The sequence below is a fragment of the Streptomyces sp. NPDC085931 genome (assembly GCF_044540565.1).
Classification (GTDB): Bacteria; Actinomycetota; Actinomycetes; order Streptomycetales; family Streptomycetaceae; genus Streptomyces.
The window spans coordinates 57,672-113,019 of record NZ_JBITSK010000020.1; the positions used below are offsets into that span (position 1 = coordinate 57,672).

Below are 55,348 nucleotides of genomic sequence, written 5' to 3' on the forward strand. Positions count from 1 at the left end.
AGGAAGAGCAGCTGGAGAACGCGGAAGGTGATCATCCCGAGCTTGCGTACGGACATCCCGTTTCCCCCTGTCTGTGCGTCTACGGGCGGGCCGTCGCCAGTGCCACCAGCAGCGGGACGACCCGGGCCGGCGGGATCTCGTAGCGGCCGCGGCCGGTCGTGTGCAGCCAGCCCGTGCCGGTGAGCCGGCTCAGGTGGTGGTAGATCTGGCCGGTCGTGCCGACCTCGTCCAGCTCGGCGAGTTCGGCGGCGGTGCGGCGGCCGCCGATGATCTCGCGCAGCAGCCGGAGCCGGACGGGGTGGCCGAGGGCCGCGAAGGACTCGGCGGCCACGGTCCCGTCGGCGTCCAGGAGGTCCTCGGTGAGGGCCGTGAGCTGCCAGGCGTACTCCTCGCCGGTCGGCAGCCGTACCGAGCCGGTGTAGAGGACGCCTCCGTCGGCGACCCCCGCGCCGGAGAGCTGCTCCTTGAGCCCGTTCAGGGCCCAGAAGTCGCCGCCTTCGGCACGGGGGCCGGTGCGCCGCTCGCCCTCCAGTGCCGCCAGACGGCGTTCGAGGTCGGCGACGCGCTGTTCCAGATCCACGTCTTCGAGATTACGGAAGTACGTAATTCCGTGCAAGGGTGTGCTGGCGGAAAAGCCGTCCGCACAGGGCGAAGCCCCCGCCCGGAGGGACCGGACGGGGGCTTCGGAGCCGTCGCCTACGCCAGCAGCGCCGGGATCGTGCTCTCGTGCGCCTCGCGCAGCTCGTCCAGGGTGAGCGCGAACTCGCCCTGCACCTCGACCGTGTCGCCGTCGACGACACCGATGCGGGTGGCCGGGAGGCCCCGGGCGCCGCACATGTCGGTGAAGCGGAGCTCCTCGGAACGCGGCACGGCCACGATCGCGCGGCCCGCCGACTCGGAGAACAGGAAGGTGAAGGCGTCCAGACCGTCCGGGACGATCAGCCGGGCGCCCTTGCCGCCCAGCAGGGCCGACTCGACGACCGCCTGGATCAGACCGCCGTCGGACAGGTCGTGCGCGGAGTCGATCATGCCGTCGCGGGAGGCGGAGATCAGGATCTCGGCCAGCAGCCGCTCGCGCTCCAGGTCGACCGTGGGCGGCAGGCCGCCGAGGTGGTCGTGGATCACCTGGGACCAGGCCGAGCCGCCGAACTCCTCGCGCGTGTCGCCGAGGAGGTAGAGCAGCTGGCCCTCCTCCTGGAAGGCGACCGGGGTGCGGCGGGCCACGTCGTCGATGACGCCGAGCACCGCGACCACCGGGGTCGGGTGGATGGCGGCCTCGCCCGTCTGGTTGTAGAGCGAGACGTTGCCGCCGGTCACCGGGGTGCCGAGCTGCTGGCAGGCGTCGGCGAGACCGCGCACGGCCTCGGCGAACTGCCACATCACCGCCGGGTCCTCGGGCGAGCCGAAGTTCAGGCAGTCGGAGACGGCCAGCGGCTTGGCGCCGGTGGTGGCGACGTTGCGGTACGCCTCCGCCAGGGCCAGCTGCGCGCCGTGGTACGGGTCGAGCTTGGCGTACCGGCCGTTGCCGTCGGTGGCGATGGCCACGCCGAGGCCGGTCTCCTCGTCGATCCGGATCATGCCGGAGTCCTCGGGCTGGGCGAGGACGGTGTTGCCCTGCACGAAGTGGTCGTACTGGCTGGTGATCCAGGACTTGGAGGCCTGGTTCGGCGAGGAGACCAGCTTCAGGACCTGGTCCTTCAGCTCCTCGGACGTCTCCGGCCGGGGCAGCTTGTTCGCGTCGTCGGCCTGCAGCTCGTCCTGCCAGGACGGGCGGGCGTAGGGGCGCTCGTAGACCGGGCCCTCGTGGGCGACCGTGCGCGGGTCGACGTCGACGATCTTGCCGCCGTGCCAGTAGATCTCCAGGCGGTCGCCGTCGGTCACCTCACCGATGACGGTGGCGATGACGTCCCACTTCGCGCAGATCTCCAGGAAGCGGTCGACCTTCTCCGGCTCGACGACCGCGCACATGCGCTCCTGCGACTCGCTCATGAGGATCTCCTCGGGCGAGAGCGTGGAGTCGCGCAGCGGGACGTCGTCCAGGGTGACGCGCATGCCGCCGGAGCCGTTGGACGCCAACTCGCTGGTGGCACAGGACAGTCCGGCCGCGCCGAGGTCCTGGATGCCGACGACCAGCTTCTCCCGGAACGCCTCCAGGGTGCACTCGATGAGGAGCTTCTCCTGGAAGGGGTCGCCGACCTGGACGGCCGGGCGCTTGGAGGGCTTGGCGTCGTCGAAGGTCTCCGAGGCCAGGATCGAGGCGCCGCCGATGCCGTCGCCGCCGGTCCGGGCCCCGTAGAGGATGACCTTGTTGCCGGCGCCGGAGGCCTTGGCGAGGTGGATGTCCTCGTGCCGCATGACGCCGATGGCACCGGCGTTGACCAGCGGGTTGCCCTGGTAGCAGGCGTCGAAGACGACCTCGCCGCCGATGTTGGGCAGGCCCAGGCAGTTGCCGTAGCCGCCGATGCCCGCGACGACGCCCGGCAGGACGCGCTTGGTGTCGGGGTGGTCGGCGGCGCCGAAGCGCAGCGGGTCGACGACCGCGACCGGGCGGGCGCCCATGGCGATGATGTCGCGGACGATGCCGCCGACACCGGTGGCCGCGCCCTGGTAGGGCTCGACGTACGACGGGTGGTTGTGCGACTCGACCTTGAAGGTGACCGCGTAGCCCTGGCCGACGTCGACCACACCGGCGTTCTCGCCGATGCCGACGAGCAGGGCGTCGGAGTCGGGCGCCTTCTCGCCGAACTGGCGCAGGTGCACCTTGCTGCTCTTGTAGGAGCAGTGCTCCGACCACATCACCGAGTACATGGCGAGTTCGGCCCCGGTGGGCCGGCGGCCGAGGATCTCGACCACGCGCTCGTACTCGTCCTTCTTCAGGCCCAGTTCGGCCCAGGGCAGCTCGACGTCGGGGGTCGCGGCCGCGTGCTCGACCGTGTCCAGAGGCGTCCGGCTCATGCGTTGACCAGCTTCTTGAGGATCGAGGTGAAGAACGGGAGGCCGTCGGTGCGGCCGGTGCCGATCAGCGGCTCGACGGCGTGCTCGGGGTGCGGCATGAGGCCGACCACGTTGCCGGCCTCGTTGGTGACGCCGGCGATGTCCCGCTGCGAGCCGTTGGGGTTGAAGTCCAGGTAGCGGAAGGCGACGCGGCCCTCGGCCTCCAGCTGGTCGAGCGTGTACGCGTCGGCGACGTACTGCCCGTCGTTGTTCTTCAGCGGGATGTGGATCTCCTGGCCGGCCGTGTAGTCGGTGGTCCAGGCGGTCTCGGCGTTCTCCACGCGCAGCTTCTGGTCGCGGCAGATGAAGTGCAGGTGGTCGTTGCGCAGCATCGTGCCGGGCAGCAGGTGCGCCTCGGTGAGGATCTGGAAGCCGTTGCAGATGCCGAGCACCGGAAGGCCGGCCTTCGCCTGCTCCAGCAGGGGCTCCATCACCGGCGAGAAACGGGCGATGGCCCCGGCGCGCAGATAGTCGCCGTAGGAGAATCCACCGCACAGCACCACGGCGTCGACCTGCTTGAGGTCCTTGTCCTTGTGCCAGAGCGCGACGGGCTCGGCGCCCGCGAGCCGGATCGCACGCTGCGTGTCCCGGTCGTCGAGCGAACCCGGGAAAGTGACCACGCCGATACGAGCGGTCACTTCACGGCCTCCGCGACTTCCTCGACCCGGACCGTGAAGTCCTCGATCACGGTGTTCGCGAGGAAGGACTCCGCAAGATCGTGAATGCGGGCGAGGGCGGCCTCGTCGACCGGCCCGTCAACTTCCAGTTCGAAACGCTTTCCCTGGCGGACGTCCGAGATCCCTTCGAAACCCAGCCGCGGCAGTGCGCGCTGCACCGCCTGGCCCTGGGGGTCGAGGATCTCCGGCTTGAGCATGACGTCGACTACGACGCGTGCCACTGGCACTCCCGGTGTGTGGTGCTGAGCAGGTTCCTTCAGACTACCCGCACAAAATTTCTACGCGCGTCGACTTGGAGGAAGCTACGTGACCGTCATCACGATCCGGCATCGACGAGCGCGCACGTGAAAATTTCCGGGAAAGATTCCCGATCGACACCCGAAACCTATTGCGCCCGCCCGTCTCCCGCCCCCACCCTTCCATCGAAGTCGCTCCGCTCCCCCTTGATTTTTGAGACGCAAAAGGATTTAGTCAGCTCCACTACGCATTGCCGGGCACTGTGAAAATGAATTGGCAAGTGCCGCAAGAAGGGACCGATATTCGTGGCGCAGAAGGTCGTGGTCACTCTCTTTGACGACATCGACGGCTCGGAAGCGACGGAAACGATCGCCTTCGGACTGGACGGCAGGTCGTACGAGATCGACCTGAGCGAGGTCAATGCCGGCGAACTGCGGAAGGCGCTCGCGCCCTACGTGGAGGCCGGCCGCAAGCGGTCCCGCTCGGGCAAGGCGTACCGGCAGACGGAGGTCGCGCCCGACCCCTCGGCGGTGCGCGCCTGGGCCCAGGCCAACCGGATGGAGGTTCCCGCGCGCGGGCGCATCCCCAAGCGGGTCTACGAGGCGTTCAGCGCCGCGCAGTGACGGGCCTGCCGGGCCCGCGCCGACGACCGGTCACCGGCCCCTCGCGGCAACCGACTTGCGCAGCACCCCCGCTGATCAGCTAGAGTCTGGAGCACGCCGAGGGGCACGGCCGAAAGGCCCAGCTCACGGAACGTGCGGGTGTAGTTCAGTAGTAGAACATCCCCCTTCCAGGGGGAAGGCGCAGTGTGCGATTCCTGTCACCCGCTCTGCACCGCCGTACCGACCACCGATGTGGATCAGGTAGGCTGGTGCCCGCACCGGTCAGTGAGAGCTGGTCGGGAGCAATGCGGACGTAGCTCAGTTGGTAGAGCGCAACCTTGCCAAGGTTGAGGTCGCGAGTTCGAGCCTCGTCGTCCGCTCGGGAATGAGACCCCGGTCCTGATGGACCGGGGTCTTTTCGTTTCCCCGGCACCTCCGCGGATCCGCTGACATTTGTCATGCCGAGTGATGACAGCGCGCACTGCTCCGGGCCCGGTGCGGACGGAACCCTGGAAGCATGGAAACCAACGGACACGAACACGTGATTGAGGTCACTGACCTGCGGCGTGTGTACGGGGGCGGGTTCGAGGCAGTACGCGGAATCAGCTTTTCCGTCCGGCGCGGGGAGATCTTCGCGCTGCTCGGCACCAACGGCGCCGGCAAGACGTCGACCGTCGAACTGCTGGAAGGGCTCGCCCCGCCCGCGGACGGCCGGGTGCGGGTCCTCGGACACGACCCGTACACCGAGCGGGCCGCCGTACGCCCCCGCACCGGTGTGATGCTCCAGGAGGGCGGCTTCCCGTCCGAGCTGACCGTCGCGGAGACCGCGCGGATGTGGGCGGGGTGCGTGAGCGGGGCCCGGCCGCCGGCGGAGGTGCTGGCCCTGGTCGGACTGGAGTCGAAGGCCGGCACCCGGGTCAAGCAGCTCTCGGGCGGGCAGCGGCGCCGGCTGGACCTGGCGCTCGCCCTGCTCGGCGATCCCGAGGTGCTGTTCCTGGACGAGCCGAGCACCGGCCTGGACGCCGAAGGCCGCCACGACACCTGGGAGTTGGTGAGCGCGCTGCGCGACGGCGGTACGACCGTGCTGCTGACCACGCACTACCTGGAGGAGGCCGAGCAGCTCGCCGACCGGCTGGCGATCATGCACGAGGGGCGCATCGCCGCCACCGGCACCCCCGCCGAGGTCACCGCGGCGGAGCCCTCGCGGATCTCCTTCGAGCTGCCCGACGGCTACTTCGTCGGCGACCTTCCGCCGCTCGGCGAACTGGGCGTGGCCGGGCACGAGACCGACGGCCGGACGGTCCGGCTGCGCACCCACGAACTGCAGCGGACCGCCACCGGCCTGCTGCTGTGGGCCGACCGGGCCCGCGTCGAGCTGCGCCGCCTGGACGTGCGGTCGGCGTCCCTGGAGGAGGCCTTCCTCGGGATCGCCAGGGAGGCCTCCGCCGAGCGGGCCACCACCACGAAGGAGTACGCGGCATGAGCACCGTCCCCACCACGCCCCGCCCCGCGGCGACCACCGCCATGAGCCGGATGACGGCCCTGGCCCGCGCCGAACTGACCCTTCTGGGACGGACCCGGGGCGCCCTGGTCGCCGCGCTGTTCGTGCCGCTGGTGCTGCCGGTCAGCGCCTCGCAGGCGGCCCGGGAGATGGACCTCGCCGAGGCCGGGCTGGACACCGGCACCTTCGTGCTGCCCGCCGCGATCGGCTTCTCCCTGCTCTTCGCCGTCTACTCGGTGCTCGTCGGCACCTTCGTCGTCCGGCGGGAGGAACTCGTCCTCAAGCGGCTGCGCACCGGTGAGCTGCGCGACGGCGAGATCCTGGCCGGAGCGGCCCTGCCGGCCGTCCTCACCGGACTCGCGCAGAGTCTGCTGCTGGCCGCGGGCTGCACCGTGCTGCTGGACGTGGCCGCGCCGTCCGCGCCCCACTTCGCCGTCCTGGGACTGCTCTTGGGACTGGTGCTGTGCGCCGCCCTCGCCGCGGCCACCGCGAGCTTCACCCGGACGGGCGAGAGCGCGCAGGTCACGCCGATGCCGCTGATGATGGTCTCGATGGTCGGCTCCGGGATGTTCGTCCCGCTGGAGCTGCTGCCGGACCGGGTGGCCTCCGTGTGCGAGCTGCTGCCGCTGACGCCCGTGGTCACCCTGGTGCGCGGCGGCTGGACCGGCGACCTGTCCGCCTACGACGCGCTCGGCGCCGTCGCGGTGGCGGTGGCCTGGACCGCCATCGCCGTGTTTGCTGTACGGCGGAGGTTCTCCTGGGAACCGCGGCGCTGAACGAACGGGGAGTGACGGGCTGATGCGCGGGCCGGGCAGGTGGTGGCGGGGGAAGACGACCCCGGCCAAGGTCGAGACCTACACGCGGGCGTCGTTCCACCTCTTCGCCGTCATGGAGTTCTGCTCCGTCGGGATCACCTCGGCCGTCCCGCTGGGGCCCCGGCTGGGCGGCGCGGTGCTGCTCATGGTCGGCGTGCACGCCGCGGTGTGCTTCGCCACCGTGTCCCGGGCGGTGGACTGGACCCGGGGCCGCAGGCCCCAGCCGGTGGGGCTGCTGTGGACGCTGGCCGCCGTCACCGCCGTGCTCTCCGTCGCCGCCCTGGGCATCGCCGAGCACGGGCCGGGCGGTGACTCCGCCGACACCGCGGCGGGCGGCGTCTTCGGCGTGGTGCTGATCTTCGGTCCCGGCATCATCGCGCTCGGCGTCCGCGACCGGCGGCGCGCCTTCGGCATCGCCGGCGGCTTCGCGCTGGGTGCCGGGATCGTGGCCCTGGCCTTCGGGGCTCCCGCACAGGCCGCACTGGTCACGGCGGTGATCGTGCTGGCCGGCGGCGGGTTCATCGCCTTCACGGCCGTCTTCTCGGTGTGGCTGCTGAACGCCGTCTACGAGCTCGACGAGGCCCGTGAGACCCGGACCCGGCTGGCCGTCGCCGAGGAGCGGCTGCGCTTCGGGCGGGATCTGCACGACGTCATGGGACGCAATCTGGCCGTGATCGCGCTCAAGAGCGAGCTGGCCGCACAGCTGGCCCAGCGGGGGCGGCCGGAGGCGGTGGCGCAGATGGTCGAGGTGCAGCGGCTCGCCCAGGAGTCGCAGCGGGAGGTGCGCGAGGTCGTGCGCGGCTACCGCGAGGCCGACCTCGCGGCGGAACTGGCCGGCGCGCAAGGGGTGCTGGCCGCCGCCGGGATCGACTGCACGGTGAGCGGACGGACCCCGGCGGGGCTGCCGGCCGGGGTGCAGTCGGCCCTGGGGTGGGTGGTGCGGGAGGCCGCGACGAACGTGCTGCGGCACGGGGACGCGCGGCGGTGTGTGGTGCAACTGCAGGTACGGGAGGGGCGGGTGGTGTTGTCCGTGGAGAACGACGGGGTCACCGGGACGGAGAGCGGCGCACCGGGTGCGTCCGGCCCGCCCGGTACGGGGCTGGCCGGGCTGCGGGAGCGGCTGGCGAAGCTCGACGGGACGCTGGAGGCCGGACCGGTCGGCAAGGGCCTGTTCCGGCTGCAGGCGCAGATCGCCCTGCCGTCGGCGGCCGCCCCCGCCGGGTCCGCCGCGCGTGCGGTCGACGAGGTCGGCGGATGACCGCCGTGCGGCCCGTGCGGCTGCTGCTCGCCGACGACGAGCACCTGATCCGGGGGGCGCTCGCCGCGCTGCTGGCGCTGGAGGAGGACCTCATGGTCGTCGCCGAGGCGGCCACCGGGCCGGAGGCGCTGGCGATGGCCCGGGCGCACCGGCCCGACGTCGCCGTGCTCGATCTGCAGATGCCCGGCGCCGATGGTGTGAAGGTCGCCACATCCCTGCGGTCCGAACTGCCCGGCTGCAAGGTGCTCATCGTCACCAGCCACGGGCGGCCCGGGCATCTGAAGCGGGCGCTGGAGGCCGGGGTGCGGGGGTTCGTGCCCAAGACGGTGAGCGCGCAGCGGCTCGCCGAGCTGATCCGCACCGTGCACGCCGGGAACCGTTATGTCGACCCGGAGTTGGCGGCCGACGCCATCGCCGCCGGGGACTCGCCGCTGACCGCCCGGGAGGCCGAGGTGCTGGAACTCGCCGCGGACGGGGCGCCCGTCGCGGAGATCGCCGAGCGGGCCGCGCTGTCGCAGGGGACCGTGCGGAACTACCTGTCGTCGGCCGTGTCGAAGCTCGGGGCGGAAAACCGGCATGCCGCGGTGCGGCTCGCGCGGGAGCGAGGTTGGGTATAGTGGTTCCCGCGCCACGGCGCAGGCGAACGTAGCTCAGTTGGTAGAGCGCAACCTTGCCAAGGTTGAGGTCGCGAGTTCGAACCTCGTCGTTCGCTCCAGCGAGAAGCCCCCCGGTTCCGGCCGGGGGGCTTTGCTGTGTCCGCTTCCGGTTACGACCAGCTGGTGCCGGTCAGGCGCTCGTACGCCTCGACGTACTTGGCGCGGGTGGCCTCGACGACCTGCTCGGGCAGGGCCGGCGGCGGCTGCTCGCTCGCGCGGTCCCAGCCGGACTCCGCCGAGGTCAGCCAGTCGCGCACGAACTGCTTGTCGTACGACGGCTGCGCCCGGCCCGGCTGCCACCGGTCGGCCGGCCAGAAGCGGGAGGAGTCGGCGGTGAGGACCTCGTCGGCCAGGACCAGGGTGTCGCCGTCGAAGCCGAACTCGAACTTGGTGTCGGCGAGGATGATGCCGCGCTCCCGGGCGATGTCCCGGCCCCGCGAGTAGACGGCGAGGGTCGCCTGGCGCAGCTGCGCCGCGGTCTCCGCGCCGACCTGGCGGGCGACCTCCTCGTAGGAGACGTTCTCGTCGTGCTCGCCGACCTCGGCCTTGGTGGCCGGGGTGAAGATGGGGGCGGGCAGCTCGCTGCCGTCGACCAGGCCCTCGGGCAGGGCGAGGCCGCAGACCGTGCGGGTCTCGTTGTACTCGGCCAGGCCCGAGCCGGTGAGGTAGCCGCGGGCCACGCACTCCACCGGGACCATCTTCAGGGACTTGCAGACCAGGGTGCGGCCCTGCCAGTCGGCCGGGGCGCCCGCGGGCGGTTCCGTGCTCAGGACGTGGTTCGGGACCAGGTCGGCGAGCCGGTCGAACCACCACAGGGACAGCTGCGTGAGGATCCGGCCCTTGTCCGGGATCTCGGTCGGCAGCACCCAGTCGTACGCGGAGATGCGGTCGCTGGCGACCATCACGAGGTCGCCCGCCTCGTTGCGGTAGAGCTCGCGCACCTTGCCGGTGTGCAGATGCACCAGGCCCGGAATCTGGAGCGGCTCGGGCTTTTCGACGAATCCGGACACGGTTCCTCCCCGTGGTTCTGTACGAGTGGCTCGATTCTCCCGTACGCGAGCCCGCTCGCCGACAGCGGGTCAGTCGCGTTTGCAGATGCGGTCGAGGAGGTTGGCGGTGGCGCGCTGGACGCGCGCGTCGACGTGGCCGGGGCGGTCCAGGGCCGGGGACCAGGCGAACGTTCCTGCTGCGAAGACCCAGGCGCCGGAGGGGGCGCGGTACAGCGACGTCTCCTGGTGGCGCGGGACGCCCTCCTTGTCGGTGTACGGGGAGTGGGCGAGCAGGACGCGCTCCTCGTGGTCGGGCAGCGGGGTGCGCGGGAAGTAGCGGTCGGCCTCGCCGGCCACCAGGTTCTCGATCTCGTCCCCCTCGTGCGCCCCGGTCGCCTCCCACAGCCAGTGCCCGGCGTTGCGCACGACCAGCGGGTGCGGCTCGGGCACGTGCCCCGCGTACTGGATGCCGAGGAGCTGCTGCTCCGCCCGGTCGATCTCCCGCCACAGCACCGGCTTGCCGGGGCCCTTGCGCTTGCGGCAGGTCAGCAGCCGGTGCGGCACGCCGGACGGGGACGGGCTCAGCTCCACCTGCCAGTACAGGGAGTTGGCGGAGAGGAAGACCAGCGAGGTGCCGGCGTCCCGGGCGGCCTCCACGGTCCGGCGCATCTCGGCCGACCAGTACTCGTCGTGGCCCGGGAAGACCAGGCCCCGGTAGCGGGTGGGGTCGACCCGGCCCGCGTGCAGGTCGCTGGCGTCGGCGTAGGCGATGTCGTAGCCGTAGCGCTCGGCCCAGCGGATGAAGTCGTAGGCGTGCCCCACGTGCAGCGGGAGGCCGGCGCCCGCGTAGGGGCGGTCGAAGGAGACCGTCGTGGCGGCGTCCGCCTCGCCGAGCAGCCGGCCCTGCTCGTCCCAGGCGTGGTAGAGGCTCGCGCCCGTGCGCCCGTCCTCGGGGTAGAGGTTGTAGGCCTGCCAGGTGATGTCGGGCAGGACGAGGAGCAGGTCGGCGGGCTGGTCGTGGCGGACGGTGAACGGCACGTGCGAGCGGTAGCCGTCGGCCGTGGTGAGGACGGCCACGTAGGCGCCGATGTTCCAGTACGACGGGATCTGAAGGCGCCAGGACAGCCACCAGTGGTGGCAGGAGACCGTGCGGTCGGCCGTCAGGGGCGGGGGCTGGACGATGCCGGACAGGCGGGGACTGGTGGTGATCTTGGCGGCGCCGTCTCCGCCGTAGTGGCCGATGCGGTAGATGTCGACGGCGAACTGCTGGGGCGGGTCGACGGTGATGTGGAAGTCGACCGCCTCGCCCGGGGCGACCGCGCCGGTGGAGGTGAAGCCCTTGATCTGGCGGTGGACGTCGTCGGCGGCGCGGGGGCCGCCGGAGCGGGCGCCCTTGCGCGGGCCGTGGGGGCCGTCCTGGTCCACGTACCAGGGGACGATCTGGCCGGTGTCGTCGAAGTACGTCACATTGCCGCGCAGCCACGGGACGGGGCCCTGCCCGAAGGGATCCGTCACGGCGTGCGCCAGTGCTCCGGACTCCCAGCGGCGGATCGGCTCCGAACGCATAGTCGCTTCCCCTCCCCTTCGCCCCCGTGGTGGTCCTGCCGATGTGGTGTGTGGTGTCGTGTGTGGTCCTGTGGGTTTGTCGTATGTCGCACGCTCTTGCCATGCGCGCGAACGGTCCAAGCACATCACATAACGCGCGCACTTCGTCACTGTTCGTTTTGAATTGGCCAGAAGCGGAGGGCAGGGCTCCGGGGGGCGGGAGCCGGGGGCGCGACGGGGTCAGGCGAGGCGGACCGGCTTCTCCGGCCGTATCCCCAGGTCGGCCAGCCAGGCCCGGAGCGGGGTGGCGTCGCCGTCCTCGATCAGGGCGAGGACCTTCGGTGCCAGATCCGGCGTGCGGGTGCCGTCGAGGAGCAGCGTCGGACCGTCCAGCCAGTCCAGGCCGGGTGTCGCGCCGGCGGTGTCCATCGCGGCGCAGCAGACCATGGCCGTGAGGTGGTCGGCGAGCAGGTCGCGGGCCGTGCGCGGGGGCTGGAGGGGGAAGAGGGGGAGCGTGCGGTCGTCCCAGAGGGCGGTGGCGGGGTCGGCGGCCGCGGCGTCGGGGGCCGTGGGGGACGGGCGGGGTGCCGCGGTCTCCTCGCGGGACAGCTCGGCGCTGAGGCGGGCGGCGAGGGCGGCGCTGCGGGGGGTGGTGCCGGAGAGGTCTTCCTCGTCGTCGGTGTCCGTCGTGGGCAGGGCCGGTCCGGCTCCGGTCGCGGGGGCGCCGCCGGCTCCCGCGGCGGGGTCCCCGCCCGGTACCGCGGAGGCGGCGGTGAGGTCCGTCAGGTGGTCCAGGACGCGGGCGAGGGTCGGGGCGCCGGTGCCGGAGGCGGCGGGGCCGGGGGCGGGACGCACGCCCAGCGCGTCCAGGACGCGGTGGAGGCGGGCCGCGTCGATGCGCCACTTGCGGTCCACGACCTCCTCGGGATACTCGCTCCAGTCCACCGGCGACCAGTCGGGTCCCGCCCCCGCCGGTCCGCCGTGGAAGAGGCGGGCGGCGAGCAGGGAGGCGGCCTCGTCGACCGCGCCCGGCTCCTCCAGCAGGTCGCAGGCGGGCCGCTCACCGAGCCGGGACGCGAAACCCTCGGCCAGGCGGTCCCGCCGGGACAGCTCCGTGAGCGCCGCCACGACGCCCGCGTCCAGCCGGGACGGCCAGCGGCCCATCCGCCAGGCGGGCAGGGCCACCCGGGTCAGCAGCCGGTCCCAGCCGGCGTACGCCAGGCCCACCTGCTCCTGGGCGACGATCCGCAGGCCGTAGTCCACCGCCTGGGCGCGCTCGGCGGCCGCGGCCGCCACGCCCCGCTCCATCTCGGCCGCGTGCACCCGGCAGCCGCGCAGCAGCAGCCGGGCCACCCAGCCGACGCCGGCGAGCACCAGCCGCGACACCGGGTCACGGCGGGGCGCCGAGGTCACCGCGACCGCGGCGTCCAGGCCGCGGACGAAGCGCCGGGCGGCGGCTATGTCCGGGTGGGCCGAGGGCCCCGTGCCGGCCACCACCGGGGCGAGGACGGCGCGCAGCTCGCCGACCCGCATCCACCACAGGAACGGGGAGCCGATGACCAGGACCGGGGCGACCGGATGGCGGCGGTGGGCGTGCCGGCCGGCGCCCGCTATGTCCTCGTGCTCCTCCACCGGGGGCGGGCCGTGGGCGCGGTGCGTGCGGTCCTCCAGCCAGCTGTCGCAGTCGGGGGTGAGCGCTATGGCCGAGGGCGCGGGGACGTCGAGGCGGTCGGCGAGGTCGCGCACCATCCGGTACAGATCCGGGGCCGCCTCCTCCGCGATGGCGACCGTCGGGCTCATGGCCGGGCGGGCCCGGGCCACGACCAGGGCGATGCCGGCGGCGGCGAGCAGCACCAGGAGCGCGAGCGGCGTCAGGATCCAGCGGGCGGCGTCCCAGCCGGGACCGGCGAGACGGCCGGTGGGGACGCCCGCGAGCAGGATCACGGCGGCCGCCGCCGGCAGCAGGGCGACGGCCAGCGCCCGGCTGCGGATGCGCAGCACGACGAGCGCCCGGGACCGCGCGGCCTGCGCGCCTGCCTCCACACCCATTCCGGTCACGACCGACCTCACCCCCTCCCCGTTGACCTGACGCTTTCCTTGCTCACTCCCCCACTGTGGCACCCGCCACCGACATCGCAATGCCGGTGGGCCAAGTGCCGGAACGCTTGCGCCGCACCCTAGTTGGGGCCCCGCCCCCCGTCAGCCGGATACGGCATCGGTCACTCGATGGAATGGCTTTGGGGAAAGGTGGCTGACGGACGGCGGGGATCAGGCCTCCGCACACCGCACAGGTCAGGCCCCGGATCCTGAGACGGATCCGGGGCCTGGAAGGTTCATCGGCGCGGAGGGCGTTCCTCCCGCCTCCGACGGCGGTCGCCTACGCGCGCGCCGCCTCGGCGGCGATGTCCGTGCGGTGCTGGGAGCCGTCGAGGCGGATGCGGCCGACGGCGGTGTACGCGCGGTCGCGGGCCTCGGCGAGGTCCTTGCCGGTGGCCGTGACGGACAGGACGCGGCCGCCCGCGCTGACGATCGCGTCCCCGTCGCGCCGGGTTCCGGCGTGCAGCACGTAGGCGTGCGGGGCGTCCTGGGCGGCGACCTCGTCGAGCCCGGTGATGGGGTCGCCGGTGCGCGGGGTGCCGGGGTAGTTGTGCGAGGCGACGACCACGGTCACGGCCGCGTCGTCGCTCCAGCGCAGCGGCTCCAGGTGGGCGAGGTTGCCGGTGGCCGCGGCCATCAGGAGCCCCGCCAGCGGGGTCTTCAGGCGGGCCAGCACGACCTGGGTCTCGGGGTCGCCGAAGCGGGCGTTGAACTCGATCACGCGGACGCCCCGGGAGGTGATCGCGAGACCGGCGTACAGCAGCCCGGTGAACGGCGTGCCGCGGCGGTTCATCTCGTCCACGGTCGGCTGCAGCACGGTCTGCAGCACCTCGTCGACCAGCTTGGGGTCGGCCCACGGCAGCGGGGAGTACGCGCCCATGCCGCCGGTGTTGGGGCCCCGGTCGCCGTCCAGGGCGCGCTTGAAGTCCTGGGCGGGCTGCAGCGGCACGACCGTCTCGCCGTCGGTGACGGCGAACAGGGAGACCTCGGGGCCGTCCAGGTACTCCTCGATGACCACGCGCTCGCACGCGGCCGCGTGCGCCCGGGCCGTCTCCAGGTCGTCCGTGACGACGACGCCCTTGCCGGCCGCGAGCCCGTCGTCCTTCACGACGTACGGAGCGCCGAAGGCGTCGAGGGCCGCGTCGACCTCTTGCTCGGTCGTGCAGACGTACGAGCGGGCCGTGGGCACCTCGGCCGCCGCCATGACCTCCTTGGCGAAGGCCTTGGAGCCCTCCAGCTGCGCCGCCCGGCCGGACGGGCCGAAGACCGGGATGCCGGCCTCGCGCACGGCGTCGGCGACACCGGCGACCAGCGGGGCCTCCGGGCCGACGACCACGAGGTCGGCGCCGAGGCGCTGGGCCAGCTCGGTGACGGCGGCGCCGTCCAGGGCGTCGACCTGGTGCAGCTCGGCGACCTCGGCGATGCCGGCGTTGCCGGGGGCGCAGTGCAGCGCCGTGACGTCGGGGTCGTGGGACAGGGCGTGGCACAGGGCGTGTTCGCGGGCGCCGGTACCGATGACGAGGACCTTCACGGGGGTCAGCCTAACGGGAGGCGCCGGGTTTCCCTTGTGCGGGCTTCCGAAGCAGGCGGGGCGGCCGTGTTGGAGGATCCTCCGAACCGGCGGAGCGCGACTCCGCCGGCCTGCCGCGCTCCCTCCGCGGCTCGTCCTTACGGCTCGCCCCTACGGCTCCTCCCTACGGCTCGTTCGAGAACTCCTCCACGACCGTGGCGCCCAGCTCCCGGACGATCAGCTCCTGTCCGGACAGGGCCGACTCGTCGAGGTCGGGGTCGTCGTCCTCGGGGATGTCCTCCTCGACGGACACATGGCGCGGCTGCGGGGCCGACGGCTGGGGGACGGGGGCGCTCGGGGCGGCCGCCGGGACCGCCGCGACGCCGGAGGGGGAGCCGCCCGGCTGCGCGGTGGGTGCCGCCGCGGCCATCGACGGGGCCGGGGCGGAGCGCTGGGCGGTCGCCGTACCGCCGCCGAAGCCGCCGCCGGAGGTGTGGCCACCGCCCCCGCCGGAGCCGTAACCGCCGGGCTGGCCTCCGCCGTAGCCGGACGGGCCGCCCGGGGCCGGGGGTGCGGAGCCGCCGGAGGGGTCGACGATCGCCTCGATCTTCCACTGGACGTTGAACTGCTCGCCCAGCGCCTGCCGCAGCACGTCCTCGCTGCCGCTGCTCAGGAAGTTGTCCCGGGCGCCCGCGTTGACGAACCCGAGTTGGAGGGTCGTGCCGTCGAAGCCCGTGACCTGGGCGTTCTGGCTGAGCAGGATCCAGGTGAAGCGGCGGCGGTTCTTGACCGCTTCCAGGATGTTCGGCCAGAGCATGCGCGGGTCGAGACCGCCGGGTGCGGCTGCGGGTGCCGGGGCTGCGGGCGTGGGGGCGGCCTGGGCGGGAGGTGCCGCCGGAGCCGACGGGGCCGCCGGTGCCGACGGTGCCGTCCGGGGGGTGCTGGGCGCCGGAGCAGCCGGGGCGGGCGCGCCCGGGGTGGCGGTGGGCCAGCCGCCCGGGCGGCGGCCGCTGCCCGCGGACGCGGCGGTGGGCCAGGCGCCGGGCGCCGGGGCGGATGCGGCCGGTGCCTGGGGGGCCGTGGGGGCGTGCGGAGGCTGGGCGGGGGTGTCGGCGGGAGGCGTGGGCGCACCGGGCCCCTGGGGCGGCGCGCCCGGGCCCGCCGGGGCGTGCTCCGCGGCGGGAGCCGTACCTCCGCCGCTGCCACCGGTGCCGCCGCTGCCGGGGCCACCGGGTCCGCCGGGAACCGCGGCGCTCGGGGGTCCGCCGGGCGCTCCGGCACCACCGCGTACCGCCGCCCGGGCCGCGGCCGGGCCCCCGCCCGGCGGGACCGGCGACACCGGCGCTTGCGCGGTGGGCGCGCCGCCGGGCATCTCCTGGTGGCCCTCCGGCGGCGGTCCGGGCACGTACCCCAGGGCGGGCACGCCGGCCGGGCCCGCGGCGGAGAAGTTCACCCCGCGCTCGATCCGGTCCAGGCGGGCCATGAGGGAACGCTCGTCGCCGTAGGCGGCGGGGAGCAGAACGCGGGCGCAGATCAGTTCCAGCTGGAGGCGGGGCGAGTGGGCGCCGCGCATCTCGGTCAGGCCCTCGTTGACCAGATCGGCGGCCCGGCTCAGCTCGGCCGGGCCGAACGTGCCGGCCTGGGCCTGCATGCGCTCCAGGACGTCGGCGGGGGCGTCGATGAGCCCCTTCTCCACGGCGTCCGGGACGGCGGCGAGGATCACCAGGTCGCGCAGCCGCTCCAGCAGGTCGGCGACGAAACGGCGGGGGTCGTTCCCGCCCTCGATGACACGGTCGACGACCTCGAAGGCCGCGGCCCCGTCACCGGTGGCGAAGGCCTCGACGACGGAGTCGAGGAGAGAGCCGTCGGTGTAGCCGAGCAGGGAGGTGGCCATGGCGTACGTCACACCGTCGGCGGCGGCGCCGGCCAGCAGCTGGTCCATGACGGACATCGAGTCACGCACGGAACCGCCGCCCGCGCGCACGACGAGCGGCAGCACCCCGTCCTCGACCGGGATGTCCTCCTTCCGGCACACCTCGGCCAGGTACTCCCGCAGGGTGCCGGGCGGGACCAGCCGGAAGGGGTAGTGGTGGGTGCGCGAGCGGATCGTGCCGATGACCTTCTCGGGCTCGGTCGTCGCGAAGATGAACTTGAGGTGCTCGGGGGGCTCCTCGACGACCTTCAGCAGCGCGTTGAAGCCGGCCGACGTGACCATGTGGGCCTCGTCGATGATGTAGATCTTGTACCGGCTGCGGGCGGGCCCGAAGAAGGCCTTCTCCCGCAGGTCACGGGCGTCGTCCACGCCACCGTGGGAAGCGGCGTCGATCTCGATGACGTCGATGGAACCGGGGCCGTTGCGCGCGAGGTCCTGGCAGGAGTGGCACGTACCGCACGGGGTGGGCGTGGGGCCCTGCTCGCAGTTCAGGCAGCGGGCCAGGATGCGCGCGCTGGTCGTCTTGCCACAGCCGCGCGGCCCGCTGAACAGGTACGCGTGGTTGACCCGGTTGTTGCGCAGCGCCTGCTGCAACGGGTCGGTGACATGCTCCTGCCCGATGACCTCGGCGAAGGTCTCCGGGCGGTAGCGGCGGTACAGAGCGAGAGACGACACGCATACGAGGTTATAGGCGCCCACTGACATCGGGCCCCTGCCGTCGCGGGCGCCGGCCCGGCTCGTCGGCCCGGCTCATCGGCCCCGGGAACGCAGACGCCCCCCACGCACCCGCCAGAGCCGACCTACCCTTGCTGCCTTCCGGCCCTGGGGGAGTTCAGTCAGATAGCGCCGCGTGAGGGGCTGCGCCAAGGCTACCTGATGTCGGGGCCGGGGAACGAGTTCGCGAGCACTCCTCTCGGTCATGTAATGTTTCCGGCGGAGGATTCGCCTAGAGGCCTAGGGCGCACGCTTGGAAAGCGTGTTGGGGGCAACCCCTCACGAGTTCGAATCTCGTATCCTCCGCCAGTGCCTCACCGGGCACGATGTCGAAGGGCCCCACCGTTCGCGGTGGGGCCCTTCGGCGTTTCCCGTGCCGGTTCGTGACCTCATCGTCGCTCGCCCGTCCCCACAGACACCCTTCACAGCGCATACTGGGGCGTGATGACAAAGCGTGCTGCACAGAAGCGTCATTTGCCTACCAGCCCCTTCGCGGCCCCCGTCGCACCGGCTCCGAAGCACTTCGAGGTCGGTGACCAGGTCACCCACGACATGTACGGCCTCGGCCGGGTGATCGGTGTCGAGGACGGGATCGCGGCGCTCGTGGACTTCGGCTCCGCACAGATGCGGATCCTGAGCCCCTACGCCAAGATGACCAAGCTGTAGGACCTCGTGCCGGGTCACGGCACGCGCGGCCCCGTCAGGGGGCCGCTCCCAACGAAAGAGAGTCCTCTCATCGAACCGACTTCGCTGTTCTCCGCTCCGGAAGGGCAGCCGAGCCGCTCCGCCGCGGCCTCGCCTCCCCCGGTCATCGATCCCTTCCGGGCCCCGGATTTCGGAGGGGACGACCTCGTCCCGTCCGAGGAGTCCGGCGACTTCCCGGAGTTCCAGGAGTTCCACGAGTTCCGGGACCTCCAGGAGCCCGGGGAGGTGAAGCGTCCCGCGTCCGGCCGGCGGACGTCGCGCCCGCGCCGCAGGGCGGCCTAAGGCCTGTCGCAGCACCCGCTCCCCCCGGCGCGGCAACCGCCGCTCCCCTCGCCCTGCGGCGACAGCGAGGCCGGCGCCGGTACCGCGCAGCAGCCCTCGCCCCGCCACGCGTCCCGGCCCTCCTTGACCGCCACGGCGGCGATGACCAGGGCCGCGATCGGGTCGGCCCAGGACCAGCCCACGGTGGCGTTCAGGAGCAGCCCGGCCAGGAGCACGGCCGACAGATACGTGCACAGCAGTGTCTGGCGGGAGTCGGCGACGGCGCTGGCCGAACCCAGCTCGCGCCCCGCCCTGCGCTGGGCCGCGGACAGGAACGGCATCACGGCCAGGGAGAGCGCCGCCAGCACGATGCCGGGGACCGAGCGTTCCGCCGCGCCGGTCCCGGCCAGGGCCCGCACCGCGTCGGCCGCGACGTACGCCGCCAGCGCGAAGAAGGACAGGGCGATGACGCGCAGCGCGGTCCTCTCCCGCGCCTCCCGCACGGCGTGCTCGCGGGCGGAGAACTGCCAGGCGACGGCGGCCGCGGAGGACACCTCGACGACGGAGTCCAGGCCGAAGCCGATCAGCGCGGTGGAGGAGGCGAGCGCCCCGGCGGTGAGGGCGACGACCGCCTCGACCGCGTTGTAGACGATGGTCGCGGCGACCAGCAGCCGTATCCGGCGGGCCAGCGCGTCGCGCCGTGCGGGGCCGGGGGACAGGGACATCTCCGCGGCCACGGTCAGCAGCACCCCTCGGTGGCGGCCGCCGGGCAGGTGCGGTCGGTCTCGACGGCGACCACGGCGGTGCGCAGGTCGTCGAGCGCGTGGCCGAGGCGGGCGTCGGCCAGCTCGTAGCGGGTCCGGCGGCCCACCGGCACCGCGACGACCAGGCCGCAGTCGCGCAGGCACGCCAGGTGGTTGGAGAGGCGGGTGCGCGAGACGCCGAGCCTGTCGGCGAGGTCGGCCGGGTGGGCCGGGGTCTCGCGCAGGGCCAGCAGGATCCGGCAGCGGACCGGATCGGCGAGCGCCCGGCCGAACCGGACCAGGACGTCGATGTCGGGGGCGGCAGTCAGCATGGGGCGAGCGTACCCGAGTTCATGTTTTCCTGAATTCAGGGCTACGTGAATAGTCTGTGCTCTCCTCGGCCGCCTCAGGGCGTCTCGCTGGGGATCACGCAGTTCTTCGGCTGCGGCCGTCCCGTCGGCCAGCCCAGGCCCACGAACTTGAGCGTGCCCCGGCCCCTGCGGCCCGGGTCCAGTTCGACGATCGCGGCCGGTTTGTCGTAGGCGTTGCCCCCGGTGGTGAGGCAGATCAGGCCGCTGGTGGCCCGCACGCGGTGGCGGGAGTGGAGCAGGGACCACTGGCGCCCGACGTCCTCGCGGGTGGGGACCGTCGTCCCGGGTGCGCCCTGCTGGGCCTGGTGCAGGGCCTTGCCGATGGTGAGCAGGCCGTCGTGGACGAGCATCGTGCGCGAGTCCTCCAGGTTCGGCGTGGAGCCGAGGGAGATGCCCTCGCGCCGGGTCGCGGCGATCTGGGCGCGCAGGGAGTCCAGGGCCGCCTTCGGTTCGGTGAGGTACTGGGGGAGTTCGAAGGGCTTCGGGGCACGCTTGTGGGTGGCCGTCCACTGCTTCGTCCAGGCCGCCAGTTCCGTGCTCCAGGCGTCGGGGTGGGCGGGGGCCGCGTACTGGACCGTGACCTTCGGCCGCCCGTCGTCGCCGCGCAGCGAGGCCCCGTCCCGTTCCGTCATGTCCTGGCGCAGCGAGGCCGCGTCGGAGCCGCTGACGATGGTGTAGTGGCGGCCCTCGCAGCCCACCTGGGCGAGCTTGAGGGCGAAGATGCGCAGGTGGAGGGTGCGGCCGGCGAAGTAGACGGTGTCGGCCTCGGAGTCGCAGATGTTGTTGGCCGTCTGCGTGAACTGGTTGCCGGTGGAGCCCGCCTCGTCGATGGCCGGGGACTCGAAGGACATCGCGGCGGGACCGGCCGGGCCCTCCTCCTTGATCCGGCTGAACGCCCTGGCCAGGGACTCGTTGTAGCCGTCGGGGCGTTTGTCGTAGACCAGGACCGTCCGGACGTTGCGGCGGCCCTGCTCGCCGTTGAAGTCGGCCAGCGCCCGGGCCGCGTCGTTGTTGGTGGGCAGGATGCGGGCCAGGCCCGGGAAGCGGAGCCTGGCCATGCCGTCCGCCCGGTCCTCGTTGGCGATCCGGTCGCCGCTGATGCGCGCGGCCAGCACCGGCACCTTGTGCTCGGTCAGGCGTTTCACGGCCGCTTCCGTGGCGGCCAGGCTCAGGTTGAAGCCGGTGACCGCGCGCAGCCGGTCCTCGGGGGAGGCGGCCATCCGCAGCAGGGTGTCGACGACCTTCGCCTGATGCCCGTAGTCGCGCCCGGGGTTGGCCAGGACCAGCCGGATCTTCGGCGGTTCGCCCTCGCCCGCGTTGGCCTGCCGCTGCCCGAGGTAGGCGCCCTGCAGGTCGCTGCGCATCTGCCGGCGCAGGGCCTCGCGGTCGGACTGCAGGGGCAGCATCATCGCGACGGTGACGTGCGGCTGGTCCTCGATCCTGTCGTTCTCGCGGGCGACCGCGCGGGCCACGTCGGCGATCTCCGGGGTGCCGAAGTCGTAGCCCTCGCCGTTGACGCCGACGCACTCGCCGTCGATCCGCTCCACCCCGTCGGCGCAGGTGTCCGGCTTGCGGACCAGGGAGGTCGTGAGCGTGACGCCCGCGACGAGGACCAGCACCCCCAACAGCGAGTAGAGGATCTTCTTCCATCTCGGCATGCCGTCATCTCCTTCGGCGGAGCTGTTCGGTGCAGGCGCAGCGCAGCAGGGGCTGTTCGTTCTCGGCCAGGGCGCTCCAGTCCGCCGCGGTCCTGCTGAGCCGGCCGGCGCCGTCGAAGTCCATGATCGACAGTAGGTCCAGCAGCTTGGCCAGGGTGCGGGCGGTCTCCCGGCCGGTCGGGCGGGTGCGTTCCTCGCACAGCCACACCGCGTGCAGCAGCTGGTCGACCGTGCGGCGCAGCGGCGGGCCGTCCGCCGCCACCAGGCCCTGGGCGCGCTCGCGCCGGGCGTCGGCGCCGCCCGGGTACGGGGCCTGGGCGATCTCCAGGAGTTCGGCGCACCAGGCGCGCGGGCGGCCCGGGAGCGTGGCGGCCAGGTGGCCGACGACGTCGTCGGCGCCGCCGGAGACCAGGTGGTGGTTCATCCGGTGGGCGGTCAGGGAACGGAAGGCGCCCTCGCGCGGGACGCCGTCGCCGGCCGCGTCGTCGCCCGGCAGGTCCTCGTCGCGGATGCGGTCCTCCCCCGCCGCCCGCCGCGCGTAGTGGTCGCGCAGCAGGTGGTGGTCGGCGTACCAGGCGGCGCCGTCCGGAAGCAGGCCGTAGAGGCGGTGGACGAGGAGCTGGCGCAGGCCGAAGTCGCCGATGAAGTGGCGTTCGCAGGTGGGCCAGCCGGTGTCGGTGAGGAGCCGCGCGACGTGATGGGCGGTCAGGTGGTGCACGTGCCCGGCCTGGTGGTGGCGCAGCAGCACGTCGGCGCACTCGGTGTCGTGGGCCACCGACAGATGGGTGAGCAGGTCCAGCCAGTGGGCGTGGTGCTCGGCCGGGAGGCGCACGGGCAGCTGGTCCAGGATCAGTTCCCGTAACAGCACCTCCGCGACCGGGCGTTCGGCGTCGTCGCCGGGCAGGCGCAGGGGGGCGTCCAGGAGGTCGCGGTCGTTGGCGTCGGCCGGCATGCGGAACGCCGCCGCTGCCGCCGCCAGCCGGATCACCGTGTGCGGGCGGCCGCCGCTCAGCCGGGCCACGGCCGCGTCGATGCGGCGGCGGTTGACGCCGCCCTCCGGCTCGGCGTGCTGCTGTCTTCGCACCGTCTCCCGGCGCAGCTGGTCGCCGGTGAGCAGCGGCATCCGCAGCAGCAGCACGCCGTCGGCGAGCGGGGCCCGGTCGGCGCCCCCGTCCGTGCGGCGGGACCAGTTGGGCGGGGCCCCGTCGGCCGGCCGGTACTCGGCCGGGGGCGTGATCAGCGCGGGCGGCAGGCCGCCGTGCAGGAAGGCACCGCCGTCCGCGCGGCGGGCCGTGCCGATGACGACGACCCGGTCGCGCCGGCCGACCCTGCGGTCGGTGAGCACCGCGCGCAGCAGCAACTCGCCCAGCGGCGACTCGGCGTAATCCAGCAGCAGGCCCGGGCGGCCGACCCGGCGCAGCCAGCCGGAGGGCGAGGCGTACGCCGCCTCCAGGTCCTCGCGCAGGGCCCGGAAGAGAAAGCTTTCCGCGACCTCGCGCGCCTCGCCGCCCGCCCGGAAGTCGGCGGCCAGGATGCGCAGCCCGATCCGGGGCTGGCCGGCCGCGCCGGGGTAGGCGCCGTAGACCCGCTCCAGCTCCGCCCTGCCGCGGGGGGCCGCGCGCTCGAAGACGGCGTCCAGCAGGGCGTTGCTCACGGCCGTCGAGTAGGGGTCGAACGCCTGCCCGTACATGGTCGCCAGCAGGTTGCGGATGGTGCCGCGCAGCATGCCGCGCCAGAAGTCACCGCCGCCCAGGCCGCGCACGCGGCGCCGCTGGGGCAGGTCCTCGTAGCGTTCGGCCTCCGTCGCGACCGCCTGGGGCCTGCCGTCCGCGACACCGGTGGCGATCATGGCCAGGCCGGTGAACAGGCGCGGGAAGGCGAACGAGCCGCCCGTGCCCTGCCAGGTGCACAGCCGCCGGGCCACCTCGACCAGCGCCTCGGTCGCGGCCGAGCGGGCGCCGGGCTCCGGGTCGGCGCGGTCCTCGAAGACCGGCGAGGCGCAGTCGAGGTGGATCACCGGCACCTTGGCGGCGAACCGGTCCCGTACGGCGCGCAGCAGCCGGCCCTTGCCCATGCCCGGGCCGCCGGTGAGCAGCACCACGGGCAGATCCGGACCGTACAGCGGCTCCCGCCCGGCACCCGAGGGCGACCGCCCGAGCAGCCGCGCGAAGAAGCCCTCCTCGGAGAGGAGTGTGTCGAAGCCCAGTTCCTCACACACGGTTCCCCCATGACGTCCTGCCCGCCCGAACCCGTGACCGCTGTGCCGGAAAAGATCCAGTGGAACACGGAACCGCCGGGTCGACAACGGGTGCCGCACGGAAGGGAGTTGACCGGTGGGGCAGGTGCGCCTACGCGGTGCGGTCGGAGGCGGGCCAGACGTACGGCAGGTCGTCCGGCACCCCGGGGAAGAGCGCCCCGTAGGTGTCGGGGTCCTTGCGCACCAGGGCCGAGCGGTGGCTGCGGTGGAAGGGCCGGTCGCCGAGCCAGGGCGGCAGTTCGCCCTCGGCGGCCAGCTCGTCCTGGTCGCGGATCGGGGCGTGGGGGCGGGCGGTGGCCAGGTCGGCGACCAGGGTGGCCGCGCAGCTGTCCTGGTGGCCCAGTTCGCGCCAGACGCGGCAGATCTCCAGGCCGTAGCGGACCAGGGCCTCCTCGTAGCCGGTCCACATCCGCACGGCCGGGTGCCGCCGCCAGCCGTAGCCCGGCACGATCAGGCCGCGCAGGACCTGCAGGGCCTCGACGCGCTGCTTGCCGAGCCGGCGGCGGTCCAGGGCCAGGGCGGTCCTGCGGAAGTCGGGGTAGGGCAGGAAGGTCTGCATCTGTGGTCCGTCCTCCCCTCACCGCGCGGTGCGCGGGCCGGGGACGCGGCGCCGCCGGCCACCCGCCGGTGCGGGAGCCAGGGCGCGGGGGCAGGCGGTCGGGCGGGCGGCGGGAACGGTGGCCGGGGGCACGGCCGGAGGGCGGGCCGTCGGACAGGCGGCGGGAACGGTGGCCGGGGGCACGGCCAAGGGGCGGGCCGTCGGACAGGCGGCGGGAACAGTGCCCGGGGACACGGCCGGAGGGCGGGCCGTCGCGCAGGCGGCGGAAACGGTGCCCGAGGGCACCGGAGGGCGGGCCGTCGCGCAGGCGGCGGGAACGGTGGCCGGGGGCAGGGCGGTGGGGGAGGTCATGGCCGGGGTCCTCACGGGAGGGTCAGGGTCTGTTCGGCCCAGATGGTCTTGCCCGTGGCGCTCTGGCGGGTGCCCCAGCGCTCGGTCAGCCGGGCCACGAGGAGCAGGCCGCGGCCGCCCTCGTCGTGGCTGCGGGCGCGCCGCAGGTGGGGAGCGGTGCTGCCGCCGTCGGAGACCTCGCAGACGAGGGTGGTGTCGTGGATCAGGCGGAGCCGGACGGGCGGCTCGGCGTGCCGGATGGCGTTGGTGACCAGCTCGCTGACGATCAGTTCGGTGACGAAGACGGCATCGGACAGGCCCCACCGCTCCAGTTGCGCCACCACGTCCTTGCGGGCCCGGGCGACCGCCGACGGGTCGCAGGGCACGTCCCAGGTGGCGACCTGGTCCGCGTCGAGGGCTCGGGTGCGGGCGACGAGCAGGGCCACGTCGTCGGCCGGGCGCTGCGGCAGCAGCTCGGTGAGCACCCGGTCGCACAGGGCGTCCAGCGAGTCCGCCGGGCGGGCGAGGGCCTCCCGCAGCCGGTGCACACCGGCGTCGATGTCCCGGTCCCGGGTGGCGACCAGGCCGTTGGTGTAGAGGGCCAGCAGGCTGCCCTCGGGCAGTTCGACCTCGGTCGCCTCGTAGGGCAGGCCGCCGACGCCGAGCGGGGGCGCGGCCGGGAGGGCGACCAGGTCGACGGTGCCGCCGGGACGCAGCACGGCGGGCAGCGGGTGCCCGGCCCCGGCGAAGCAACAGCGCCGGGAGACCGGGTCGTAGACGGCGTACAGGCAGGTGGCGCCCACGTCGGCGGAGGTCCCGCCCGGGTCGCCGTCGCCCTCCTCCGTGTCCAGCCGGGCCACGAGATCGTCCAGGCGGGTCAGCAGCTCGTCGCACGGCAGGTCGATGTCGGCCAGCGTGCGCACCGCCGTCCGCAGCCGGCCCATGGTCGCCGAGGCGTGCAGGCCGTGGCCGACGACGTCGCCGACGACCAGGGCGACCCGGGCCCCGGACAGGGGGATGACGTCGAACCAGTCCCCGCCCACGCCCGCGTGCCCGCCGGCCGGCAGATAGCGGGAGGCGACCTCGACCGCCGCCTGCCGGGGCAGCCGCCGGGGCAGCAGGCTGCGCTGGAGGGTGACGGCGGTGGCGCGCTCACGGGTGTAGCGGCGGGCGTTGTCGATGCTGACTGCGGCCCGGGCGGCCAGCTCCCCGGCCAGGACCAGGTCGTCGTGCCGGAAGGGGTCCGGGTTGCGGTACCGGAGGAGGAAGACCACGCCCAGGGTCGTCCCGCGGGCGGCCAGCGGCACGGTCAGCACCGAGTGGACGCCGAAGGCGCGCATCCGGGCGGCTCGGGCCGGGTCGTACGCGAACCACGCGGCCAGGGCCGGGTCGGTCGCCTCCCGCACGGTGGGCCGTCCCGTGCGCAGGCTCTCGAACGGCGCCGAACCCGCCGGGTAGGAGGCGGCCTCGCCCGCCGCCACGACGGCCTCCGGCGCGCCCGGCGTGACCGACCGCAGCGCGACCCGCCGCAGGCGCAGCGGCCCGTTCACCGGAAGCGCCCGCACGGGCGGCTCGGGTACCTCGTCCAGCCCGGCCAGCAGATCGACGCCGGCGAAGTCGGCCAGGGCCGGGACGGTCACGTCGGCCAGCTCCTGGGCCGTGCGCGTCACGTCGAGGGTGCTGCCGATGCGCCGGCCGGCCTCGGCGATCAGCTGGAGCCGTCTGCGGGCCCAGAACTGCTCGGTCATGTCGTGCGCGGACAGGCACACGCCCCGGATGGTGCCCTCCTCGTCGCGCAGCGCGGACGTGAAGACCGACCAGGCGTGCTCGTGGTCCTCGCCGGGGGCCCGCAGCTGGTTCTCGTCGTACTGCGGCTGCCCGGTCCGCAGCACCCGGGCCATGCTGCGCTCGGCCCGCTCGCCGGCGGCGTCGTCGATGATCTCGGAGACGCGCAGGCCGCGCATCTCCTCCTCGGTGAGGGCCGTGGAGCGCTCCATGTCGGCGTTGGCCCGGCGCAGCCGCAGCCGGGTGTCGTAGATCGCCTGGGCGCAGCACGGGGACTGGGCGAAGCTCCAGTGCACCAGGGACTCGTCGGGGGCGGGCCGCGGGCCGGGGTCGCTCAGCGCGGAGACGACGAGCCAGGCCCGGGCGCCGGTGGCGGGCGTCCGGTGGTGGGCGAGGATCCGGACGGTGAGTCTGCGGCCGTCGCGGTGCCGCAGGGCGACGTCACCGCTCCAGCGGGGCAGCCCGGCGAGGGCCGGCATGCCGCCGCGCACCGGGATCGGCTCGGCCAGCAGGTCCGCGGCGCGGCGGCCGAGCATCTGCCCGGCCGGATGCCCGAGGAGCCGCTCGGCGCCCGCGTTCCAGCCGGTCACCCTGCCCTGCTCGTCGAGGGTGACACGGGCGGTGAGGTCTGCCGCGACCAGGGCGTCGAGGGCACCGAGGGCGTCGGGAGCCTCGCGGGCCGTGCCGGGCGGCCGGCCGGCCCGGCCTGCGGTGACGGGCTGCTCCATGGTCGTCATCTCGCTCTCGCGGAGGCATCGGCCGTGGCCCCGCACTGGACAGTTATGACCTGATTACCCTGATTCGCCGGCTTTCACCGTGCCGTCACCGCCCGGTGGCGGAGCCTGCCTGCGTCCGGCCCGGGTAACCGCTCCCCCATGGGCGAGAACCTGGGCGAGATCCTGGTGGGCACGTGTTCCTGGACCGACCGGGCACTGGTCGGCAGCGGCTGGTACCCGGCCGGTCGGCGCGACGCCGAGGGGCGGTTACGGCACTACGCCGAGCGGTTCCCGGTCGTCGAGGTCGACTCCTCCTACTACGCGCTGCCCAGCGAGCGGAACAGCCTGCTGTGGGCCGAGCGGACCCCGGACGGGTTCGTCTTCGACGTGAAGGCCTTCTCCCTGCTGACCGGGCACCCCACCCGGCCGGCGGTGATGCCGGACGGGCTGCCGCCCGAGCACCGGGACCCCGCCGTGCTCGACGCGGTCTGGGCGCGCTTCGCGGCCGGCGTCGAACCGCTGCGCGGCGCCGGACGGCTCGGCAGCGTGCTGTTCCAGTTCCCCCCGTGGTTCCGGCCGGGCGAGCGGGCCGAGACGTTCCTGGCGGAGTGCGCGGAGCGGACCCGGGGCTGGCCCGTCGCCGTGGAGTTCAGGCACCCGTCCTGGTGGGAGCCGGGCCGGGCGGAGGCGACGAGCGCGCTGCTGGCCCGGCACGGCATGGCCGCGGTCGCCGTCGACATGACGCAGACCCTGCCGTCGTCCGTGCCGCCGGTGACCCCGGTGACCTCGCCCCGGCTGTCCGTCGTACGGTTCCACGGCCGCAGCACCGCCTGGGGCACCGGCAGCAAGGAGGACCGGTTCCGGCACGTCTACGGCGAGGACGAACTCGCCGAGTGGCTGCCCCGCGTGCGGCGGCTGGCCGAGCGGACCGAGCAGGTGCACGTGCTGTTCAACAACTGCTGCGGCGACGCCGCCGTACGGGCCGCCGAGACCATGACGCGGCTGCTCGACGGCGGTCCCACGGCGGTGCCGCGGCTGCCTAGGGCACGATCCGCACCCGCTTCTCCTCCGTCACCTGGTCCACGTCCGACACCCGCACGGTCGTCTTCATCGTCCAGGTCCCGGGGAGCGGCAGGTTGACGGCGTTGGTGCCCCAGTAGCCGCCCTGGTCGGTGAGTTCGGCGTCGATCGGGCCCAGCTCGCGCGAGGGCAGGCTGAAGGTGATGCGGACCTCGGGGACGACGACCAGGCCCGTGTCGGAGCCGTAGACCACGGCCTGCACGCCGTTGTCGCCGACCCGGGCGGGGTCCAGGGTGACCTGGACCGTGCCGCGGCCGGTCACCGTGTCCGTGCCCGTGTCGAAGGGCACCGTCACCTGCGCGGTGGGCGGCAGCGCGCCCGCCGGGGCCTGCCGCGCCGCCTCGGCCTCCGCGCGGCCGGGCAGCGTGCCGGTCAGCACGGTGGTGATCGCCAGCACCACGGCGGCGACGGCGACCTCCACGAGCACGGACCGGCGCAGCCCACGCCGCCGGGCGTCGGGGCCGGAGCCCGCATCGGCGCCGCCGTCCGTGCCGGAACGGTCGGCGAAGCGATCGGCGCGGCGGGCACCGGAACCGGCATCACCGTCCGGGCCGCCGGACCGGACATCCGGGCCGGAACCGACCTCCGGGCCGGAGCGGTCGAGCGGGCCCGACCGGCCGGACCGGCCGGCACCGGACCCGGAATCGCCGTCGGAGTGGGCGGTGCCCGGGTCCGCCGGACCCGTACCGGACGGGGATGCCACCCTGTGCGCGGGGCCGGGGTCCGCCGCACCCGCGCGGGACGTGGACACCCCGGCCGGCTGCGGGACCCGGGCCGGTGGGGCGGCCCCGGCGGTGGACGCCACCGTGGCCCCGGCGGCCGCCGGGGCGGCGATCCGGGCCGTCCAGCGCCGGGACCGCTCGGCCGCCAGCAGCAGCACACACACCGCGGCCACCTTCACGAGCAGGAGCCGGCCGTACGGCGTGCCGGTCAGCGCGGGCAGGGAGCCGAGGCCGCGCCAGGACTGGTAGAGACCGGTGACCGCCAGGACGGCCACGGAGGCGAAGGCGACCCGGGAGAAGCGGGGCACCACCGCGGCCAGGTCGTCGACCGGGCCGCCGCGCAGGGTCAGCAGCAGCGCCACGAGTCCGCCGAGCCAGACGCCGGTGGCCAGCAGGTGCAGCACGGAGGACGCCATCGCCTGCGGCACCTGGATGCCGGCCGAGGCGTGCTCTGCCACCGCCCAGGTCAGGGCGAGGCCGACGGCCAGGACGGTGCCCGCCGCCCGGACGAGGGGCCGGTGGTGGTCCCGCCTCCCGGACCGCCGGACCAGCAGCGCCGCGATCAGCAGCAGGATCACCAGCCGCGCCAGCAGGGCCAGGCCCGGGCGGCTGGACAGGGTGCGGCCGAGGGCGCCCGGGTCGAAGGCCGCGAGGGGTCCGGCGCCGCTCTCGTAGGGGGCGCGCAGCAGGAGCAGGGCGGCCGTGGCGCCCAGGAGGGTCCACCAGGCGGCGACCAGGGGCCGGCGCAGCGGGGCCGTGCCGGCCGGGCGGCACAGCGACGCGAAGGCGGCGGTGCCGACGAGCAGGGCGGCGGCGAGGTAGGCGAGGTAGCGGGCGAGGTCGTGGAGGCCGTCGGTGAGGGGGTCCTCCGCCGGGCCGGTGTCGATCGGGACCGTGGTGGCGGAGCGCTTGCCCACGGAGAAGGTGAAGGCGCCGGAGACCGGGTGGCTGTCGGCGGACACGACCCGCCAGGCGACCGCGTACGTGCCCTGGGCGAGCTTGCCGGTCAGCCGGACCCGGGCCGTGTCGGAGCGGCCGTCGGCGTGCGCGGCCTCGCCGGTGGGGACCCGGCGCCGGTCGGGGCCGAAGACCCGGAAGGAGTCGTCGAGCAGGCCGACGGACTCGGTGAAGGTCAGGGTGATGTGGCGGGGGGCGCGGGGGACGACCGATCCGTCCCCGGGGTCGGTGCCGCGCAGGGCGGAGTGGGCGCAGGCGGGGGCCGCTCCCCCGAGGAGCAGGACCAGCAGGGTGCCGAGCAGCACCAGGGCCCGGGCTCGCCGGGGGTGTCCGACAATGCGCTCCACGTGGGTCTCCCGGGTCGGGCGGTACGGCTCCCGCTCAGGTACGGACGGGAGCCGTGCGGTGCTCACCGCCGGCCCGCCTCAGGGCCGGGACAGCGCGGCGATCGCGTCGGCCACCGCCGGATAGCGCGCCGCCAGTCCGGCCGCGTCCCCGTGTTCGTAGCCCTCGAACGTGAAGCCGGGGGCCATGGTGCAGCCGAACAGGGTCCATGCGCCGCCCTGGCGGACCCTGCCGCCCATCCAGGTGCCGGCCGGGACCGTGAACTGGACGTGCTGGCCCTGGAGCACCTCCGGCCCCAGGACCACCGTGCGCGTGGTGCCGTCCGGGGCGAGGAGCAGCAGTTCCAGCGGATCGCCCCCGTAGAAGTGCCAGACCTCGTCCGTGGGCAGACGGTGGAGGGCGGAGAAGTCGTCCGCCGTGAGCAGGGCGACGATCGCCGTGCCCTCCGGTCTGCCGTCGGGGCGTGCGGGCCCGGCCCAGGTCTGGCGGAACAGGCCGCCTTCGCGGGGGATCGGCTCCAGGCCGTAGTGCGCGATGAGCTCGTCGGGCGTCACGCGGGGAAGAGTATCTCCCGGTCCAGGAAGGCGAGCTGGGCCTTCTTCTCCGGCAGGTACACGTCCGGCAGGTCCACCTCGGGCAGGACGACCACCGGCCCGGCCGTGAAGCCCTGCTTGAGGAAGCGGGCGATCGCCTTGTCGTTGCGCACGTCCGGGTCGACCACGACCCGGCGGCGGTCCAGGCCCACCAGGACGTAACGGGCGACGACGGCGACCAGCCGGGCCGTCCAGCCGGGTGTGCCGCCGCCCGGTCCGGCGGGGGCGAGCAGCAGGTGGACGCCGATGTCGCCGGGGCGCACGTCGTAGCACTCGCCCACGCGGTCCGCCTCCGGCTCGTAGGTCTGCAGGAGCGCCACCGGCTCGCCCTCGCGCACGACGAGGAAGGCGTGGTGGGTGGGGAGCGTGTCCATGTGGGCGTAGATCTCGGCGACCTGCCGTTCGGTGAGGCCGGTCATGCCCCAGAAGGCGGCCCGCTCCTCGCTCACCCAGCGGTGGATCACTCCGGCGTCGGCCTCGGCGTCCAGCGGCAGGACGCGGACGGTGCCGAAGCCGTCGGTCACCTGCTCGTGGACGGCGGTGCGGGAGGCGTACGGGTCAGACATCGGTCTCCTTCGTCAGCAGGGCCCAGTCGGTGACGACCGGGACGAGGTCTCCCCCGAGCCACAGGGGGAGCTGGTCGCGGTGGTGGGGCGAGCCGGGGACGCCCGAGGCGCCGAACGGGACCACCCAGCGGCTGTCCTCCCGCCGGGCCAGGTCCCAGACGTAGCGGGCGGCCGGGCCGCGCGCGGCCAGATCGGTCAGGCCCGGCACGCCCGAGGTGCACAGCACGCAGTCGTGGTCGCCGGCCAGCCCCGGCTCCTCGTACGGCGTCCCCGGCTCCAGGGCCCGCCAGGGGGCGAGCCGGTGGGTGTCGCCCCAGACCCCGGACGGCGGCCGCCCGGCCACCTCCTCGAGGGCCGCGCGGACGGCCGCGGTGCGGTCGATGCCGTACAGCTCCTCGGCGGTCAGCAGGTGTTCCAGGGCGAAGCCGACGCGGGGCAGCAGGGCGAGCCAGGGCCGGAAGACGTCCGGGTAGGCCGGCGGGGTGGCGAGCGCGGCGAAGGCCGGGTGCGCCGCCAGCCGCCGTACGACCGCGCCGCGCACCGCCGCGTACAGGGCCGCGTCGGCGCTGCCGGCGTCCATGCGGCGGTCCCAGGCGAGGAGCCGGTCCCGCAGCGCGGCGGCCTCGGGCGTGAGGCCGGTCAGCGGGCGCAGGCGGTCCAGGAGGGCGGCGGCGGAGGCCAGGTGGGTGTCGGTGTGGACGGCCGGCATGTCGGCGGCGGACCAGCGCTCCTTGCCGGCCAGCAGGGCGGCGATGCGGTCGTGCCGGTGGGGCGGGGCGAACTCGACGCCGAGGGGCGCGGCCGGGCCGCGCTGGTTGGCCATGACGGCGACGCCGTCGGTGAGCCCGGCGCGGGGCGTCTCGTGCCGGCCCCGCCACTCGTGGCCGGGCTCCCAGGCGGGCACCAGCCGCAGCCGGTTGGCCTCGGCGCGCAGCGGCACGTACCCGGCCACGCGGTGCAGGACCCCGCCCTCGGTGTCGGCGGCCTGGACCACGTTGACCGGCTCGGCCCAGTGGTCGAGGGCCCGGTCGACGTCGGCGACCCGGCGGGCTCGCAGCAGGGGCAGCAGGGCGCCGAAGCCGAGGTCGCCGGTGACCCGGGGCGGATAGCGGAGGCTGATCGCCACGGGCGGGGCGAGGGGGTCGGCGGCGCCGGAACCGGCCCCGCCGGCAGGGCCGGTGGGGCCGGTCGGGTCGCCGTCGATCCCCTCCGGTCCGCCGATGACCACGGGCCCCCGGCCGGTCTCGATCACCTCGACCTCGACCGGCTCCTCGCCCGCCACCTCGACGCGTTCCGTGTGCCGGGCCGCCCGGCGCCAGACCCCGTCCGGGTCCAGTGCCTCGACGCCGGCGCCCGTGCGCCGCAGCCGCTCCCGGTAGAGGTCCTGGTAGTCGGCCATGGCGTTGGTGATGGCCCAGGCGACCGTGCCGGTGTGCCCGAAGTGGGCGATGCCGGGGACGCCGGGGACGGCGAGGCCCACGACGTCGAACTCCGGGCAGGACAGGCGGATCTGCTGGTAGACGCCCGGGTCCTCGATCCAGCGGTGCGGGTCGCCGGCGATGACCGGCTGCCCGGTGACGGTCCGCTCGCCGCTCACCAGCCAGCCGTTGCTGCCGGAGGTGCCGGGCCCGTCGGTGGCGAACAGCCCGACGGCGTCCGCGCCGAGGTGGGTGGCGACCTGCTCGCGCCAGAGCTTGGCCGGGAACCCGGCGAAGAGGATGTGCGTGGCGAGCCAGACGGCGAGCGGCGTCCAGGGGTTCCAGCGCCCGGGGGCGAGGCCGGTGCGGGCGAACTCGGGGGCCGCGTCCGGGCCCGCGTCCGCGGTCCGCGCCAGCCCCGCGTTCACCCCGTCGACGTACGCCCGCACCCACCGCGCCGTCGCGGGGTCCCGTCTCTCCAGATCGGTGAAGCAGCGTCTGGCCGTGTCGTCGAGTCTGGCGCGTCTGGCGAACCGGTCCCAGGCCAGGGCGCTCTCGCCGAGGAAGGACGCCGAGGTGCCCTGCGACCGGTGGCGCTCGACCTCCAGCTGCCAGGCCCGGTCGCGGGCGGTGACCAGCCCCTGCGCGCGGGCGAGCGCGGTCACGCTGTCGGCACGCAGATGCGGAATGCCCCAGGCGTCACGGTAGATCTCGATCGCCACCCTGTACCCCCACCTTCCTTTAGGTTAGCCTTGCCTAAGTCAGGGCTGTGTGGCCGGAATCGTACGCGAAGGGCTGAAACGCGATGGGGCAGGGGCGGGGTTGGGAGGGCGCGGTCCTCAAACTGCTGCGCGCGAAGGATTTCCGGTTCACGGTCACGGACGCCGAGGACGTCACGCCGGAGTACCGGCGGCTGCGCTTCACCGACGGCGGTCTGCTGGCCGCGACCGGAGTGCACCCGACCATGTGGGTCCGGCTCTGGTTCGACAACGCGGGCAAGCCGCACCAGCGGGCCTACACCCTGGTCGACCCGGACCCCGGGGCCGGGACCTTCAGCCTGGAGTTCGCCCTGCACGAGGGGTGCGCGAGCGACTGGGCCCGGGCGGCGAAGCCCGGCGACACCATCGAGGCGACCGTCCAGGGCACCGGCTTCGAGCACCCGAGCCCGGCGCCCTCGCACGTCTTCGCCGTCGGCGACCCGGCCTCCCTGCCGGCCGTCAACTCGCTGCTGGACGCCCTGGGTCCCGCCCCGGCGACCGTCTGGTTCGAGGGCGGCGACGACGGCCTGCCGTTCCGCACCGACCCGGACCGCCACGAGCTGCGCAAGGTCCCCCGCCAGGACTCCGGCGCCCACCTGGTCGACCGCGTGAAGGCGGAGCTGCCCGGACTGCTGGGCGCGACCACCGACCCGTACGTCTGGATCGCCTGCGACACGGCGACGACCCGCACGCTCGCCGCGTACGTCCGCAAGGAACTGGGCCTGCCCAAGCAGCGCGTGCACGCCCTCGGGTACTGGCGCCCCTGACACCGCCTCCGGACGCGGCCGGGCCCGCCCCGGGGGATGATCGGGCCATGGACGTCACCCTGCACCTCGCCCAGGACCCCGAGGCCGACGCGCTGCTCGGCCGCAGTCCGCTCGCCGCCCTGACCGGCATGCTGCTGGACCAGCAGATCCCCATGGAGTGGGCGTTCAAGGGCCCGGCGACGATCGCCCGCCGGCTCGGCGCGGACGACCTGGACGCGCACGAGATCGCCGCGCACGAGCCGGAGGCCTTCGCCGCGCTGCTCGCGCGGAAGCCGGCCGTGCACCGCTACCCCGGCTCCATGGCCAAGCGCATCCAGCAGCTGTGCCGGTACCTCGTCGAGCACTACGACGGTGACGCCGAGGCCGTCTGGCGGGACGCCGGCACCGGCGGGGAGCTGCTGAAGCGGCTGGCGGAGCTGCCCGGCTTCGGCAAGCAGAAGGCCCAGATCTTCCTCGCCCTGCTGGGCAAGCAGCTCGGGGTCCGCCCCGCGGGCTGGCGGGAGGCGGCGGGCCCCTACGGCGAGGAGAAGTCCTTCCGCTCGGTCGCCGACATCACCGGCCCCGAGTCCCTGGCCAGGGTCCGGGCGCACAAGCAGGAGATGAAGGCGGCGGCCAAGGCCGCGAAGTCCGGCGGCGCGTAGCCGTCAGCCGCGTGGCCCGCTCCAGGTGGCAGGGCTCCCGGGCCCGGTCGAAGCATGGAGCATGACCGAGCCACCGACCGGCGAGCCCCCGGGCCCCGAACACACCCCCGGCGCACCGGGCCGCCGCACCCCCTGCGAACGGGCCCTGTGCTCCCTACGCCGAGCGGGCGGATCCGGCGGCCCGCGCGATGGACGGCGTGCCCTCGGCGGGGAGTGACCTCCCGTGCACCCCGCGGCGCAGCCGGTCCCCCGCGGCACCCGTCGGCACACGTGGCCGCGGGTGCTGGTCCTGCTGCTCGCCCTGCTGGTGCCCGGCACGCACGCAGCGGCCCACACGGTTCCGGCGCTCCCGGCCGTCGGGGAGAGCACCGCCGTCGAGCACGACGTCCTCGACACCGTCCTGCGCCCCGCCGCCCGGAGCACCCGCCGCGCCGTCGTCCCGCTGCGCCCGGCCCCGTTCCCGGGCCCCGCCCCCGCGTGCACCGCGCGGCACCCCGTGCCCGTGCCGCCGAACCCGCCGCACGACCCTCGCCCCCCGCGTTCCGAGGTCCTGCGCTGCTGAGCGGACCGTCGCCGGTCCACCCGGTCCCGCACGGAACCACAGCACGGATTCACGAGGACGAGGAACACACCCATGCTTCAAGACCCGTACGCCGTCCTGCGCGCCCTGCTGCGCGCGGAAGCCGCCCGCAGCGCCCCCAAGCCGGGCTCCCCGCCGGCCGAGCGGAAGCCGCAGTCCCCCGACCCGAAGGGCCGGGCCCGGGGCTGATCCCGCCCGCGGCGGCACAGGCGGCCGGAACGGCGTCTGCGCCGCCGCGCGACACCCCCGTTCGGGCGAATCAGGCGCACGGCGCCGGTGAACACACCCGGCCCGACGGCCCTGACCTGCCGCCGACGGCGCGGGCCCGGTCCGGCATATGCGTGCCCCTGAGGCGGTTCGTACCGCCTTGTGGGGCTTTTTTCAGCGTCGTACTCCGTCGCCATGGCTGCGCCCGGAAGGTCTTGACCGGTAGGCTTTCCGTGTGATCTTCAAGCGCATCGGAAACGGCCGGCCGTACCCCGACCACGGCCGGGAAAGCACCCGGCAGTGGGCGGACGTCGCGCCGCGCCCGGTCCGCCTCGATCAGCTCGTGACGACGAAGCAGCAGCTCGACCTGGAGACGCTCCTCGCCGAGGACTCGACCTTCTACGGCGACCTCTTCGCGCACGTCGTGAAGTGGCAGGGCGACCTGTACCTGGAGGACGGCCTGCACCGCGCGGTGCGGGCGGCGCTCCAGCAGCGCCAGGTGCTGCACGCGCGCGTGCTCGAACTCGACTGACCTCCGCGGGTCACGGGTTGACCCTTTCGGGTTCCGCTGGGCGACGTCGAATGATCATCTAGTAGGCATCGTCGCCCGGGCGCACTACGCTGCGCTCATGAGCATGCTGACTCCCCCCGGCATGGGCGGCAAGTACCGCATCACGGGCAACAGGTATCCCCGGATGCGCCGGCCCCGGCGGCGCGGCAGGCTCGTCGCCGTCGGCATCGCCTCCGTCGTCGTGCTGGGCGTGGGCGGCTGGGGCACGCTGCAGCTCATCGACGTCTTCACGGGCGGCGGCAGAAAGGCTTCGGCGGCCGGCGGCACGGACTGCGCCCCCGCGACCGGGGCGAGCCCCTCGCCCCGTGCCAGGGCCCTGCCCGAGCCCCGCACGATCACGGTCAACGTCCTCAACGCCACCACCCGCAGCGGCCTGGCGAAGAAGACCGCCGACGAGCTGAAGAAGCGCGGCTTCAAGATCGGCGACGTGGGCAACGCGACCAAGGAGTACGACAAGAAGGTCAAGGGCACCGGACTGCTCCTCGGCCCCGCGTCCGCCCTGGACACCGCGCTGCCGGTGCTGGGCACGCAGCTCCCCGGCGCGGAACGGCGCACCGAGGCGGCCCGCAAGGGCACCGCGGTCGACCTCGTCATCGGGGACGCCTTCAAGGACCTGGCGAAGAAGCCGGACGCCGACCGGGCGCTGACCGAGCTGGCCACGCCCGAGCCGGCGCCGACGACGAAGAAGAAGGGCTGCTGAGCGGCCCGCCGAGCCGCTCAGCGGCCACCGCGGGCCGCCGGGAGGCTCCGGCCTACTCGGCCGCCCCGTACATGCGGTCGCCCGCGTCGCCGAGGCCCGGGACGATGTAGCCGTGCTCGTTCAGGCGCTCGTCGACCGAGGCGGTCACGACCGTCACCGGCGTGCCCGCCAGTTCGCGCTCCATGACCTCCACGCCCTCGGGCGCGGCCAGCAGCACCACGGCCGTCACATCGTCGGCGCCGCGCCGGATGAGCTCCTGGATCGCCGCGACCAGCGTGCCGCCGGTGGCGAGCATCGGGTCCAGCACGTACACCTGACGCCCCGACAGGTCCTCCGGCATGCGCGTCGCGTAGGTGGAGGCCTGCAGCGTCTCCTCGTTGCGGATCATGCCCATGAAGCCCACCTCGGCGGTCGGCAGCAGCCGCACCATGCCCTCCAGCATGCCGAGCCCCGCCCGCAGGATCGGCACCACCAGCGGGCGCGGGTGGGAGAGCTTGACGCCCGTGGTCCGCGCGACCGGCGTCTGGATGTCGACCTGTTCGGTGCGCACGTCGCGCGTGGCCTCGTAGGCGAGCAGGGTGACCAGCTCGTCGGCGAGACGGCGGAAGGTCGCGGAGTCGGTGCGCTGGTCGCGCAGCGTGGTGAGCTTGTGGGCGACCAGGGGGTGGTCGACGACGTGGAGACGCATGTCCACAACAGTAACCGGGCCCGATGGCCCCGGCCGCACGGCAAGGACGCCGCCCGCCCGTCACCCGTTCGCCTGCGTCAAACCGCCCGTCCGGGGGAAGGGGGAAGAGACGGAGTGGGGGTGGTGAACCAGATGCCCGACCGGGAGACCCGACACGATCCGTCACCGCGCGTACGGCCCGGGGCGGACCCGGAGCGTGACCGCACGGCCGAACGGGCCGGGCCGGACGAGACGGCCGGACGCACCGGCGCGGACGAGTCCGACGCCGAGCGCCGCAGGCGCCGCGCCCGGTTCCTGCGCGACCTCGCCGAGGCCCGGGCCCTGCGCGACCGCGTCCAGCCGCGCCGCGCCAAGACGGCCCGGCTGCGGCACGCGATGCGCATGCGCACGTTCCGCTGGTAGGGAACGGGCGGCAAACCGCCGGGGAAGATCACGAACCGCGCGGACGTTGTGGCGGGTGACCGTGCGTGGAGCAGGGCAAAGCCGCGTACGATCCGCAGGTGGCGGCAACGAGCGTGCGAGCGCGACTGCCGGACACAGGGAGCCGAAGACGTCCCCTGAACGCCTTGTTTCTGCCACGATTCCGAGTGGGTGGGGCTCGGACGAGCACTCCCCGCCCGTAACCTCCGCCGGGGGGACCCCCAACCGGCACGCCTAAGACCAGTGGGAGAGTCACGGTGTACTTCGCCGCACTGCTCGCGCGCACCGAAGACGGGTGGGAAGCGAGCGACACAGAGCTCGACGATGTGGAAACCCTGTCGGATCTGGCCGACCTGGCCCGTGAAGCCTCCCCCGACGAGGACACGGTGCTCGTGCTCATCGAGCAGGAGGACGCCTGGTTCGGCGTCGTCCGCGTGGACGGCGAGGAGGACCCTCGCATCTACGTCTCGGACGCCGCCGCCGCTGCCCGCAGCAGCTACGGCGAGATCCTGCTCACCGACGAGCTGCTCGGCCGGGACCCCGCCGACGGGGACGACCTGGACGCCCTCGACCTCGACGGCACCGAGGACGGCGACGCGGACGACGAGGAGGACGACGACGGCGAGCCCGTGGCCGGCTCCGCCGAGTCCGTGCCGCACGGCCCGGTCGGCGACGCGCAGATCCTGGACGACCTCGGTGTGACCGAGAAGGAGCTGCGCGCGCTCTCGTCGGACGCCGTCACCGAGATCGCCGAGTCCCTGGGCGCCTCGGAGACCCTGGAGACCGTCCGCTGACCGCTCGCACCACCCCCGCACCGCCCGACCCGGTACGGGACCCCTGGCGGCCCGCGATGCGCCTCGCCCTGGACGAGGCCGCCGGGGCCGTCCGGGGCGGGGACGTCCCGGTCGGCGCCGTGGTCCTGGCGCCGGACGGCACGACCGTGCTCGCGGCCGGGCACAACGAACGCGAGGCCGGGGGCGACCCGACGGCCCACGCGGAGGTCCTCGCCCTGCGGCGGGCCGCGACCGCGCTCGGCCGGTGGCGGCTCGCCGGCTGCACCCTCGTGGTGACCCTGGAGCCCTGCACGATGTGCGCGGGCGCGATCCAGCAGTCCCGCGTCGACCGGCTCGTCTACGGCGCCCGCGACGAGAAGGCCGGCGCGGCCGGCTCGCTGTGGGACCTCGTCCGCGACCGCCGCCTCAACCACCGGCCCGAGGTGATCGAGGGCGTGCTCGCCGAGGAGTGCGCCGCGCTGCTCACCGCGTTCTTCCGGGGGCGCTGAGCGGTCGCCGGGCGGTTCCCGGGCGGTCGCCGGACCGTCGCCGCAAACCGATTTCGAAGCACGCGGCACCTTGCTGTAAGGTCTCCCTCGGTAGCGTGTCCGAGCGGCCGAAGGAGCTCGCCTCGAAAGCGAGTGTGGCGCAAGTCACCGAGGGTTCAAATCCCTCCGCTACCGCTGGAGAAGGGCCCCGTCGCGAGACGGGGCCCTTCGTGCGATCCACCCCTGCGGGTGATCGATTCCTCATGCGATCATGTGCGCTGTTCGTGACACCAGTGACAGGGGAGGCCGCGATGGCGGTGAACGCGAAGAAGGTCGCCGTCTACGTCCTCGTGGTCTTCGCGCTGTACGTGATCATCACCGACCCCGCCAAGGCCGCCGACTACGTCCAGATAGGGTTCCAGGGCATCTCGGACGCCGCCCGGGCCCTGGGCGACTTCGCCACCTGGGTCGCCAACGGAGGAAAGTGATGATCCGCCACCTGGTCCTGTTCAAGCTCCACGAGGGCGTCGGACGCGACGAGCCCCGGGTCGTCGCGGGCGTCGAGGCCTTCCGCGCGCTCGACGGCAAGATCCCCGAACTGCGCCACTGGGAGCTCGGCTGGAACATCAGCGACCGCCCCATCGCGTACGACTTCGCCATCAACTCCGCCTTCGACGACGCGGAGGCGCTGCGGCGGTACGTGGAGCACCCCGATCACCAGGCCGGTGTGGCGCTGTGGCGGGAGTTCGCCACGTGGGTGATCGCGGACTACGAGTTCTGACCCCGGCCGCCCCGGCCGCTGGAAGCCCCCTGTCGGTGTGACAGGGGGCTTCTCTGTGGCCCGAGTTCATTTGTGCGCCATTCATCACTCAACACGTAGTTATGGGGTGCTTGCACACAGTGCACATGTCTTGTGATGCTATGACCGCTTTTGATGGAAGAGTCGACGGATGAGTTGACAAGGACGAGGTGGAGTTGACCGTGCTGGCCAGTACCGCACCTCAGGCACCCACCTCCGAAACCCCCGAACCCGCCCCCGCCGCTCCCCAGCGCAGCCGCGGCGCCGACACCCGCGCCCTCACGCAGGTGCTCTTCGCCCAGCTCAAGGAGCTCCAGCCGGGCACGCCGGAGCACAACCGCGTGCGCGGGGCGCTCATTGAGGCGAACCTCCCGCTCGTGCGCTACGCGGCCGCCCGGTTCCGCTCCCGCAACGAGCCGATGGAGGACGTCGTCCAGGTCGGCACCATCGGGCTGATCAACGCCATCGACCGCTTCGACCCGGACCGGGGCGTGCAGTTCCCGACGTTCGCGATGCCGACGGTCGTCGGCGAGATCAAGCGCTACTTCCGCGACAACGTCCGCACGGTCCACGTGCCGCGCCGGCTGCACGAGCTGTGGGTGCAGGTGAGCAGCGCGACGGAGGACCTCACGACCGCCTTCGGGCGCACCCCGACGACCGCGGAGATCGCCGAGCGGCTGCGCATCTCCGAGGACGAGGTGCTGTCCTGCATCGAGGCCGGGCGGTCGTACCACGCCACGTCCCTGGAGGCCGCGCAGGAGGGCGACGGGCTGCCCGGCCTGCTGGACCGGCTCGGCTACGAGGACCCCGCCCTGGACGGCGTGGAGCACCGCGACCTCGTCCGGCACCTCCTCGTGCAGCTGCCCGAGCGGGAGCAGCGGATCCTGCTGCTGCGGTACTACAGCAACCTCACGCAGTCCCAGATCAGCGCGGAACTCGGCGTCTCCCAGATGCACGTCTCACGGCTGCTCGCCCGCAGCTTCCAGCGGTTGCGGTCTGCGAACCGGATCGACGCGTAACCGCAAACGCGAGCGAGAGGTCACCGTGGGGAGGGAATCGCTCATCAGGGCCGTTCCCGGCAGTTGAGAGCCGAAAAGCCGTCAGACCCCTTGTTTGCAGGGCGGATTCGCGTCTCAGATGTCGACATGTCACTACAGCGTGTTGCCGACATGTGACATTCTGCGTGAAGCGCGTTTGCCGGAGCTTCGGCTCCGGTATTCAGGTGAAGGCTGCGTTCCTCAGACGGGAGCGTCCGCCGCGACCGTCCCGCGACCCAAAGGGGGTGGCATGTCCGCAGAACAGGGCAGCTCGAAGGTGCTCACGCTCGCGGAGAGCGACACAGCTCCCCATGCTCTCGACTCACTCGGCCCCATCGACGACGTTCCGGCCGAGCTCGTGACCGAGCCCGCGCCGGTGCTGCCGGCCACGGGGGCCATCGACACCCGCACCCTGTCCCGCTCCCTGTTCCTGCGGCTGGCCGCGCTCGACGAGGACAGCCCCGAGCGTGCGTACGTCCGTGACACGCTGATCGAGCTCAACCTGCCGCTGGTGCGGTACGCGGCCGCGCGCTTCCGGTCGCGGAACGAGCCGATGGAGGACATCGTCCAGGTCGGCACGATCGGGCTGATCAAGGCGATCGACCGGTTCGACTGCGAACGGGGCGTGGAGTTCCCGACGTTCGCGATGCCGACGGTGGTCGGGGAGATCAAGCGGTTCTTCCGGGACACGTCCTGGTCGGTGCGGGTGCCGCGGCGGCTCCAGGAGCTGCGGCTGGCGCTGACCAAGGCCAGCGACGAGCTCTCGCAGAAGCTGGACCGGTCCCCGACGGTCACCGAACTCGCCTCCGTGCTCGGGGTGTCCGAGGAGGACGTGGTCGACGGGCTGGCGGTGGGGAACGCGTACACGGCGTCCTCTCTGGACTCGCCGGCACCGGAGGACGACGGCGGCGAGGGGTCGCTGGCGGACCGGCTGGGGTACGAGGACACGGCGCTGGAGGGCGTGGAGTACCGCGAGTCCCTCAAGCCGCTGCTGGCCAAACTCCCGCCCCGGGAGCGGCGGATCATCATGCTGCGGTTCTTCGCGAACATGACGCAGTCGCAGATCGGCGAGGAGGTCGGCATCTCGCAGATGCACGTCTCGCGGCTGCTGACGCGGACGCTGGCGCAGCTGCGGGAAGGCCTGATCTCGGACTGATCCCGGACTGAGGGCGGACCGAGGACGGTTGCCGGGTGCCCGTGGCGCGGTGTCCTCGCCTTCCCGCCGGTGGTGGGTCGGGGCCGCGCCGGGGGGTGTCCGTCCTCGGAACGGCGCGATCGACTTGCGTGCCGACTCACTGTCCGTTGACGCGCCAACCGCTGCGGGCGGACACCCCCCGGCACGGCCCCTTGCGCCGTGCGGCGGGTGCGGGCCGTCCCTCGCTGCCCCGCAGAGCCGGCACCGCGGGCGACGGGCCCGTCGGGCTGCCGGCAGCCGGTCCGCCCGGCTGCGGGCAGTCGTGCAACCGCCGTATCTGTTAACCCAACGCCAGCCAAGCCACCGCCGCGATGATCGCCACCGCGACGACCACGCCGAGGATGAGACCGACGCGCGGGCCGCCGCTCGATGCCGCGGCCTGGCGCCCCTGTGGCGCCTCGTCGACGAACGCTCGGAACATCTGGGTGCTGCCGGCAGGGTCGTGATTGCCCTGGGGGGCCTGGTTGTTAGCCATGGCCCGAGACCCTAGCGAAAACGCCGGGGCTCCCCAAGTGGGGGTTGGCCTTCCGTTTGTCGCCGCGCGGCTGCGGCCGCCGGGCTCGCCACCTGCATATTTACTCTCGCAATACTTGCCTTTGCCAACTTTTGAGCCCCGCACCCCCTCTTTTATTTGCCTGTAGCAACCAACCGCTCCTATGGTTGCCCTAAGCAACGAAAGCGGGAGGTGGCATGGCCGGGAGGGCGCAGTACGAAGAGCTGGTCCGCCAGTTCAGTGCCTTCGGCGCCGTCAAGCGGGAGCTCGGCCGGGTCATGCCCGCCGAGTGCCCCGGCGGGTCGGCGGCCGTGCTGACCCTGCTGGGCCGCCACGGCGACATGCGCATGAGCAAGCTCGCCGAGCTGCTCGCGGTGGACATGTCGGTCACCAGCCGCCATGTCGCGCACGTCGTGGACCGGGGCTGGATCGAACGCTCCCCCGACCCCGCCGACAAACGCTCGCGCATCCTGCGCCTCACCCCCGCGGGCCACGCCCAGCTCGACGAACTGTCCCGGCGGACCACCGAGGTCCTGGCCGAGCGGCTGAGCGACTGGACCGACGAGGAGGTCGGCCGGCTCACGGAGCTGATGGCGCGGCTGCGGGAGAGCTTCGACTGCCGGCCCGCGGCCCGGGCGGCACCCCCCGCTGTCGAACGGACCACCCGTACACCCGCAAGCACGTAAGAAAAGGAAGCCCATGGCAACGACCACACCAGCCGGTGTGCGGGCTCATGCCAAGCACGGGGGAGGCTCCCACGGCTCCTCCGGCGACGCTCCGATGACGCACCGGCAGATCATGGAGGCCCTCACCGGCCTGCTGCTCGGCATGTTCGTCGCGATCCTGTCGTCGACGATCGTCTCCAACGCCCTGCCCCGGATCATCGGGGACCTCGGCGGCGGCCAGAGCGCCTACACCTGGGTCGTGACCGCGTCCCTGCTGACGATGACCGCCTCCACCCCGCTGTGGGGCAAGCTCGCCGACCTGTTCTCCAAGAAGCTGCTGATCCAGATCGCGCTGGTCGTGTTCGTCCTGGGGTCGGCCGCGGCGGGCATGTCGCAGAACCCCGGCATGCTCATCACCTTCCGCGCCGTGCAGGGCATCGGCATGGGCGGTCTGTCCGCGCTGGCGCAGATCATCATGGCGGCGATGATCTCGCCGCGTGAGCGCGGCCGGTACAACGGCTACCTCGGCGCCGTCTTCGCCACCGCGATGGTCGGCGGTCCGCTGGTCGGCGGTGTCATCACCGACACGGACTGGCTCGGCTGGCGCTGGTGCTTCTACGTCGGCGTGCCCTTCGCCGTGATCGCCCTGATCGTGCTGCAGAAGACCCTGCACCTGCCCGTGGTGAAGCGGAAGGTCAAGGTCGACTGGGCCGGCGCGTTCTTCATCACCGCCGCCGTCTGCCTGCTGCTCGTCTGGGTCACCTTCGCCGGTGACAAGTACGACTGGCTCTCGTGGCAGACGTACGCGATGGTCGGCGGGTCGCTGGTGCTGCTGGCGCTCTTCGTCCTGGTCGAGTCCAGGGCGAGCGAGCCGATCATCCCGCTGCGGCTGTTCCGCAACCGGACCATCACGCTGGCGTCGCTGGCCTCGCTGTTCGTCGGTATCGCGATGTTCGCCGGGACCGTCTTCTTCAGCCAGTACTTCCAGCTGGCCCGGGACAAGTCGCCGACGATGTCCGGAGTCATGACGATCCCGATGATCGCGGGCCTGTTCGTCTCCTCCACGGTCTCCGGTCAGGTCATCACCCGCACCGGCCGCTGGAAGGGCTGGCTGCTCGCCGGCGGTGTGCTGGTGACCGCGGGCCTGGGGCTGCTGGGCACCATCCGCTACGACACCGAGTACTGGCACATAGCGATCTTCATGGCGCTGCTGGGTCTCGGCATCGGCATGATGATGCAGAACCTGGTGCTGTGCACGCAGAACCAGGTGGAGCCGGGTGACCTCGGTGCCGCGAGTTCCACGGTGACCTTCTTCCGGTCCCTGGGCGGTGCCGTGGGCGTCTCCGCGCTCGGCGCGGTGCTCGGCAACAAGATCACCGACTATGTACGGGACGGCCTCGCCGGCCTCGGCTCCCAGGGCGCGGCCCTCGGCCACGCCGGCACGGGCGGGGGCTCCATCCCCGACCTCGACACGATGCCCGCGCCGATCCGCACGGTCGTGGAGAGCGCCTACGGCCACGGTGTCGCGGACGTGTTCCTCTACTCGGCCCCGCTGGCGCTGCTCGCGCTGCTGGTGTCGCTGTTCATCAAGGAGGTCCCGTTGCGGACGAAGGGCGGGCTGGCCCAGGCCGCGGCCACCGAGAGCGGCGCGCAGGCTCCCGCGGAGGCACCGGCCACGACCGGGCAGGCCGTGCCGGCCCGGGCCGTCGCGGACACCGAGGCCGCCGGCCCGGCCGGCCCCGAGGGCACGCAGCGGCTCGCCGCGGTCGCCACGGTGGCCCCGGCCGGGGAGCAGGCGTCCGGCGGGGGTGTCCCGGTCCGCGGTTTCGTCCGCGGCGCCGAGTCCGCACCCGTGCCGCAGGCCGCCGTCACGCTGATCTCGCTGGCCGGGCGCCAGCTGGGCCGGTCCGTGGCGCAGTCCGACGGGTCCTACGCCGTCGACGCGCCGGGCGCGGGCTCGTACGTCCTGATCGCCTCGGCCGACGGCTACCAGCCGCAGGCGTCCACGGTCGTGGTCGACGGCGAGCCGCTCGCCTACGACATCCTGCTCAGCGGCACCAGCGGGCTGACCGGCCTGGTGCGGGCCGCCGAGAGCGGGCAGCCGGTGAAGGACGCGATGGTCATCGTGACCGATGTGCGCGGCGATCTGCTGGCCACCCAGGCCACCGGTGAGCAGGGCGAGTTCTCCTTCGCCGAGCTGGTGCCGGGGGCGGTGACCGTCGCGGTGAACGCCGCCGGGTTCCGGCCGCGCGCCCTGCCCGTCGAGGTCGGCGGCACCGGGGTCACCCGGGTCGAGATCGACCTGGACTCGGGCGCCCGCGTCCAGGGTGTCGTCCGCGCCCCGCACGGCCCGCTGGCCGACGCCCGGGTGACGCTGGTCGACCAGGCCGGCAACGTCGTCGGCTCGGCCACGACCGGGGCGGACGGGGCGTACGCCTTCACCGACCTGGACGGCGGCGAGTACACGGTCATCGCGACGGGCTACCCGCCGGTGGCCACCGCACTGACGGTCACGGGCCGCGGCACCGACGCCCACGACATCGAACTCGCCCACCCCGGCGAGTAGTACATACCCCGGCCCGTGGCGGGCGGGCGCGCTCCGAGCGGAGGTGCGCCCCCCGTCACGGGCCGGTTTCTTTCTGAGGAGATAGGTGGAGATGGGACTGACCGCGAGGATCCGCACCCGGGACGGATGGGCCGTGTCGCACGCGGTCGTCACGGTGGCGGACATGACCGGCGCGCAGGTGCTGCGGGCCGAGGCGGACGCGGAGGGCGCCGTGCGGGACGCGGAGCCGCTGCAGCCGGGGGCCTACACGGTGATCGTCACCGCCGTCGGGTACGCGCCCGCCGCGTCGAGTGTGATCGTCACGGCGAGCGGGCGGGCCGAGGTCGGCACGGTGACGCTGGCCCGGCAGGGCGGCACCGAGCTGCCGCCGCCCGGGCCGTGGACGATCGACCCGGTGCACTCCAGCGTGGCCGCCGTGGCCCAGCACCTGGGCATCTCCAGCGTGCACGGCCGGTTCACACAGTTCTCCGGCGCGATCGAGATCGCCCCGGACGACGTCACCAAGTCACGGGTGGAGGCGGTGATCCGGGCCGGATCGATCGACACCGGCAACGGCATGCGCGACGGGCACCTGAAGTCGCCGGACTTCCTGGACGTCGAGCGGTTCCCGGAGATCACGTTCCGGTCCACGGGACTGACGGCGGCCGGATCGGACCGGTGGACGGTCCACGGCGAGCTGGGCATGCACGGCGTCGTGCGGCCGGTCGACCTGGACCTGGCCTACCTCGGCACCGGCCCGGACCCGTGGGGCGGCACTCGGGCGGCCTTCCGCGCCACGACCGAACTGCGGCGCGAGGACTTCGCGATGAACTACAACCAGGTCCTCCAGGCGGGCATCGCCGCCATCGGCACCACCCTCAGGGTGGAGCTGGACATCCAGGCCGTGCAGGGCGAGTCACTGCCCGCGGCGTGAGGAGGGGTCGCGCGGCTGGGCGACTCTCGTCACCAACTGGCCGCACAGGTCCCGGAGTTTGACGTTCCGGTCCTGCGAGACCCGGCGCAGCCGCTCCATGGCCTGACGGGCGTCGATGCGCTCACGGGCCATGAGGATGCCGACCGCCTGGTCGATGACGCTGCGCGAGAGCAGCGCGGTGCGCACGTCGGCGGCGGACTGGCTGCGGCGCTCGATGCTCAGGGACACGTTGATCGCGTCTCCCGCCCGGGCCGCGAAGGCCCGGGCCGCGTCCCGGCCGGCGTCCAGCCCGCCGGCGTGCTCCCCGTAGAAGTTGAAGGCGGCGCCCTTCTCGCCCTCGACGGCGACCGGCACCGCCAGGACGCAGCGGACGCCCACGGACAGCGCGTACGGCGTGTACGCCGGCCAGCGCGATTCCTCGGCCAGGTCCGGGACGTACTGCTCGGCTCCGGTCTCGGCGGCGTCCACGCAGGGCCCCGAGCCGTTCTCGTACTGCCGCAGGTCCAGGCCGCCGGGCAGTCCCTCGCTGCCGGCCAGCGTGAGCAGCCGGTCGGCGCGGCGCACCGTGATGCTGCTCGCGGCCGCGCCGGGCACCTCCTGCACCGCGCGGTCGGTCAGGTCGCGCAGCAGGGTGTCGAGCCCACTGCTGCGCACCATCGCCTGGTCCAGCGTGTCGGACGTCTCGGAGCTCATGACCGTACGGGTATCCCGTCGCGTCGCGAACACGCCTTCGAGGCCGGGGGCGCTCCTCAGGCCGTGGTGTGGGTGCCGACGATCCGGCGGGCCAGATCGCGCAGTTTGACGTTCTCCCGCTGGGAGGCCCGCACCAGGCTCTCGAAGGCCGCGGCCGCGTCGATGCCCTGACGCTCCATGAGGATGCCGGTGGCCTGGCCGATCAGGTCCCGGGTGTGCATGGCCTCGGTGAGCTGCTCGCGCACGGTGGCGGAGTCCAGGGCGATGCTGACGTGCGCGGTGAACAGCCGGCCGATGCGCGTGGCGTCCTCGTCGAAGACGCCGGGTTTGCGCGCGTAGGCCGTGAGCACGGTCAGCCGTCGCTTGTCGGCGCGCAGCCGCAGCGACAGCGCCGAGCGCAGCCCCAGGCCCGACAGGACGTCCCAGCCGTCGTCGGCCTCGCTGTCCGCTATCCGCGCCACGGGGCTGTGCCACAGCTGGTCCCAGTGCCCGTGCTGTTCGCGGCCGGTGTGCCGGGACTCGGCGGAGCGGACGACCTCGTCGGTCCAGGCGAGCGTGCGGAGCTTGGCACCGCGTTCGATCACGGAGATGCCGGCGTGCTCGGCTCCCGGCATGAGGTGCACGGCCAGCCGGACCGCCGTGCGCAGCGTGCTGTGCGGCGTGGAGGTCTCGTGCAGTTGCTGAGAAGCCACCGTGAGTGCCTCGGCCAGCTCGAAGCCGACCGGAAAACGGGGCAAATCAGGAAACTCGGACGCAGCCACCACGAACCTCTTCGGCATGCACGGCCATGGCCGTGCGCAGGAGAGCTCCGCAGCACATTCCCGACTGCGAGCACAGGACGGACAGCACTCTAACTGTTCGGTTGCCTCGAAGTGACGCCCGGCCGACGGCCGGGCCAGGGCGCTTCCGCGGCGGCCCCCCGGCGTGATGGAATGGCGGCGGGTCAGGAAGCGGCCTTACCGGAAACCGGACGAACGTCTGCCAGGTGAGTGCCGTGACCTTCTTCACGAATCCCACAGAACCACGCGACTTCCCCGGTCGCGTTCACCTCACGATGCCCGCCGAGATCGACTTCTGCAACGCGTCGGAGCTGCTCCCGCTCGTCATGTCCGCGGTCCGCGCGCGCGGCGACCGGCTGGAGGTGCTGGTCCTGGACCTCACCTCGACCTCCTTCATGGACTCCCAGGGCATCCGCCTCATCAACGACATACGCCAGGGCCTGCGTCCCGGTGCCCGGGTCCGGCTGGTGGCCCGGCCGGACGGGGTCGCCGGGCGCGTCCTGGAGCTGACCGGCATGCGCCGGGACGTGCCCGTGTACGACAACCTCCCGGAGGCGCTGGCGTCGTAGGCTGCCGGGCATGGCTCCGAACATCGCGACGAACACCCGCGTGTCCCTGGACGAGTTGCTCGACTTCGTGCGGCCCCGGCACCACGCGATCCTGCTGACCCGCCGGTCCGACGGCGGCCCCCAGGGCTCGCCGCTGACCTGCGGCGTGGACGACTCCGGCCGGATCGTGGTCTCCACCTACCCGGAGCGCGCCAAGACCCGCAACGCCAAGCGGGACCCGCGGGTCAGCCTGATCGTCCTGAGCGACGACTGGAACGGCCCGTGGGTCCAGATCGACGGCACGGCGGAGGTCGTCGACGCGCCCGACTCCGTCGAGCCGCTCGTGGAGTACTACCGGAACATCGCCGGGGAGCACCCCGACTGGGACGAGTACCGCGCGGCCATGGTCAAGCAGGGCAAGTCGATCATCCGGATCACGCCGGAGCGGTGGGGGCCGGTGGCGACGGGCGGGTTCCCGGCCCGGCTGGTCGAAGGGGAGTAGGCGGCCGGAGCGGTCAGCCGCGGGCGACCATCGCCTCGATGCCCGCGATCAGCAGTTCCAGGGCGAACTCGAAGTCGCGCTCCAGCATCTCCGCGACCGTGTCGCCGCCGCGCGCCGCCATGATCTCCTGGGACTCCCGGATGACGTCGGCGGCCTGCGGGGCCGCGGTCACCGTGGTCAGGGCCTGCTGGAAGTAGGCGTCCACGGACAGCCCGGAGGCGGCGGCGCGGGTGGCGAGGTGGCCCTCCAGCGTGCCGTAGCCGTAGACGAACTGGAAGACGGCCGAGATCGTGCTCGTCAGGCGGTGCGCCGGCATGCCGGTCCCGCGCACCACGCGCTGCACCACCCGGGAGAACGCCAGGTTGTTGGGGCCGATGTTGAGGTAGGCACCGACCAGCGGGGACACCCAGGGGTGCCGCACCAGCAGCGTCCGGTACTCCCGCGCCAGCGCCCGCACCTGCTCGCGCCAGTCCTCGCCCGAGTCCGGGTCGGGCAGCCGCATCTCGCCCATGACGGCGTCCAGGGCGAGTTCGAGCAGATCGTCCTTGGTGTCGACGTACCAGTAGACGGACATCGCGGTGACGTTCAGCTCGGCGGCCAGCCGCCGCATCGAGAACTTGGCCAGTCCCTCGGCGTCCAGCAGCCGGACGGTCACCTCGGTGATCCGGTCGCGGTCCAGGCCCGAGGGCTGCCCGCCCCCGCGCCGCCGGTGCGCCCTGCCCTCCAGCCAGACGCTGGTTCGCGGCTGATCCTGCCGGGCCGCTCTCGCCATGGCGCACCTTCCTCGCTCTTCGAGACGCCGCTCATGCTAGACGCGCCGTCGGGACGGGGGCGCGGGGCCGCGGACTGGTCGCGGCACCGGCGCTCCCAGGGGCCCGTCGTCCGGATCAGTCGCCGCGCGTCCGCGGCGGGATCCGAACGACAGGCAGGCCCTAGGCGGACTCCGCCCGCTCGGCCCGCCGGAGCAACGCCGCCGCGACCAGTCCGCCCGCCAGCACGGCGACCGCCCCGACGAGCTGGCTGGTCTCCAGGCCGGAGGCGAACGCGTCGGAGATGCGCGCCTTCTCCTCGGCGGAGTCCGCCGCGGCCAGGGCCGCGGGCAGCGAGGCCGCCGAGACGGCGACCAGCGAGGCGAACCGGGAGTTGAGCACGGCCCCGAGGACGGCGACCCCCAGCCCGTTGCCGAACTCCGCGAGCGTGCCGTTGATGCCCGCGCCCACGCCCGCCTTCTCCGGCGGGATCGCCCCCATGATCGCGTTGGCCATCGCCGGCATGGACAGGGCGACGCCCGCGCCCATGACGACCAGGCCGAGCAGCATGCCCCCGTACCCGTGCCCGCCGAGCAGCGCGATCGCCGCGAGCCCCGCCGACACCAGGGTCATGCCGAGCGCGATCGCCCCGGGCGTGCCGACCCTCAGCACGAGCTTCGCCCCGACCCCCGTGAAGTTGAGGGCGACCACGGTCAGCGCCAGCGGCGCGGTGCGCAGCCCCGCGTCCAGCGGCTCGTAGCCGAGCACGAACTGCAGGTGCTGGGTGAGCAGGAACAGCGACCCCGTCATACCGAACGCCACGAGGATCGCGCCCGCGACCGCGCCCACGAACTTCTGGTTGCGGAAGAAGTGCATGTCGAGCATGGGCTGCTCGGTGCGCAGCTCCCACAGCACGAACAGGCCGAGCACGAGCACACCGGCCAGCGCGGAGACCAGGACCTGCCCGGAGGCCCAGCCGTGCTCGGGGCCGGTGATGATCGCGTACACCACGGCCGTCATGCCGAGGGTCGACAGCACCGCGCCGGGCACGTCGGGCCGGTCGCCGGCCCTGTGCTTCGACTCGGGCACCAGCGCGGCCACCGCGACCAGGCCGAGCACCGCGACCGGGATGTTGATGAGGAAGATCGCGCCCCACCAGAAGTGGTTCAGCATCACACCGCCGATCAGCGGCCCGGCCGCGAAGCCGAGCGAACTGACCGTCGACCACAGCGCGATGGCCTTCACCCGCTCCTGGTCGTCGAAGATCTGCACGACGACCGCGAGGGTCGTGGTCATCAGCAGCGCGCCGCCTACGCCCATGCCGGCGCGGGCCGCGATCAGCTGGGCCGGGCTCTGGGACAGGCCGGCCGCCAGCGAGCCGACGCCGAAGATCGCCAGGCCCGACATCAGCATCAGCTTGCGGCCGTAGCGGTCGGCGGAGTTGCCCGCGGTGAGCAGCAGCCCGGACTGGACCAGTGAGTAGGCGTTCATCATCCACTGGACGTCCGCGGTCGAGGCGTCCATCTCGCGGGTGAGCGAGGGGATCGCCACGTTCAGGATCGTGTTGTCGAGCAGCACGGTGAGCTGCGCGAGGCAGATGACGCCGAGGATCAGCCAGCGTTGGGGATGCCCGGTGTGCGCCGTCCGCGGCGCGGTCTCTTCCTGGGAGGACGTCGTCATGTTCTACACCGTAGAACAGCCCCCATACGCTGTACAACGGAGTTGTGGCCACGGGTCGGGCACGGGTCAGCCGGTCGCCTTCTGTGTGAGGTCGTAGAACGTGGCCGAACCGGCCGTGACCTTCGTGAAGTTGGCCTCGACCCAGGCGGTGATCCGCGCGGACGTGCCGTCAGCGCTTCCGCCCATGCCGCCGCCCGTGCCGGAGGCGATGAAGTAGTGGATCTTCCCGTCCGCCACGTACTGCTGGAACCGGGCCAGGGTCGGGGACGGGTCGGTGCCGTTGAAGCCGCCTACGGCCATCACCGGCTCGCCGGTCGACAGCTGGTAACTCGCCGCGTTCTGGGCGCCGATGGCCGCCGCGGCCCAGGTGTACCGGTCGGCGTCGGTCGCCAGCAGTTTCCTGGCCTCGGTGCCGACGCCCGCGCCGTTGAGCAGGCCGCCCGCGCCGCCGGCACCGCCCGTGTCGCCCGTGCCGACCCGGCCGGGCACGCCGGGCACGCCGCCGCCGGGAAGGCCCTGGCCGCCCTGCCGGTTTCCGCCCTGCGCGTTTCCGCCCTGCTGGTTTCCGTCCTGCGCGTTTCCGCCCTGCTGGTTCTGGCCCCTGCCCGGGAAGCCGCCGCCGGGGCCCTGGCCGCCGGGAGCGCCACCGCCGCCCGGGCCGCCGCGGGCGCCCGCCACCGACGGGCCCGCCGTCACGATCGAGCCGGTGTGGCCCTCGTTCAGCGTGGTCAGCGTGTAGGCCGCCGGTCCGGCCAGCGCGGCGGCGAGGCCGAGACCTGCCGTGCCCAGGGCGAGCCGGCGCCCGAGCCGCCCGGCGAAGAGCAGACCGAGGGCCGCCGTGAGACCGCCGGCCAGGACCAGCCACTTCAGCCAGGGCAGGTAGTCGGAGGAGCGGTCGAGCAGGACGTACCCCCAGGCCGCGGTCGCCGTCATCGCGGCCGCCAGGGCCAGGGACGCCCACACCCCGGTGCGCCGCTGCCACAGCAGCGCGGCGCCCATGCCGATCAGCGGGGCGAGGTAGGGGGCGAGGGCCACCGTGTAGTACTCGTGGAAGATGCCCTGCATGTAGCTGAAGACCAGCAGGGTGGTAAACAGAGCGCCGCCCCAGACGAGGAACGCACCGCGCGTCACCGACGTGCGCCCGGCCGTGCGGGTGGCCACGAGAGCGGCGGCGAGCAGGATCAGCGCGGCCGGGATCAGCCAGGAGATCTGGCCGCCGATGGAGGAGCCGAACAGCCGGTCCCAGCCGGTCTCCCCCCAGGAGCCGCCCCCGCCCCCGCCGCCTCCGCCGACGCTGCCGGTCTCCTCGCCGTTGAGGCGCCCCAGGCCGTTGTAGCCGAAGGTCAGTTCCAGGAAGCTGTTGTTCTGCGAGCCGCCGATGTAGGGGCGGGAGGAGGCGGGCCAGAGTTCGACGATCGCGACCCACCAGCCGCCGGAGACGACGATCGCGGCCAGGGCGGCGGCGAGCTGCCCGATCCGCCTGCGCACCGGGACCGGGGCGCAGACGCCGTAGACCAGGGCGAGCGGCGGGAGGATCAGGAAGGCCTGGAGGGTCTTGGTGAGGAAGGCGAAGCCGATCGCGGCACCGGCCCACAGCAGCCACCTGGTGCGGCCGTCCTCCAGGGCGCGGACGACGAGGTGGCAGGCCAGGGCCATCAGCAGGGCCAGCAGCGCGTCCGGGTTGTTGAAGCGGAACATCAGCGCCGCGACGGGGGTGAGCGCGAGGACCGCGCCCGCGATCAGACCGGCCGCGGGGCCGGACCGGCGCCGCACGGCGGCGTACACGACGGCGACCGTGCCGACGCCCATGAGGACCTCGGGCACCAGGATCGACCAGGAGCCGAGCCCGAAGAGCCGTACGGACAGGGCCATCGGCCACAGTGCGGCCGGGGGCTTGTCGACGGTGATGGCGTTCGCCGCGTCCAGCGAGCCGAAGAAGAACGCCTTCCAGGACTGGCTGCCCGCCTGCACCGCCGCCGAGTAGAAGGAGTTGGCGTAGCCGGAGGCGCTCAGGTTCCACAGGTAGAGCGCGGCGGTGGCGAGCAGCAGGGCGAGGAAGGCCGGGCGGGCCCAGCGGGGGTCCTCGGGGCGGCCGCGCCACAGCCGTCGCGGCAGCGACCGCGGCAGCGACCGGCCGGATGCCCCGGCCTCGGGGCCGGGCGCAGGTGCGGGCGGTCCCGGCCGGGTCGTGGGACGGGTGGCCGCGCCGTCGGCCCGCTGGTCGTGGTGGACGGTCATCGCAGGTCCCTCGCATCGGTGTCGTGCGGGCGCACCGGCAGCAGTTGCACGGTCGCGTCCGGCCAGGAGTCCGCGACCTCACCGGCGCGGAACGGAGTGGTGTCGTACGGGCCGGCCACGGCACCGCCCCCTTGGTACGGGCCGGCCGGCGCGTGGTACGGGCCGGCCGGCGCGCCGGTCCCTCGGGCGGGCCCGGGGGAGGCGTCCTCGTGGCGGTCGGGGAACACCCACGCCCGGAAGAGCAGGAAGCGCAGCACGGTCGCCGCGAGGTTGGCGGCGACGAGCACCGCCAGCTCGGTGGAGTGGGCGGGCTCGGACGTGGCCGCGCCCAGCGCCGCGAGCGAGCCGCTGGTCAGGGCGAGCCCGATGCCGAAGACGACCAGACCCTGCGCCTGGTGCCGTACGGCCCCGCCGCGCCCGCGCACCCCGAAGGTGAGCCGCCGGTTGGCCGCGGTGTTGGCGACCGCGGAGAGCAGCAGGGCGAGCGCGTTGGCCGCCTGCGAGCCGGTGAAGGCCCGGAAGGCGGTGTAGAGGAGCAGGTAGCACAGGGTGGACAGGACGCCGACCGCGCAGAACCCGACCAACTGGCGGGCCAGGCCCGTCGGCACGTCGCTGATCTCGCGGTCGCGCGGGTCGTCCCCGAACGGCCGGGTGAGCCGGTCCAGCGGCAGCGACCCGGTGGCCAGGGCCCTGCCCACCCGCCACACGCCCTTGAGGTCGTCGGTCGCGGTCCGGACGATGTGCACGGTCGAGTCGGGGTCGTCGACCCAGTCGACCGGCACCTCGTGGATCCGCAGACCGGCCCGCTCGGCGAGCACCAGCATCTCGGTGTCGAAGAACCAGCCGGTGTCCTCGACCAGGGGCAGCAGCACCCGCGCCACCTCGCGGCGGATGGCCTTGAACCCGCACTGGGCGTCGGAGAAGCGGGCCTGCAGGGAGCCGCGCAGGATGAGGTTGTAGGCCCGGCTGATGAACTCCCGCTTGGGGCCGCGCACCACGCGGGAGCTGCGCGCGAGCCGGGAGCCGATCGCGAGGTCCGAGTGACCGGAGATCAGCGGCGCCACCAGCGGGAGCAGGGCGTTGAGGTCGGTGGACAGGTCCACGTCCATGTAGGCGAGGACGGGGGCGTCCGAGGCGGACCAGACGGCGCGCAGGGCCCGGCCGCGGCCCTTCTGTTCCAGCCGGTGGACGGTGACCTCGGGTATCCGTTCCGCCAGCCGGGCGGCGACCCGCGGGGTGGCGTCCGTGGAGGCGTTGTCCGCGATCGTGATGCGGAACGCGTACGGGAACGTGCGGGCGAGGTG

Annotated in this window: 53 protein-coding genes, 5 tRNA genes and 1 other RNA gene (2 of these 59 only partly in view); 30 read left to right on the plus strand and 29 right to left on the minus strand. The window is 73.6% G+C overall.

Features of this window, described 5'->3' with window-relative positions; translation table 11 throughout:
* The 5 genes from ACIGAN_RS32255 to purS all read right to left on the minus strand — a co-directional run.
* Positions 1–56 carry the 5' portion of a M23 family metallopeptidase gene (locus tag ACIGAN_RS32255; protein WP_399862881.1) on the minus strand. The gene continues 778 nt to the left of window position 1, outside the view, so only the first 56 of its 834 coding nucleotides appear in the window; its start codon is at positions 54–56; its stop codon lies off the left edge, out of view.
* Between the two features lie 23 nt (positions 57–79).
* A complete protein-coding gene (locus ACIGAN_RS32260; RefSeq protein WP_365091784.1) occupies positions 80–580 on the minus strand; it encodes an ArsR/SmtB family transcription factor in 501 nt (166 codons plus the stop codon).
* Between the two features lie 116 nt (positions 581–696).
* Positions 697–2,955 (minus strand): phosphoribosylformylglycinamidine synthase subunit PurL, encoded by a 2,259-nt coding sequence (gene purL, locus ACIGAN_RS32265; protein ID WP_399862883.1) that lies wholly within the window; start codon positions 2,953–2,955, stop codon positions 697–699.
* Positions 2,952–3,632 carry a phosphoribosylformylglycinamidine synthase subunit PurQ gene (gene purQ, locus ACIGAN_RS32270; RefSeq protein ID WP_311688296.1) on the minus strand — a complete coding sequence of 227 codons (681 nt, stop codon included), beginning with the start codon at positions 3,630–3,632 and terminating at the stop codon, positions 2,952–2,954. Before purQ ends, purL begins: the two co-directional genes overlap by 4 nt.
* Positions 3,629–3,892 (minus strand): phosphoribosylformylglycinamidine synthase subunit PurS, encoded by a 264-nt coding sequence (gene purS, locus ACIGAN_RS32275; RefSeq protein WP_010045045.1) that lies wholly within the window; start codon positions 3,890–3,892, stop codon positions 3,629–3,631. Before purS ends, purQ begins: the two co-directional genes overlap by 4 nt.
* 321 nt (positions 3,893–4,213) lie before the next feature.
* Here purS and ACIGAN_RS32280 point away from each other — a divergent pair, with 321 nt between their 5' ends.
* The 8 genes from ACIGAN_RS32280 to ACIGAN_RS32315 all read left to right on the plus strand — a co-directional run bounded on the left by ACIGAN_RS32280 (position 4,214) and on the right by ACIGAN_RS32315 (position 8,799).
* Positions 4,214–4,531, plus strand: coding sequence for a histone-like nucleoid-structuring protein Lsr2 (locus ACIGAN_RS32280; protein WP_365091789.1), 318 nt, complete (start codon positions 4,214–4,216; stop codon positions 4,529–4,531).
* A gap of 134 nt (positions 4,532–4,665) precedes the next feature.
* Positions 4,666–4,737 (plus strand) — tRNA-Gly (locus ACIGAN_RS32285).
* Positions 4,738–4,817: 80 nt separating this feature from the next.
* Positions 4,818–4,890: transfer RNA gene (locus ACIGAN_RS32290), tRNA-Gly, on the plus strand.
* Between the two features lie 137 nt (positions 4,891–5,027).
* Positions 5,028–5,993, plus strand: a complete 966-nt coding sequence (locus ACIGAN_RS32295) for an ABC transporter ATP-binding protein (RefSeq protein ID WP_365742435.1) — start codon at positions 5,028–5,030, stop codon at positions 5,991–5,993.
* Positions 5,990–6,787 (plus strand): ABC transporter permease, encoded by a 798-nt coding sequence (locus tag ACIGAN_RS32300; RefSeq protein WP_365742437.1) that lies wholly within the window; start codon positions 5,990–5,992, stop codon positions 6,785–6,787. Before ACIGAN_RS32295 ends, ACIGAN_RS32300 begins: the two co-directional genes overlap by 4 nt.
* 22 nt (positions 6,788–6,809) lie before the next feature.
* On the plus strand, positions 6,810–8,084 hold the full coding sequence (locus ACIGAN_RS32305; protein WP_399862885.1) for a sensor histidine kinase: 1,275 nt from the start codon (positions 6,810–6,812) through the stop codon (positions 8,082–8,084).
* Entirely contained in the window at positions 8,081–8,701 is a 621-nt protein-coding gene (locus tag ACIGAN_RS32310; protein ID WP_365091799.1) for a response regulator transcription factor, read from the plus strand. The genes ACIGAN_RS32305 and ACIGAN_RS32310 overlap by 4 nt, the downstream gene beginning before the upstream one ends.
* Positions 8,702–8,723: 22 nt before the next feature.
* Positions 8,724–8,799 (plus strand) — tRNA-Gly (locus ACIGAN_RS32315).
* 51 nt (positions 8,800–8,850) lie between these two features.
* On the opposite strand, the gene ACIGAN_RS32320 is transcribed toward ACIGAN_RS32315, so the two are convergent.
* From ACIGAN_RS32320 to ffs, 6 genes are all read right to left on the minus strand, one after another.
* The gene (locus ACIGAN_RS32320) at positions 8,851–9,750 is read right to left on the minus strand and encodes a phosphoribosylaminoimidazolesuccinocarboxamide synthase (protein WP_365742440.1); all 900 of its coding nucleotides are present in this window, start codon (positions 9,748–9,750) and stop codon (positions 8,851–8,853) included.
* A gap of 69 nt (positions 9,751–9,819) precedes the next feature.
* Entirely contained in the window at positions 9,820–11,295 is a 1,476-nt protein-coding gene (locus tag ACIGAN_RS32325) for a N,N-dimethylformamidase beta subunit family domain-containing protein (protein WP_399862888.1), read from the minus strand.
* A 219-nt stretch (positions 11,296–11,514) separates the two neighbouring features.
* Positions 11,515–13,323, minus strand: a complete 1,809-nt coding sequence (locus ACIGAN_RS32330; RefSeq protein ID WP_399862941.1) for a hypothetical protein — start codon at positions 13,321–13,323, stop codon at positions 11,515–11,517.
* A gap of 328 nt (positions 13,324–13,651) precedes the next feature.
* A complete protein-coding gene (gene purD, locus ACIGAN_RS32335; RefSeq protein WP_365742444.1) occupies positions 13,652–14,902 on the minus strand; it encodes a phosphoribosylamine--glycine ligase in 1,251 nt (416 codons plus the stop codon).
* Positions 14,903–15,065: 163 nt separating this feature from the next.
* Positions 15,066–17,489: a DNA polymerase III subunit gamma and tau gene (locus ACIGAN_RS32340; RefSeq protein ID WP_399862890.1), complete on the minus strand. Its 2,424-nt coding sequence runs from the start codon at positions 17,487–17,489 to the stop codon at positions 15,066–15,068.
* Positions 17,490–17,580: 91 nt separating this feature from the next.
* An RNA gene (gene ffs / locus ACIGAN_RS32345) (signal recognition particle sRNA small type) lies at positions 17,581–17,677 on the minus strand.
* A gap of 72 nt (positions 17,678–17,749) precedes the next feature.
* On the opposite strand from ffs, the gene ACIGAN_RS32350 reads away from it, so the two are divergent.
* Together ACIGAN_RS32350 and ACIGAN_RS32355 are read left to right on the plus strand one after the other, a co-directional pair.
* Positions 17,750–17,837, plus strand: a tRNA-Ser gene (locus tag ACIGAN_RS32350).
* 135 nt (positions 17,838–17,972) lie between these two features.
* Positions 17,973–18,194 (plus strand): hypothetical protein, encoded by a 222-nt coding sequence (locus ACIGAN_RS32355; RefSeq protein ID WP_365091810.1) that lies wholly within the window; start codon positions 17,973–17,975, stop codon positions 18,192–18,194.
* 317 nt (positions 18,195–18,511) lie between these two features.
* Here ACIGAN_RS32355 and ACIGAN_RS32360 read toward each other — a convergent pair whose 3' ends face one another.
* The 6 genes from ACIGAN_RS32360 to ACIGAN_RS32385 form a co-directional block, all read right to left on the minus strand.
* On the minus strand, positions 18,512–19,219 hold the full coding sequence (locus tag ACIGAN_RS32360; RefSeq protein ID WP_399862943.1) for a cation transporter: 708 nt from the start codon (positions 19,217–19,219) through the stop codon (positions 18,512–18,514).
* A 14-nt stretch (positions 19,220–19,233) separates the two neighbouring features.
* On the minus strand, positions 19,234–19,569 hold the full coding sequence (locus ACIGAN_RS32365) for an ArsR/SmtB family transcription factor (RefSeq protein ID WP_399862892.1): 336 nt from the start codon (positions 19,567–19,569) through the stop codon (positions 19,234–19,236).
* A gap of 74 nt (positions 19,570–19,643) precedes the next feature.
* The gene (locus ACIGAN_RS32370) at positions 19,644–21,266 is read right to left on the minus strand and encodes an ABC transporter substrate-binding protein (RefSeq protein WP_399862894.1); all 1,623 of its coding nucleotides are present in this window, start codon (positions 21,264–21,266) and stop codon (positions 19,644–19,646) included.
* A gap of 4 nt (positions 21,267–21,270) precedes the next feature.
* Positions 21,271–23,484 carry a hypothetical protein gene (locus ACIGAN_RS32375; protein ID WP_399862896.1) on the minus strand — a complete coding sequence of 738 codons (2,214 nt, stop codon included), beginning with the start codon at positions 23,482–23,484 and terminating at the stop codon, positions 21,271–21,273.
* A 130-nt stretch (positions 23,485–23,614) separates the two neighbouring features.
* Complete coding sequence (locus ACIGAN_RS32380; RefSeq protein WP_365091821.1) at positions 23,615–24,082, minus strand: MSMEG_6728 family protein; 468 nt, start codon at positions 24,080–24,082, stop codon at positions 23,615–23,617.
* A gap of 362 nt (positions 24,083–24,444) precedes the next feature.
* Positions 24,445–26,925, minus strand: a complete 2,481-nt coding sequence (locus tag ACIGAN_RS32385) for a SpoIIE family protein phosphatase (RefSeq protein WP_399862898.1) — start codon at positions 26,923–26,925, stop codon at positions 24,445–24,447.
* Positions 26,926–27,084: 159 nt separating this feature from the next.
* Here ACIGAN_RS32385 and ACIGAN_RS32390 point away from each other — a divergent pair, with 159 nt between their 5' ends.
* The gene (locus tag ACIGAN_RS32390) at positions 27,085–28,053 is read left to right on the plus strand and encodes a DUF72 domain-containing protein (protein ID WP_399862945.1); all 969 of its coding nucleotides are present in this window, start codon (positions 27,085–27,087) and stop codon (positions 28,051–28,053) included.
* On the opposite strand, the gene ACIGAN_RS32395 is transcribed toward ACIGAN_RS32390, so the two are convergent.
* The 4 genes from ACIGAN_RS32395 to ACIGAN_RS32410 form a co-directional block, all read right to left on the minus strand.
* Positions 27,953–29,977: a copper resistance CopC/CopD family protein gene (locus ACIGAN_RS32395; RefSeq protein WP_399862947.1), complete on the minus strand. Its 2,025-nt coding sequence runs from the start codon at positions 29,975–29,977 to the stop codon at positions 27,953–27,955. The genes ACIGAN_RS32390 and ACIGAN_RS32395 overlap by 101 nt on opposite strands.
* 120 nt (positions 29,978–30,097) lie before the next feature.
* Positions 30,098–30,571, minus strand: a complete 474-nt coding sequence (locus ACIGAN_RS32400) for a cupin domain-containing protein (RefSeq protein ID WP_399862900.1) — start codon at positions 30,569–30,571, stop codon at positions 30,098–30,100.
* Entirely contained in the window at positions 30,568–31,176 is a 609-nt protein-coding gene (locus ACIGAN_RS32405) for a GNAT family N-acetyltransferase (RefSeq protein ID WP_365744763.1), read from the minus strand. Before ACIGAN_RS32405 ends, ACIGAN_RS32400 begins: the two co-directional genes overlap by 4 nt.
* Positions 31,169–33,316 (minus strand): penicillin acylase family protein, encoded by a 2,148-nt coding sequence (locus ACIGAN_RS32410; RefSeq protein ID WP_399862902.1) that lies wholly within the window; start codon positions 33,314–33,316, stop codon positions 31,169–31,171. Before ACIGAN_RS32410 ends, ACIGAN_RS32405 begins: the two co-directional genes overlap by 8 nt.
* Positions 33,317–33,399: 83 nt before the next feature.
* On the opposite strand from ACIGAN_RS32410, the gene ACIGAN_RS32415 reads away from it, so the two are divergent.
* The 6 genes from ACIGAN_RS32415 (at position 33,400) to ACIGAN_RS32440 (ending at position 36,818) form a co-directional block, all read left to right on the plus strand.
* Entirely contained in the window at positions 33,400–34,119 is a 720-nt protein-coding gene (locus ACIGAN_RS32415; RefSeq protein WP_365091836.1) for a siderophore-interacting protein, read from the plus strand.
* 47 nt (positions 34,120–34,166) lie between these two features.
* Complete coding sequence (locus tag ACIGAN_RS32420; protein WP_399862905.1) at positions 34,167–34,760, plus strand: HhH-GPD-type base excision DNA repair protein; 594 nt, start codon at positions 34,167–34,169, stop codon at positions 34,758–34,760.
* 223 nt (positions 34,761–34,983) lie between these two features.
* Entirely contained in the window at positions 34,984–35,322 is a 339-nt protein-coding gene (locus ACIGAN_RS32425) for a hypothetical protein (RefSeq protein WP_399862907.1), read from the plus strand.
* 72 nt (positions 35,323–35,394) lie between these two features.
* Positions 35,395–35,529: a hypothetical protein gene (locus ACIGAN_RS32430; protein ID WP_399862909.1), complete on the plus strand. Its 135-nt coding sequence runs from the start codon at positions 35,395–35,397 to the stop codon at positions 35,527–35,529.
* A gap of 253 nt (positions 35,530–35,782) precedes the next feature.
* Positions 35,783–36,079 (plus strand): type II toxin-antitoxin system VapB family antitoxin, encoded by a 297-nt coding sequence (locus ACIGAN_RS32435; RefSeq protein ID WP_004943146.1) that lies wholly within the window; start codon positions 35,783–35,785, stop codon positions 36,077–36,079.
* A 121-nt stretch (positions 36,080–36,200) separates the two neighbouring features.
* Positions 36,201–36,818, plus strand: a complete 618-nt coding sequence (locus tag ACIGAN_RS32440; RefSeq protein WP_365744774.1) for a LytR C-terminal domain-containing protein — start codon at positions 36,201–36,203, stop codon at positions 36,816–36,818.
* Positions 36,819–36,870: 52 nt separating this feature from the next.
* On the opposite strand, the gene upp is transcribed toward ACIGAN_RS32440, so the two are convergent.
* Positions 36,871–37,506, minus strand: a complete 636-nt coding sequence (gene upp / locus ACIGAN_RS32445; RefSeq protein WP_311682865.1) for a uracil phosphoribosyltransferase — start codon at positions 37,504–37,506, stop codon at positions 36,871–36,873.
* A gap of 132 nt (positions 37,507–37,638) precedes the next feature.
* On the opposite strand from upp, the gene ACIGAN_RS32450 reads away from it, so the two are divergent.
* The 8 genes from ACIGAN_RS32450 (at position 37,639) to ACIGAN_RS32485 (ending at position 42,179) form a co-directional block, all read left to right on the plus strand.
* Entirely contained in the window at positions 37,639–37,908 is a 270-nt protein-coding gene (locus ACIGAN_RS32450; protein WP_365091924.1) for a hypothetical protein, read from the plus strand.
* Between the two features lie 275 nt (positions 37,909–38,183).
* Positions 38,184–38,720, plus strand: a complete 537-nt coding sequence (locus ACIGAN_RS32455; protein WP_365091847.1) for a tRNA adenosine deaminase-associated protein — start codon at positions 38,184–38,186, stop codon at positions 38,718–38,720.
* A gap of 56 nt (positions 38,721–38,776) precedes the next feature.
* Positions 38,777–39,208 (plus strand): tRNA adenosine(34) deaminase TadA, encoded by a 432-nt coding sequence (gene tadA, locus ACIGAN_RS32460; protein WP_365744756.1) that lies wholly within the window; start codon positions 38,777–38,779, stop codon positions 39,206–39,208.
* Positions 39,209–39,297: 89 nt separating this feature from the next.
* Positions 39,298–39,382 (plus strand) — tRNA-Ser (locus ACIGAN_RS32465).
* A gap of 116 nt (positions 39,383–39,498) precedes the next feature.
* Positions 39,499–39,675, plus strand: coding sequence for a hypothetical protein (locus ACIGAN_RS32470; RefSeq protein WP_010045116.1), 177 nt, complete (start codon positions 39,499–39,501; stop codon positions 39,673–39,675).
* Complete coding sequence (locus tag ACIGAN_RS32475; protein ID WP_365091852.1) at positions 39,675–39,968, plus strand: Dabb family protein; 294 nt, start codon at positions 39,675–39,677, stop codon at positions 39,966–39,968. Before ACIGAN_RS32470 ends, ACIGAN_RS32475 begins: the two co-directional genes overlap by 1 nt.
* A 188-nt stretch (positions 39,969–40,156) precedes the next feature.
* Positions 40,157–41,005, plus strand: a complete 849-nt coding sequence (locus ACIGAN_RS32480; protein ID WP_399862912.1) for an RNA polymerase sigma factor SigF — start codon at positions 40,157–40,159, stop codon at positions 41,003–41,005.
* Positions 41,006–41,273: 268 nt separating this feature from the next.
* On the plus strand, positions 41,274–42,179 hold the full coding sequence (locus tag ACIGAN_RS32485; RefSeq protein ID WP_309097588.1) for an RNA polymerase sigma factor SigF: 906 nt from the start codon (positions 41,274–41,276) through the stop codon (positions 42,177–42,179).
* 319 nt (positions 42,180–42,498) lie between these two features.
* Here ACIGAN_RS32485 and ACIGAN_RS32490 read toward each other — a convergent pair whose 3' ends face one another.
* Complete coding sequence (locus ACIGAN_RS32490; RefSeq protein WP_365091856.1) at positions 42,499–42,693, minus strand: hypothetical protein; 195 nt, start codon at positions 42,691–42,693, stop codon at positions 42,499–42,501.
* A gap of 215 nt (positions 42,694–42,908) precedes the next feature.
* Here ACIGAN_RS32490 and ACIGAN_RS32495 point away from each other — a divergent pair, with 215 nt between their 5' ends.
* From ACIGAN_RS32495 to ACIGAN_RS32505, 3 genes are all read left to right on the plus strand, one after another.
* Positions 42,909–43,397: a MarR family winged helix-turn-helix transcriptional regulator gene (locus tag ACIGAN_RS32495; RefSeq protein ID WP_365744887.1), complete on the plus strand. Its 489-nt coding sequence runs from the start codon at positions 42,909–42,911 to the stop codon at positions 43,395–43,397.
* 13 nt (positions 43,398–43,410) lie between these two features.
* Complete coding sequence (locus ACIGAN_RS32500; RefSeq protein WP_399862915.1) at positions 43,411–45,942, plus strand: MFS transporter; 2,532 nt, start codon at positions 43,411–43,413, stop codon at positions 45,940–45,942.
* A 91-nt stretch (positions 45,943–46,033) separates the two neighbouring features.
* Positions 46,034–46,855, plus strand: coding sequence for a YceI family protein (locus tag ACIGAN_RS32505; RefSeq protein ID WP_365744883.1), 822 nt, complete (start codon positions 46,034–46,036; stop codon positions 46,853–46,855).
* On the opposite strand, the gene ACIGAN_RS32510 is transcribed toward ACIGAN_RS32505, so the two are convergent.
* The gene (locus ACIGAN_RS32510) at positions 46,838–47,548 is read right to left on the minus strand and encodes a GAF and ANTAR domain-containing protein (protein WP_365744881.1); all 711 of its coding nucleotides are present in this window, start codon (positions 47,546–47,548) and stop codon (positions 46,838–46,840) included. The two genes, ACIGAN_RS32505 and ACIGAN_RS32510, sit on opposite strands and share 18 nt — an antisense overlap.
* Before the next feature lie 56 nt (positions 47,549–47,604).
* On the minus strand, positions 47,605–48,327 hold the full coding sequence (locus tag ACIGAN_RS32515; RefSeq protein ID WP_365744879.1) for a GAF and ANTAR domain-containing protein: 723 nt from the start codon (positions 48,325–48,327) through the stop codon (positions 47,605–47,607).
* Positions 48,328–48,602: 275 nt separating this feature from the next.
* Here ACIGAN_RS32515 and ACIGAN_RS32520 point away from each other — a divergent pair, with 275 nt between their 5' ends.
* On the plus strand, positions 48,603–48,896 hold the full coding sequence (locus tag ACIGAN_RS32520; protein ID WP_365744889.1) for an STAS domain-containing protein: 294 nt from the start codon (positions 48,603–48,605) through the stop codon (positions 48,894–48,896).
* A 10-nt stretch (positions 48,897–48,906) separates the two neighbouring features.
* Positions 48,907–49,377, plus strand: a complete 471-nt coding sequence (locus ACIGAN_RS32525) for a PPOX class F420-dependent oxidoreductase (RefSeq protein WP_365091874.1) — start codon at positions 48,907–48,909, stop codon at positions 49,375–49,377.
* A 13-nt stretch (positions 49,378–49,390) separates the two neighbouring features.
* Here ACIGAN_RS32525 and ACIGAN_RS32530 read toward each other — a convergent pair whose 3' ends face one another.
* From ACIGAN_RS32530 to ACIGAN_RS32545, 4 genes are all read right to left on the minus strand, one after another.
* A complete protein-coding gene (locus ACIGAN_RS32530) occupies positions 49,391–50,149 on the minus strand; it encodes a TetR/AcrR family transcriptional regulator (protein WP_399862918.1) in 759 nt (252 codons plus the stop codon).
* 160 nt (positions 50,150–50,309) lie between these two features.
* Entirely contained in the window at positions 50,310–51,806 is a 1,497-nt protein-coding gene (locus tag ACIGAN_RS32535; RefSeq protein ID WP_365091879.1) for an MFS transporter, read from the minus strand.
* 66 nt (positions 51,807–51,872) lie between these two features.
* Complete coding sequence (locus ACIGAN_RS32540; protein ID WP_399862921.1) at positions 51,873–54,044, minus strand: ArnT family glycosyltransferase; 2,172 nt, start codon at positions 54,042–54,044, stop codon at positions 51,873–51,875.
* Positions 54,041–55,348, minus strand: partial view of a glycosyltransferase gene (locus tag ACIGAN_RS32545; protein WP_399862922.1) — the 3' portion only. 144 nt of this gene lie beyond the right edge of the window; the window shows 1,308 of its 1,452 coding nt (coding positions 145–1,452); the start codon falls outside the window, past its right edge — the gene reads right to left on this strand; it ends in the stop codon at positions 54,041–54,043. The genes ACIGAN_RS32540 and ACIGAN_RS32545 overlap by 4 nt, the downstream gene beginning before the upstream one ends.

Excerpts from the sequence above, each read along its gene's own strand:
- ACIGAN_RS32310 (WP_365091799.1), top strand. The coding sequence starts at position 8,081 with ATGACCGCCGTGCGGCCCGTGCGGCTGCTGCTCGCCGACGACGAGCAC.
- ACIGAN_RS32540 (WP_399862921.1), bottom strand. The coding sequence starts at position 54,044 with ATGACCGTCCACCACGACCAGCGGGCCGACGGCGCGGCCACCCGTCCC.
- ACIGAN_RS32475 (WP_365091852.1), top strand. The coding sequence starts at position 39,675 with ATGATCCGCCACCTGGTCCTGTTCAAGCTCCACGAGGGCGTCGGACGC.
- ACIGAN_RS32535 (WP_365091879.1), bottom strand. The coding sequence starts at position 51,806 with ATGACGACGTCCTCCCAGGAAGAGACCGCGCCGCGGACGGCGCACACC.
- ACIGAN_RS32490 (WP_365091856.1), bottom strand. The coding sequence starts at position 42,693 with ATGGCTAACAACCAGGCCCCCCAGGGCAATCACGACCCTGCCGGCAGC.
- ACIGAN_RS32295 (WP_365742435.1), top strand. The coding sequence starts at position 5,028 with ATGGAAACCAACGGACACGAACACGTGATTGAGGTCACTGACCTGCGG.
- ACIGAN_RS32510 (WP_365744881.1), bottom strand. The coding sequence starts at position 47,548 with ATGAGCTCCGAGACGTCCGACACGCTGGACCAGGCGATGGTGCGCAGC.
- ACIGAN_RS32530 (WP_399862918.1), bottom strand. The coding sequence starts at position 50,149 with ATGGCGAGAGCGGCCCGGCAGGATCAGCCGCGAACCAGCGTCTGGCTG.
- ACIGAN_RS32355 (WP_365091810.1), top strand. The coding sequence starts at position 17,973 with ATGACAAAGCGTGCTGCACAGAAGCGTCATTTGCCTACCAGCCCCTTC.
- ACIGAN_RS32450 (WP_365091924.1), top strand. The coding sequence starts at position 37,639 with ATGCCCGACCGGGAGACCCGACACGATCCGTCACCGCGCGTACGGCCC.
- ACIGAN_RS32420 (WP_399862905.1), top strand. The coding sequence starts at position 34,167 with ATGGACGTCACCCTGCACCTCGCCCAGGACCCCGAGGCCGACGCGCTG.
- ACIGAN_RS32365 (WP_399862892.1), bottom strand. The coding sequence starts at position 19,569 with ATGCTGACTGCCGCCCCCGACATCGACGTCCTGGTCCGGTTCGGCCGG.
- ACIGAN_RS32515 (WP_365744879.1), bottom strand. The coding sequence starts at position 48,327 with ATGCCGAAGAGGTTCGTGGTGGCTGCGTCCGAGTTTCCTGATTTGCCC.
- ACIGAN_RS32405 (WP_365744763.1), bottom strand. The coding sequence starts at position 31,176 with ATGTCTGACCCGTACGCCTCCCGCACCGCCGTCCACGAGCAGGTGACC.
- ACIGAN_RS32520 (WP_365744889.1), top strand. The coding sequence starts at position 48,603 with ATGCCCGCCGAGATCGACTTCTGCAACGCGTCGGAGCTGCTCCCGCTC.
- purL (WP_399862883.1), bottom strand. The coding sequence starts at position 2,955 with ATGAGCCGGACGCCTCTGGACACGGTCGAGCACGCGGCCGCGACCCCC.
- ACIGAN_RS32440 (WP_365744774.1), top strand. The coding sequence starts at position 36,201 with ATGGGCGGCAAGTACCGCATCACGGGCAACAGGTATCCCCGGATGCGC.
- ACIGAN_RS32430 (WP_399862909.1), top strand. The coding sequence starts at position 35,395 with ATGCTTCAAGACCCGTACGCCGTCCTGCGCGCCCTGCTGCGCGCGGAA.
- ACIGAN_RS32360 (WP_399862943.1), bottom strand. The coding sequence starts at position 19,219 with ATGTCCCTGTCCCCCGGCCCCGCACGGCGCGACGCGCTGGCCCGCCGG.
- ACIGAN_RS32415 (WP_365091836.1), top strand. The coding sequence starts at position 33,400 with ATGGGGCAGGGGCGGGGTTGGGAGGGCGCGGTCCTCAAACTGCTGCGC.
- ACIGAN_RS32300 (WP_365742437.1), top strand. The coding sequence starts at position 5,990 with ATGAGCACCGTCCCCACCACGCCCCGCCCCGCGGCGACCACCGCCATG.
- ACIGAN_RS32525 (WP_365091874.1), top strand. The coding sequence starts at position 48,907 with ATGGCTCCGAACATCGCGACGAACACCCGCGTGTCCCTGGACGAGTTG.
- ACIGAN_RS32370 (WP_399862894.1), bottom strand. The coding sequence starts at position 21,266 with ATGCCGAGATGGAAGAAGATCCTCTACTCGCTGTTGGGGGTGCTGGTC.
- ACIGAN_RS32325 (WP_399862888.1), bottom strand. The coding sequence starts at position 11,295 with ATGCGTTCGGAGCCGATCCGCCGCTGGGAGTCCGGAGCACTGGCGCAC.
- ACIGAN_RS32330 (WP_399862941.1), bottom strand. The coding sequence starts at position 13,323 with ATGGGTGTGGAGGCAGGCGCGCAGGCCGCGCGGTCCCGGGCGCTCGTC.
- upp (WP_311682865.1), bottom strand. The coding sequence starts at position 37,506 with ATGCGTCTCCACGTCGTCGACCACCCCCTGGTCGCCCACAAGCTCACC.
- ACIGAN_RS32485 (WP_309097588.1), top strand. The coding sequence starts at position 41,274 with ATGTCCGCAGAACAGGGCAGCTCGAAGGTGCTCACGCTCGCGGAGAGC.
- ACIGAN_RS32505 (WP_365744883.1), top strand. The coding sequence starts at position 46,034 with ATGGGACTGACCGCGAGGATCCGCACCCGGGACGGATGGGCCGTGTCG.
- ACIGAN_RS32305 (WP_399862885.1), top strand. The coding sequence starts at position 6,810 with ATGCGCGGGCCGGGCAGGTGGTGGCGGGGGAAGACGACCCCGGCCAAG.
- ACIGAN_RS32385 (WP_399862898.1), bottom strand. The coding sequence starts at position 26,925 with ATGGAGCAGCCCGTCACCGCAGGCCGGGCCGGCCGGCCGCCCGGCACG.
- ACIGAN_RS32495 (WP_365744887.1), top strand. The coding sequence starts at position 42,909 with ATGGCCGGGAGGGCGCAGTACGAAGAGCTGGTCCGCCAGTTCAGTGCC.
- ACIGAN_RS32470 (WP_010045116.1), top strand. The coding sequence starts at position 39,499 with ATGGCGGTGAACGCGAAGAAGGTCGCCGTCTACGTCCTCGTGGTCTTC.
- ACIGAN_RS32500 (WP_399862915.1), top strand. The coding sequence starts at position 43,411 with ATGGCAACGACCACACCAGCCGGTGTGCGGGCTCATGCCAAGCACGGG.
- ACIGAN_RS32380 (WP_365091821.1), bottom strand. The coding sequence starts at position 24,082 with ATGCAGACCTTCCTGCCCTACCCCGACTTCCGCAGGACCGCCCTGGCC.
- tadA (WP_365744756.1), top strand. The coding sequence starts at position 38,777 with ATGCGCCTCGCCCTGGACGAGGCCGCCGGGGCCGTCCGGGGCGGGGAC.